This is a genomic window from Arthrobacter sp. SE2 (assembly GCF_058244265.1).
Genome location: NZ_JBZAYA010000002.1, coordinates 1 through 57,374, shown reverse-complemented (window position 1 = coordinate 57,374; position 57,374 = coordinate 1). Strand labels below are relative to the sequence as shown.

At 64.9% G+C, this 57,374-nt stretch carries 50 protein-coding genes and 1 pseudogene; 39 read left to right on the top strand and 12 right to left on the bottom strand.

Annotation, left to right across the window (positions count from 1 at the left end; genetic code table 11):
• Positions 1-19: 19 nt before the first annotated feature.
• The 7 genes from AC4CS3_RS02965 to dapF all read left to right on the top strand — a co-directional run bounded on the left by AC4CS3_RS02965 (position 20) and on the right by dapF (position 7,108).
• Positions 20-259, top strand: coding sequence for a DUF3046 domain-containing protein (locus tag AC4CS3_RS02965; RefSeq protein ID WP_490782144.1), 240 nt, complete (start codon positions 20-22; stop codon positions 257-259).
• Positions 260-499: 240 nt separating this feature from the next.
• On the top strand, positions 500-1,549 hold the full coding sequence (recA, locus tag AC4CS3_RS02960; protein ID WP_234753124.1) for a recombinase RecA: 1,050 nt from the start codon (positions 500-502) through the stop codon (positions 1,547-1,549).
• A gap of 46 nt (positions 1,550-1,595) precedes the next feature.
• Positions 1,596-2,156: a regulatory protein RecX gene (locus AC4CS3_RS02955; protein ID WP_490782143.1), complete on the top strand. Its 561-nt coding sequence runs from the start codon at positions 1,596-1,598 to the stop codon at positions 2,154-2,156.
• Between the two features lie 129 nt (positions 2,157-2,285).
• Positions 2,286-3,557 carry an aggregation-promoting factor C-terminal-like domain-containing protein gene (locus AC4CS3_RS02950; RefSeq protein WP_490782142.1) on the top strand — a complete coding sequence of 424 codons (1,272 nt, stop codon included), beginning with the start codon at positions 2,286-2,288 and terminating at the stop codon, positions 3,555-3,557.
• Positions 3,532-5,160: a tRNA (N6-isopentenyl adenosine(37)-C2)-methylthiotransferase MiaB gene (miaB, locus tag AC4CS3_RS02945; RefSeq protein WP_490782141.1), complete on the top strand. Its 1,629-nt coding sequence runs from the start codon at positions 3,532-3,534 to the stop codon at positions 5,158-5,160. The genes AC4CS3_RS02950 and miaB overlap by 26 nt, the downstream gene beginning before the upstream one ends.
• A gap of 6 nt (positions 5,161-5,166) precedes the next feature.
• Positions 5,167-6,108, top strand: a complete 942-nt coding sequence (miaA, locus tag AC4CS3_RS02940; protein ID WP_490782140.1) for a tRNA (adenosine(37)-N6)-dimethylallyltransferase MiaA — start codon at positions 5,167-5,169, stop codon at positions 6,106-6,108.
• Between the two features lie 31 nt (positions 6,109-6,139).
• Positions 6,140-7,108, top strand: coding sequence for a diaminopimelate epimerase (dapF, locus tag AC4CS3_RS02935; RefSeq protein WP_490782139.1), 969 nt, complete (start codon positions 6,140-6,142; stop codon positions 7,106-7,108).
• Here the strand turns inward: dapF and AC4CS3_RS02930 are convergent.
• Complete coding sequence (locus tag AC4CS3_RS02930; protein ID WP_490782138.1) at positions 7,089-7,703, bottom strand: class I SAM-dependent methyltransferase; 615 nt, start codon at positions 7,701-7,703, stop codon at positions 7,089-7,091. The two genes, dapF and AC4CS3_RS02930, sit on opposite strands and share 20 nt — an antisense overlap.
• A 387-nt stretch (positions 7,704-8,090) precedes the next feature.
• Between AC4CS3_RS02930 and hflX the strand changes: the two genes are divergently transcribed.
• Entirely contained in the window at positions 8,091-9,653 is a 1,563-nt protein-coding gene (gene hflX, locus AC4CS3_RS02925; protein WP_490782137.1) for a GTPase HflX, read from the top strand.
• Complete coding sequence (locus tag AC4CS3_RS02920; RefSeq protein ID WP_490782136.1) at positions 9,646-11,709, top strand: ATP-dependent DNA helicase; 2,064 nt, start codon at positions 9,646-9,648, stop codon at positions 11,707-11,709. The genes hflX and AC4CS3_RS02920 overlap by 8 nt, the downstream gene beginning before the upstream one ends.
• Before the next feature lie 44 nt (positions 11,710-11,753).
• On the opposite strand, the gene lexA is transcribed toward AC4CS3_RS02920, so the two are convergent.
• A complete protein-coding gene (gene lexA, locus AC4CS3_RS02915; protein ID WP_236816708.1) occupies positions 11,754-12,503 on the bottom strand; it encodes a transcriptional repressor LexA in 750 nt (249 codons plus the stop codon).
• A 366-nt stretch (positions 12,504-12,869) separates the two neighbouring features.
• Here lexA and AC4CS3_RS02910 point away from each other — a divergent pair, with 366 nt between their 5' ends.
• The 8 genes from AC4CS3_RS02910 to AC4CS3_RS02875 all read left to right on the top strand — a co-directional run bounded on the left by AC4CS3_RS02910 (position 12,870) and on the right by AC4CS3_RS02875 (position 19,122).
• Positions 12,870-13,229, top strand: coding sequence for a LysM peptidoglycan-binding domain-containing protein (locus AC4CS3_RS02910; RefSeq protein WP_490782135.1), 360 nt, complete (start codon positions 12,870-12,872; stop codon positions 13,227-13,229).
• A gap of 89 nt (positions 13,230-13,318) precedes the next feature.
• The gene (locus AC4CS3_RS02905; RefSeq protein WP_490782134.1) at positions 13,319-14,437 is read left to right on the top strand and encodes a histidinol-phosphate transaminase; all 1,119 of its coding nucleotides are present in this window, start codon (positions 13,319-13,321) and stop codon (positions 14,435-14,437) included.
• 42 nt (positions 14,438-14,479) lie between these two features.
• Positions 14,480-15,106, top strand: a complete 627-nt coding sequence (gene hisB, locus AC4CS3_RS02900; RefSeq protein WP_234753135.1) for an imidazoleglycerol-phosphate dehydratase HisB — start codon at positions 14,480-14,482, stop codon at positions 15,104-15,106.
• Positions 15,103-15,858: an imidazole glycerol phosphate synthase subunit HisH gene (gene hisH / locus AC4CS3_RS02895; protein ID WP_490782133.1), complete on the top strand. Its 756-nt coding sequence runs from the start codon at positions 15,103-15,105 to the stop codon at positions 15,856-15,858. The genes hisB and hisH overlap by 4 nt, the downstream gene beginning before the upstream one ends.
• Position 15,859: 1 nt before the next feature.
• Positions 15,860-16,018: a hypothetical protein gene (locus AC4CS3_RS02890; RefSeq protein WP_172465499.1), complete on the top strand. Its 159-nt coding sequence runs from the start codon at positions 15,860-15,862 to the stop codon at positions 16,016-16,018.
• Between the two features lie 62 nt (positions 16,019-16,080).
• Complete coding sequence (gene priA / locus AC4CS3_RS02885) at positions 16,081-16,827, top strand: bifunctional 1-(5-phosphoribosyl)-5-((5-phosphoribosylamino)methylideneamino)imidazole-4-carboxamide isomerase/phosphoribosylanthranilate isomerase PriA (RefSeq protein ID WP_184735761.1); 747 nt, start codon at positions 16,081-16,083, stop codon at positions 16,825-16,827.
• Positions 16,827-17,729, top strand: coding sequence for an SseB family protein (locus tag AC4CS3_RS02880; RefSeq protein ID WP_490782132.1), 903 nt, complete (start codon positions 16,827-16,829; stop codon positions 17,727-17,729). The genes priA and AC4CS3_RS02880 overlap by 1 nt, the downstream gene beginning before the upstream one ends.
• A gap of 58 nt (positions 17,730-17,787) precedes the next feature.
• A complete protein-coding gene (locus tag AC4CS3_RS02875) occupies positions 17,788-19,122 on the top strand; it encodes an MFS transporter (protein WP_490782131.1) in 1,335 nt (444 codons plus the stop codon).
• Between the two features lie 85 nt (positions 19,123-19,207).
• Here the strand turns inward: AC4CS3_RS02875 and AC4CS3_RS02870 are convergent, their stop codons facing one another.
• A complete protein-coding gene (locus tag AC4CS3_RS02870; RefSeq protein ID WP_236816723.1) occupies positions 19,208-19,594 on the bottom strand; it encodes a DUF1844 domain-containing protein in 387 nt (128 codons plus the stop codon).
• Between the two features lie 377 nt (positions 19,595-19,971).
• On the opposite strand from AC4CS3_RS02870, the gene infC reads away from it, so the two are divergent.
• From infC to AC4CS3_RS02845, 5 genes are all read left to right on the top strand, one after another.
• Positions 19,972-21,006, top strand: coding sequence for a translation initiation factor IF-3 (gene infC, locus AC4CS3_RS02865; RefSeq protein WP_490782130.1), 1,035 nt, complete (start codon positions 19,972-19,974; stop codon positions 21,004-21,006).
• A gap of 118 nt (positions 21,007-21,124) precedes the next feature.
• Positions 21,125-21,319 (top strand): 50S ribosomal protein L35, encoded by a 195-nt coding sequence (gene rpmI, locus AC4CS3_RS02860; protein ID WP_236816733.1) that lies wholly within the window; start codon positions 21,125-21,127, stop codon positions 21,317-21,319.
• A gap of 117 nt (positions 21,320-21,436) precedes the next feature.
• Positions 21,437-21,967 carry a 50S ribosomal protein L20 gene (gene rplT / locus AC4CS3_RS02855; protein ID WP_234753143.1) on the top strand — a complete coding sequence of 177 codons (531 nt, stop codon included), beginning with the start codon at positions 21,437-21,439 and terminating at the stop codon, positions 21,965-21,967.
• Between the two features lie 51 nt (positions 21,968-22,018).
• Positions 22,019-22,912 (top strand): TrmH family RNA methyltransferase, encoded by an 894-nt coding sequence (locus AC4CS3_RS02850; protein ID WP_441414277.1) that lies wholly within the window; start codon positions 22,019-22,021, stop codon positions 22,910-22,912.
• A 102-nt stretch (positions 22,913-23,014) separates the two neighbouring features.
• Entirely contained in the window at positions 23,015-23,932 is a 918-nt protein-coding gene (locus tag AC4CS3_RS02845) for a cation diffusion facilitator family transporter (protein ID WP_490782129.1), read from the top strand.
• Between the two features lie 19 nt (positions 23,933-23,951).
• On the opposite strand, the gene AC4CS3_RS02840 is transcribed toward AC4CS3_RS02845, so the two are convergent.
• Positions 23,952-25,160 (bottom strand): MFS transporter, encoded by a 1,209-nt coding sequence (locus tag AC4CS3_RS02840; protein WP_441414275.1) that lies wholly within the window; start codon positions 25,158-25,160, stop codon positions 23,952-23,954.
• Between the two features lie 146 nt (positions 25,161-25,306).
• On the opposite strand from AC4CS3_RS02840, the gene AC4CS3_RS02835 reads away from it, so the two are divergent.
• Entirely contained in the window at positions 25,307-25,747 is a 441-nt protein-coding gene (locus tag AC4CS3_RS02835) for a (deoxy)nucleoside triphosphate pyrophosphohydrolase (protein WP_490782128.1), read from the top strand.
• Here AC4CS3_RS02835 and AC4CS3_RS02830 read toward each other — a convergent pair.
• On the bottom strand, positions 25,744-26,823 hold the full coding sequence (locus AC4CS3_RS02830) for an Rv2578c family radical SAM protein (RefSeq protein ID WP_490782127.1): 1,080 nt from the start codon (positions 26,821-26,823) through the stop codon (positions 25,744-25,746). The genes AC4CS3_RS02835 and AC4CS3_RS02830 overlap by 4 nt on opposite strands.
• Before the next feature lie 126 nt (positions 26,824-26,949).
• On the opposite strand from AC4CS3_RS02830, the gene pcp reads away from it, so the two are divergent.
• Positions 26,950-27,597 carry a pyroglutamyl-peptidase I gene (gene pcp, locus AC4CS3_RS02825; protein WP_490782126.1) on the top strand — a complete coding sequence of 216 codons (648 nt, stop codon included), beginning with the start codon at positions 26,950-26,952 and terminating at the stop codon, positions 27,595-27,597.
• 11 nt (positions 27,598-27,608) lie between these two features.
• Here pcp and AC4CS3_RS02820 read toward each other — a convergent pair whose 3' ends face one another.
• Positions 27,609-28,262, bottom strand: coding sequence for an SIMPL domain-containing protein (locus tag AC4CS3_RS02820; protein ID WP_490782125.1), 654 nt, complete (start codon positions 28,260-28,262; stop codon positions 27,609-27,611).
• A 186-nt stretch (positions 28,263-28,448) separates the two neighbouring features.
• Between AC4CS3_RS02820 and pheS the strand changes: the two genes are divergently transcribed.
• Genes pheS through AC4CS3_RS02805 form a run of 3 tightly spaced genes read left to right on the top strand, consistent with a single transcriptional unit; the run spans position 28,449 to position 32,754 of the window.
• Positions 28,449-29,510, top strand: coding sequence for a phenylalanine--tRNA ligase subunit alpha (gene pheS / locus AC4CS3_RS02815; protein WP_078105647.1), 1,062 nt, complete (start codon positions 28,449-28,451; stop codon positions 29,508-29,510).
• A gap of 2 nt (positions 29,511-29,512) precedes the next feature.
• Positions 29,513-32,062 (top strand): phenylalanine--tRNA ligase subunit beta, encoded by a 2,550-nt coding sequence (gene pheT / locus AC4CS3_RS02810; protein WP_490782124.1) that lies wholly within the window; start codon positions 29,513-29,515, stop codon positions 32,060-32,062.
• A gap of 26 nt (positions 32,063-32,088) precedes the next feature.
• Positions 32,089-32,754: a 4'-phosphopantetheinyl transferase family protein gene (locus tag AC4CS3_RS02805; RefSeq protein ID WP_490782123.1), complete on the top strand. Its 666-nt coding sequence runs from the start codon at positions 32,089-32,091 to the stop codon at positions 32,752-32,754.
• A gap of 27 nt (positions 32,755-32,781) precedes the next feature.
• Here AC4CS3_RS02805 and AC4CS3_RS02800 read toward each other — a convergent pair whose 3' ends face one another.
• The 4 genes from AC4CS3_RS02800 to AC4CS3_RS02785 form a co-directional block, all read right to left on the bottom strand.
• Entirely contained in the window at positions 32,782-34,161 is a 1,380-nt protein-coding gene (locus AC4CS3_RS02800; protein WP_490782122.1) for a M1 family metallopeptidase, read from the bottom strand.
• Positions 34,162-34,240: 79 nt separating this feature from the next.
• Positions 34,241-38,071, bottom strand: a complete 3,831-nt coding sequence (locus AC4CS3_RS02795) for a Pls/PosA family non-ribosomal peptide synthetase (RefSeq protein WP_490782441.1) — start codon at positions 38,069-38,071, stop codon at positions 34,241-34,243.
• A gap of 165 nt (positions 38,072-38,236) precedes the next feature.
• Positions 38,237-39,202 carry a quinone oxidoreductase family protein gene (locus AC4CS3_RS02790; RefSeq protein ID WP_490782121.1) on the bottom strand — a complete coding sequence of 322 codons (966 nt, stop codon included), beginning with the start codon at positions 39,200-39,202 and terminating at the stop codon, positions 38,237-38,239.
• Between the two features lie 135 nt (positions 39,203-39,337).
• Entirely contained in the window at positions 39,338-40,426 is a 1,089-nt protein-coding gene (locus AC4CS3_RS02785) for a fatty acid desaturase family protein (RefSeq protein ID WP_490782120.1), read from the bottom strand.
• A gap of 185 nt (positions 40,427-40,611) precedes the next feature.
• Between AC4CS3_RS02785 and argC the strand changes: the two genes are divergently transcribed.
• From argC to AC4CS3_RS02740, 9 genes and pseudogenes are all read left to right on the top strand, one after another.
• Complete coding sequence (gene argC, locus AC4CS3_RS02780) at positions 40,612-41,643, top strand: N-acetyl-gamma-glutamyl-phosphate reductase (RefSeq protein WP_490782119.1); 1,032 nt, start codon at positions 40,612-40,614, stop codon at positions 41,641-41,643.
• Complete coding sequence (argJ, locus tag AC4CS3_RS02775; protein ID WP_490782118.1) at positions 41,640-42,806, top strand: bifunctional glutamate N-acetyltransferase/amino-acid acetyltransferase ArgJ; 1,167 nt, start codon at positions 41,640-41,642, stop codon at positions 42,804-42,806. Before argC ends, argJ begins: the two co-directional genes overlap by 4 nt.
• Positions 42,807-42,818: 12 nt before the next feature.
• Positions 42,819-43,763 (top strand): acetylglutamate kinase, encoded by a 945-nt coding sequence (gene argB / locus AC4CS3_RS02770; protein WP_404498568.1) that lies wholly within the window; start codon positions 42,819-42,821, stop codon positions 43,761-43,763.
• Complete coding sequence (locus tag AC4CS3_RS02765) at positions 43,760-45,106, top strand: acetylornithine transaminase (protein ID WP_490782117.1); 1,347 nt, start codon at positions 43,760-43,762, stop codon at positions 45,104-45,106. Before argB ends, AC4CS3_RS02765 begins: the two co-directional genes overlap by 4 nt.
• Positions 45,103-46,101 (top strand): ornithine carbamoyltransferase, encoded by a 999-nt coding sequence (gene argF / locus AC4CS3_RS02760; RefSeq protein ID WP_490782116.1) that lies wholly within the window; start codon positions 45,103-45,105, stop codon positions 46,099-46,101. Before AC4CS3_RS02765 ends, argF begins: the two co-directional genes overlap by 4 nt.
• Entirely contained in the window at positions 46,101-46,637 is a 537-nt protein-coding gene (locus tag AC4CS3_RS02755) for an arginine repressor (protein WP_490782115.1), read from the top strand. Before argF ends, AC4CS3_RS02755 begins: the two co-directional genes overlap by 1 nt.
• A 103-nt stretch (positions 46,638-46,740) precedes the next feature.
• Positions 46,741-47,946, top strand: coding sequence for an argininosuccinate synthase (locus AC4CS3_RS02750; protein ID WP_490782114.1), 1,206 nt, complete (start codon positions 46,741-46,743; stop codon positions 47,944-47,946).
• On the top strand, positions 47,946-49,478 hold the full coding sequence (gene argH / locus AC4CS3_RS02745; protein WP_490782440.1) for an argininosuccinate lyase: 1,533 nt from the start codon (positions 47,946-47,948) through the stop codon (positions 49,476-49,478). Before AC4CS3_RS02750 ends, argH begins: the two co-directional genes overlap by 1 nt.
• A gap of 125 nt (positions 49,479-49,603) precedes the next feature.
• Positions 49,604-50,340: pseudogene (locus AC4CS3_RS02740) on the top strand (maleylpyruvate isomerase family mycothiol-dependent enzyme).
• On the opposite strand, the gene AC4CS3_RS02735 reads toward AC4CS3_RS02740, so the two are convergent.
• On the bottom strand, positions 50,246-51,811 hold the full coding sequence (locus AC4CS3_RS02735) for an AlkA N-terminal domain-containing protein (RefSeq protein ID WP_490782113.1): 1,566 nt from the start codon (positions 51,809-51,811) through the stop codon (positions 50,246-50,248). The pseudogene AC4CS3_RS02740 and the gene AC4CS3_RS02735 sit on opposite strands and share 95 nt — an antisense overlap.
• A gap of 94 nt (positions 51,812-51,905) precedes the next feature.
• Between AC4CS3_RS02735 and AC4CS3_RS02730 the strand changes: the two genes are divergently transcribed.
• Positions 51,906-52,556 (top strand): DNA-3-methyladenine glycosylase, encoded by a 651-nt coding sequence (locus tag AC4CS3_RS02730; protein WP_490782112.1) that lies wholly within the window; start codon positions 51,906-51,908, stop codon positions 52,554-52,556.
• Positions 52,557-52,584: 28 nt separating this feature from the next.
• On the opposite strand, the gene AC4CS3_RS02725 is transcribed toward AC4CS3_RS02730, so the two are convergent.
• Positions 52,585-53,220, bottom strand: a complete 636-nt coding sequence (locus AC4CS3_RS02725; protein ID WP_490782111.1) for a GNAT family N-acetyltransferase — start codon at positions 53,218-53,220, stop codon at positions 52,585-52,587.
• Between the two features lie 158 nt (positions 53,221-53,378).
• Here AC4CS3_RS02725 and AC4CS3_RS02720 point away from each other — a divergent pair, with 158 nt between their 5' ends.
• Positions 53,379-55,607: a HelD family protein gene (locus tag AC4CS3_RS02720; RefSeq protein ID WP_490782110.1), complete on the top strand. Its 2,229-nt coding sequence runs from the start codon at positions 53,379-53,381 to the stop codon at positions 55,605-55,607.
• Positions 55,608-55,651: 44 nt separating this feature from the next.
• Complete coding sequence (gene tyrS / locus AC4CS3_RS02715) at positions 55,652-56,962, top strand: tyrosine--tRNA ligase (protein WP_490782109.1); 1,311 nt, start codon at positions 55,652-55,654, stop codon at positions 56,960-56,962.
• Positions 56,963-57,374: the final 412 nt, after the last annotated feature.

Sequence of the window (57,374 nt, the reverse complement as noted above, 5' to 3'; positions counted from 1 at the left end):
CCCATGAGAGACTCTATTGGTGCGGATCAGTGACTTCTGGCGGCTGATGGACGATGAATTCGGGGCTGGTTACTCCCGGGTCCTCAGCAGCTCCCTTGTATTGGCCGGCGTCGGCGGCCGTACGGCAAACGACGCCTTGGCAGCGGGCTACAGCCCCCGCGACGTCTGGCTTGCCCTGTGCGACGTCCAGGACGTTCCTCCGGAGCGCCGACTCGGCAGGGATATCAAGCCCGCGGACAAGGGTTCCGGAACGTTCTGAGTTCCGGTTCCTGGCGGACACGCCCGCAAATTTGTTCGAATATCTGTTCGGATGAGGCTATGCTCCTTTCAGAGGAAAATTGATCCTGACGGAGCGGTTTCCGTGTCATTCGACACCCGTAGTTGTCCACATAGACGAAGTCGCACACAAAATTGTCAGCGGCTCGTACTAGCGTCGGATGAGACAGGAAAGCGGCCGTTCAGGCCAGTCCACAGCGAGAAAGCATCAGAGGTGTGAACCATGGCGGCAAATCAGGATCGTGAGAAGGCGCTCGAGGCAGCGCTTGCCCAGATCGACAAGCAATTCGGCAAGGGCTCGGTCATGCGCCTTGGGGACGAAGTCCGGGCGCCGATCGAGGTCATTCCGACCGGCTCCATCGCCTTGGACGTCGCTCTTGGCATTGGCGGGTTGCCTCGTGGCCGTGTCGTCGAAATCTACGGTCCGGAATCCTCGGGTAAGACCACCGTCGCGCTTCACGCTGTGGCCAACGCCCAGCGCCAGGGCGGCATCGCAGCCTTCATCGACGCCGAGCACGCCCTCGATCCCGAGTATGCTGCAAAACTGGGCGTCGATACGGACGCCCTGCTGGTTTCGCAGCCGGATACGGGTGAGCAGGCGCTCGAGATCATGGACATGCTGATCGGCTCAGGCTCCTTGGACGTCATCGTCATCGACTCCGTCGCCGCCTTGGTTCCCCGCGCTGAAATCGAAGGCGAAATGGGCGACTCCCACGTCGGCCTCCAGGCCCGTCTCATGAGCCAGGCCCTTCGTAAGATCACCGGACGCCTGAGCCAGACGAAGACGACTGCTATCTTCATCAACCAGCTCCGTGAGAAGATCGGCGTTTTCTTCGGTTCCCCGGAAACCACTACCGGTGGTAAGGCGCTGAAGTTCTACGCTTCCATCCGCATCGACGTCCGACGCATCCAGACACTGAAGGAAGGCGCGGATTCGGTAGGTAACCGCACCAAGGCCAAGATCGTCAAAAACAAGATGGCTCCGCCCTTCAAGATCGCGGAGTTCGACATCATCTACGGCCAGGGCATTTCCCGTGAGGGCGGCATCATCGACATGGGCGTCGAGCACGGCATCATCAAGAAGTCCGGTTCATGGTTCACCTATGACGGTGACCAGCTTGGGCAGGGCATGGAGAACTCCCGCCGCTTCCTGCGCGACAACCCTGAGCTGGCAGCGGACCTCGAGCGGCTGATCAAGGAAAAGCTTGGCGTCGGAGTAGTCAAGCCTGCCGAAGCCGAGAAATCTCCGAAGCTGAAGGCCGTTGACGGCTAAGCATCAGGGCCACTCCCGGTCCTGGGGTCCGTCTGCGGATTCGTCCGTGGCAGCAGACCCTGAAGCCAATCCGGAAACAGTTGCCCGGGCCATTGTGCTCCGTCAACTCACCAATTCACCCAAGAGCAGGCTTCAGCTTGCGCGCAAACTGGCTGAACGGAATGTACCGGAAGACGTGGCTGAAGCCGTTCTGGATCGCTTCGAGGAAGTCCGGCTCATTGATGACGCCGACTTCGCGGAGATGTGGGTCCGCAGCCGTGCGCAGTCGAGGAAACTCGCCCGGGGTGCCTTGAGACGCGAATTGGCGGACAAAGGCATCGACGCTGAAACGGCCGAGAAAGCGCTCGCGCAAGTCAGCGATGACGACGAGCGGAACGCTGCCAGGGACCTGGTCGCCCGCCGGTTGAGGGCCGGAACTGACCTTTCCGACAGGACCGAGCGGGACAAGCAAACTCGGCGGCTCGCGTCGATGCTTGCCCGCAAGGGCTACCAACCATCGGCGGCGTTCCGGATTGTTGGCGAGGTCCTGGACGAAGCATTGTCGGGGGAGTCGGAGTCCCACGGTGCAGGGGTGTGCGGTGGTCGTGAAGCAGACGACATCGGCTAGGCGGCGTCGCCGGCGTAACTGAGAGCTGCCTGTGAGTATTGTCCCGGGCGGCGGGGATGGGTGGCTTCTTGGCGGTCTTCGGCTAGGGTTCTGGACTAGTGTTCCGAGTCGGGAAGCAGGTCAGATCCAATGAATCCGTTGTCGTTACGGCTTTCGGCAATCATTGTGCCCTTGCTTGTCGCGTCGCTTCTCCAAGCAGGCCCGGCTTCCGCGGACGACGATGCCCCGCCGTCGGGCTATCCTAGCTGGGCGGAGGTACAGCAGGCCCAAGGGAACGAAGCTGCCGCAAGCGCCGAAGTGGGCCGCATCAACCAGTTATTGGCCGGTCTTCAACAGAAGTCGGGCGAGCTCGGGGCGGCAGCCATCAAGGCGGGAACTGAGTACGCGAAGGCCCATGACGCCCTGCAGCATCAGCAGGCAGTCACGCAGAAACTGGCGGAGGCGTCCCAGCAGGCCAAGGCAAAAGCGGATTCACTGAGGAAGGCCACTTCCTCCCTGGTGGTCAAGGCATACGAGTCGGGCGGCTTTGATCCCGGGCCCTGGTCCCTTGCGAATGCCGCCATCGCACCGGACAATATTCAAAATTTCGCCTTGCTGAACAAGGTCCTCGATCGTACGGCGAAGCTGCACGATGATGCGCTGAGCGCTTCGCAGGCATCCGCCGCGGCAACGGCGCAGGAACAAGCTGCCCGTGATGTCTTGGCCCAGTTGGACAGTGACGCCGCGGCAAAGGCCCAGGCCGCGGAGTCTGCGAGGCGCGCCGCCGAAGACAGTGTTGCCGCCACGGACGGACAGCGAAAGACCATGGTCGCCCAGCTTGCGTCCTTGACGTCCACTTCTGCTGCAGTCGCGCAGAAATACCAGGACGGCCAGGTGGCGCTTGCCGCTTATCAGGCTGCCCAGGAGGCCAAGAGGGAGGCGGCACAGCGCAAGGCTGAAGCCGATGCCCTGGCGGCAGCCAACCAGCGGGCGGCGCAGCAGCAAGCCGCCCAGCCGCCCATCAGCAGCGGCGGAGGCGCCAGCAGCAACAACAGCGGTGGCAGCAGCGGCGGCGGCTTCGTAGGGGGAGGCGGTGGCGGGGGAAACGTCGTCAACGACCCCGCAGGCGCACGGCAATACGCGTCCTCCCGGCTCGGCGCCTTCGGCTGGGGCCAGGACCAAATGCAGTGCCTGTCGCAGCTGTGGACCCAGGAATCAAGCTGGATGACAGATGCCACCAATCCCAGCAGCGGTGCCTACGGTGTTGCGCAGGCGCTGCCGCCGGACAAGTACTATTCGGCAGGCAGCGATTGGCTCAGCAACTACCGGACACAGATCGATTGGGGCCTCGGCTATATCCGCGACCGCTACGGTTCGCCCTGCAACGCTTGGCAGCATGAGATGGGCTTCAACTGGTACTAGCCCGAGGGGCTACCCTAGATTGGTGAGTTCCCCTTCCGCAGCACCAGCACCAGCCCCCATTCAGCAGCCCGCTCCGGGCCCTGTCAGCGAGCCCGCACCCGAGCACGGTGCGAAGCGCACCTACCAGGTCCGCACCTTCGGTTGCCAAATGAATGTCCATGACTCCGAGCGCATGGCAGGACTCCTGGAGGATGCAGGATACGTACCCTTCGACGGCGGCGTCGCCGACGTGGTGGTCTTCAACACTTGCGCAGTCCGTGAGAACGCTGACAACAAGCTTTACGGCAACCTCGGGGAACTCAAGCAGGTCAAGGCTGCCCATCCGGGCATGCAGATCGCCGTGGGCGGATGCCTGGCGCAAAAGGACCGCGAAACCATCGTGCGCAAGGCTCCGTGGGTGGATGCCGTGTTCGGGACCCACAATGTGGGGGCGCTCCCGGCGTTGCTGGACAGGGCCCGCCACAACAACGAGGCGCAGCTGGAAATCCTGGAATCGCTGGACGTCTTTCCCTCCACCTTGCCGACCAAGCGTGACTCTGTGTACTCGGGCTGGGTCTCCATCTCGGTCGGGTGCAACAACACCTGTACCTTCTGCATCGTGCCGTCGCTCCGCGGCAAGGAAAAGGACCGCCGTCCCGGCGAGATCCTGGCGGAAATCCAGGCGTTGGTGGACGACGGCGCCGTCGAGGTCACCCTGCTCGGCCAGAACGTGAACTCCTACGGCGTGGAATTCGGGGACCGCCTGGCTTTCTCCAAACTGCTGCGCGCCTGCGGTGACATCGAGGGCCTTGAGCGTGTCCGCTTCACGAGCCCGCACCCGGCTGCCTTCACTGACGACGTCATCGACGCGATGGCCGAGACCCCCAACGTCATGCCGCAGTTGCACATGCCACTCCAGTCCGGCTCGGACAAGGTCCTCAAGGACATGCGCCGATCCTACCGCTCCACCAAGTTCCTGGGCATCCTGGACAAGGTCCGTGACAAGATTCCCCACGCCGCGATCACCACCGACATCATCGTGGGCTTCCCCGGCGAGACGGAAGGGGACTTCCAAGACACGCTCGACGTCGTCGAGAAGTCGCGCTTCGCCTCAGCCTTCACCTTCCAGTACTCCAAGCGCCCAGGCACGCCGGCCGCGGAGCTTCCGGAACAGCTCCCGAAGGCCGTTGTCCAGGAACGCTACGAGCGGCTGACTGCCCTCCAGGACCGCATCGCGGCCGAGGAGAACGCGAAACAGCTCGGACGCCGGGTTGAACTCCTGGTCACGGCCCAGTCCGGACGCAAAGCAGAAGAAACGCATCGCTTGTCCGGCCGCTCCCAGGACCAGCGGCTGGTCCACTTCTCCGTGCCCGAGGGCGCAGAGCCCCCGAGGCCCGGCGACTTCGTCACCGTGACGATCACCGGGGCTGCTGCCTTCCACCTCGTCTCCGATCCGGCGACGACGGCGGACTACAGCTTGAGGCGCTCCCGTGCCGGCGACGCTTGGGACCGCTCGCAGGCCGATTCCTGTGGCGCTCCGGCACTGGGTGCCGCCGGGGCCGGGTCCGGCAGGCTGAAGGGCGTCTCCCTTGGCATGCCGTCGCTTCCCGTGCGGCGCGGCTAGCCCGGCATGACAGCAGTACCGGCCGGATCAGCGGATCCGAATCCGCCCGTGATCGCCGTCGTCGGACCCACCGGTTCCGGTAAGTCCGATCTCGCCGTCCATCTTGCCCTCGCGATCGACGGCGAGGTCATCAACGCCGATGCCATGCAGTTCTACCGTGGAATGGATATCGGCACGGCCAAGATCAGCGTCCCTGAACGCAGGGGAGTGCCCCACCACCTCCTGGACACGATGGATGTCACCGAGGAAGCGAGCGTCTCCGCTTTCCAGGCCGACTGCCGAGCCGCCATCCGCGATATTCATCACCGAGGCAAGCGTGCCATCCTGGTGGGCGGCTCCGGCCTTTATGTCCGGGCAGCGTTGGATGTCCTGGAATTTCCCGGCACGGACCCCGGCGTACGGCAACGGCTGGAGCAGGAGCACGAGACATCCGGTCTTCAAGGCCTCCAGAAACGCCTGCAGCGCGTCGACCCCGTGTCCGCCGAAAGGCTCGGTGACGCACGCCGCGTCATCCGCGCGCTGGAAGTCTTCGAACTCACGGGGCGCCCGTTCAGCTCGTTCATGCCGAAGCGAGAGTACTTCCAGCCGGCCGTGCAGATAGGGCTCGACGTCGACCGCGGAGTACTGCGCGGGCGTTTGGCCGAGCGCGTCCTGAGGATGGTCGACGCGGGACTTCTTGAAGAGGTCGCGCGGCTGGACGCCGCCGGACTGCGACAAGGCAAGACGGCATCGCGGGCGCTCGGATATGCCCAGTTCCTCCGGGTCCTCGACGGCGAGTCCGACGCGGCAACCGCGGCTGAAGAAACCATCGTTGCCACCCGGCAATTCGCCCGCCGCCAGCTCACCTGGTTCCGGGCCGACCCCCGGATCCATTGGCTTGACTGGCAGGATCCGGATTTGGTGACCAAAGCGGCAGAAATCTGCGCGAGCCCGGCGTCGGTGATTTAGGCGCAACCCTTAGTGCAGGTAGCCTTGAGCCATGGATGAAACCCTTGCATTTTCCGCCCCTCAGCCTGCCGCTGCCGGCGGTGCCGTACCCGCCTCCGGTCTTCACGGCCTGGCCTTCTCCAAGGGGCACGGTACGGGCAACGACTTCGTCCTGATCGCGGACCCCGAAGACGCGCACCAGATTTCCCCGGAGCAGGTCGCAGCGCTTTGTGACCGCCACGTGGGCATCGGCGGGGACGGCCTCATCCGGGCGGTCCCTTCACGGTTCCTGTCCGAAGGCCTTCAGCTGCTCGAAGCAGACTCCGATGCCGAGTGGTTCATGGACTACCGCAACGGCGACGGTTCGCTGTCCGAGATGTGCGGCAACGGCGTCCGCGTCTTCGTCCAATTCCTGATCGAGCAGGGTCTTGTCACGCTCAACGCCGGTGAATCCCTGACCATCGGGACGCGCGGCGGCATCAAGAAGATTGTCCGGACCGCTGAGGGCTTTGCGGTGGACATGGGTCCTTGGGAGTTCATTTTCCCCAAGGATGCCACCAGCAAGGCCATGGACTCCCTCGTCAGCGCCGACGGAATTGAAGTCGCCCGGCCTGCCCTCTCTGTCAGCATGGGCAACCCGCACACTGTAGTGGCGTTGGCTGAACTGTCCGAGCTCAAATCCACGCAGCTATTCAAGGCTCCCGTCGTTGATCCCAAGCCAGCCAACGGCACCAACGTCGAATTCGTGGTTCCCGCCGAGCCCCTCGTTCACGACGGCATAGGCAACATCACCATGCGAGTCCACGAACGCGGCGTCGGCGAGACCCAGTCGTGCGGCACCGGTGCCTGCGCGGCCGCCGTCGCCATCCGCCACTGGGCAGGGGAAGGCGCTCCCGACACGTGGCGCGTCAAGGTGCCGGGCGGCGTCGTCGGCGTGCGGTTCTTCCCGGGAGAAAGCGGTCGCGAACACGTGGAGCTCAGCGGCCCCGCCGTGATTGTCGCTAGCGGGACGCTTTCCTGATCCGCAGCACGCGGAAGGATTTCGACGTACTTTCCCGGGATATCGAGAAAGAACCGTCGAGGGTATCGGCCAGCCAACGCTGAAGCGAGTCCGCTCCAAGGTTTTTCTGCACCACAAGCCAGGCGTTTCCACCCGGAGCGAGCCGCGGCAGCCACCTGAGCAGCAGATTGTGGAGTTCATCCTTGCCGATGCGGATGGGCGGGTTTGACCAGATGGTGTCGAACATCACGGCAGGGTCGACGTCGTCGGGCAGGCTCGCAGTGACATTCCCGAGCTCCAGCAGGGCGGCGTTCTCGTTGGTCAGGGTGACGCAACGCTCGTTGACATCAACCGCGTGGACGCGCGCGTGCGGCGCCATGAGCCCCATCGTCAACGCAATGGGACCCCAGCCGCAGCCAATGTCCAGCAGATTTCCCTGCGGTGCCGGAGGCGGAACCTCGGAAAGCAGGATCGCTGTTCCCTTGTCGATCCCGTCGGGGCTGAAGATGCCGCCCGATGTCTGGAGCCGGCGGGTCGCGCCGGCCAGTTCCACCGTGAGGGCCTTGCGGGTGAACGGCCCCGCGGGCTGTGCGCTGAAATAGTGAGCAGACTCCATAGCTTGCCAGATTAGTAGCCAGCAGCGGGCAAGGGAAACCGCGCACCGGTCCACACCGGCTCAACACGGGCTTGACGGGGTCTGATAGTCTGATGCGCATGTTCCTGATCTTTGAGTAGCCGGCACCGCCCGCGACGCAGGCCTGCTTCATTGCAGCGCCATTCCGCCTTGGCATGTCCGTTCCAGACGTTGTTTTTTGACGACTGGACACTCAGCAGATCGTCCCCTTCCCTCCTGGGATCTGTGCACGCAATCCGTGCAGACCGTTCCGGATGGAGATCCCAGACCATCGGCCGAGCCTTGCCAGGCATCAGCCCTGCGCGAATTCCGCGCCACAAGAGACGAATCGGCACTATTCTGGAAATGCCGAACCCCCTAAAGGAGACCATGACCACGCAGAAGAACACCGGACCCGATTCCGACGCCCAGGACATGAGTCCTGAAGAAATCCAGGCTGTCATCGACCGGATTCTCTCCAAGGACGCACCTGCCATAATTCAGGACCGCGACGAACCCCGGGGCGTGTTTGGCAAGGCCCAGGCGATTTCCCGTCTGGACGAAGAACACAGCATTTACGACGGCGATCAAGAGGATCTGGCCGAGCGCCGGGCCCTGGGCCGTACTGCGGGCCTGTCCACGGAACTTGAAGATGTCACCGAGGTCGAATACCGGCAGCTGCGCCTTGAGCGCGTTGTGCTGGCAGGCCTTTGGACCGAAGGCACCCTCGCCGACGCCGAGAATTCCCTGAGGGAACTTGCCGCCCTGGCCGAAACGGCCGGCTCGGAAGTCCTGGACGGGATCGTCCAGCGCCGCATGAAGCCGGACCCCGGCACGTTCCTCGGCTCAGGCAAAGCCATCGAGCTCAAGGACATCGTGATGTCCACCGGCGCGGACACCGTGGTGGTCGACGCCGAACTGGCACCGTCCCAACGGCGTGGCCTTGAGGACATCGTCAAGGTCAAGGTGGTGGACCGCACCACGTTGATCCTCGACATCTTCGCGCAGCATGCCAAGAGCCGCGAAGGCAAGGCCCAGGTTGAGCTTGCACAGCTGGAATACCTGTTGCCGCGCCTGCGTGGTTGGGGCGACTCCATGTCCCGCCAGGCCGGTGGCCAGGTGGGTGGTGCCGGCGCCGGTATGGGGTCCCGTGGTCCTGGTGAAACCAAGATCGAACTGGACCGCCGTCGAATCCGCACGCGCATGGCCAAGCTACGGCGTGAAATAGCCGCGATGAAGCCATCGCGCGAGACCAAGCGCGCCAACCGCCGTCGTAATGCCGTTCCTTCGGTCGCCATCGCCGGTTACACGAACGCCGGAAAGTCGTCCCTGCTCAACCGCCTGACGGATGCCGGTGTCCTCGTGGAGAACGCGTTGTTCGCCACCCTGGATCCCACGGTCCGGAAGGCCCAGACGCCTGACGGGATCGGCTACACCCTCTCGGACACCGTCGGCTTCGTGCGCTCGATGCCCACCCAGCTCGTGGAGGCTTTCCGCTCGACGCTGGAAGAGGTGGCCGACGCCGATCTGATCCTCCACGTAGTGGACGTTTCGCATCCCGATCCGGAAGGCCAGATCGCGGCGGTCCGGACGGTATTCAGCGAAGTGGATGCCCGGAAGATCCCGGAAATCATCGTCCTGAACAAGGCGGACGTCGCGGATCCGTTTGTCGTGGAGCGGCTCAAGCAAAAAGAGCCCCGCCACGTCGTCGTGTCCACCCGCACAGGACAGGGCATTGCCGAACTCCTTGGAGCCATCAGCGAAGCCATCCCGCGACCTGGCGTGCGGCTTGAGGTTCTGATTCCATACAACCGGGGCGAGCTCATCAACAAGCTGCACAACACCGACGCCGAAATCCTCAGCCTTGAGCATGAGGAGGAAGGCACCCGCGTGGTGGCCATGGTCCATGAGAACCTGGCAGCCGAGTTGGAGTCGTTCGTCAACAATGGTTGATCCTGAGGCGGGGGAGCGCGGCGAAACCGTGGGGGAACGTACCGCCCTCGAACTCCTGGACAAAGCCGTTGCCGGCATGGGCGGGCAGAACCGCACGGGCCAACACCAGATGGCCAGGCAAGTGGCGCGGGCGATCGAGACCGGCGAGCACCTCCTGGTGCAGGCTGGCACGGGCACGGGCAAGTCCCTCGCGTACTTGATTCCGCTGATTGCGCACGCGATGGAGAGCAACAAGCCCACGCTCGTGTCCACGGCCACCCTCGCCCTGCAGACGCAGATCGTAGGCCGGGATTTGCCCCGTCTCCTGGAAAGCATCAATCCTGAGCTGGAGCGCCCAGTCAGCATCGCCCTGGTCAAGGGCCGGGCCAACTATGTGTGCCGGCACAAGCTTGAGGGCGGGTTCCCCAGCGAGGAGCCGGCTGAGGGGCAGTTGTTCTCCCTCGGCGAGGACACGAGCGTTCCGCATCTCGCCGCAGCCATCGGCGGGCCTGCCTCGCAGTTCGGCAAGGAAGTCCTGCGGCTTCGCGAGTGGGCCGCAAAGACCACGACGGGGGACCGGGACGAACTGATGCCGGGCGTGACCGACCGGGCCTGGCGCCAGGTGTCCGTCACGTCGATGGAGTGCCTCGGGGCGCAGAAGTGCCCCGTGGCGGAGGAGTGCTTCAGCGAGCTGGCCCGCCACCGTGCCGCGGAGTCCGACGTCGTGGTCACCAATCATGCGATGCTCGCGGTCAGCGCCTTCGAAGGCCTGGCCGTGCTGCCCGAATACGACGTAGTCGTGGTGGACGAGGCCCACGAGCTCCAGGACCGCGTGACCGGAGCTGTGTCCGGGCAGCTGTCCGTCGCGATGATCCATGCCGCTGCCTCGAGCGCCCGCAAACACACGGCCATCACTGTGGACGCCCTGAAGGCCGCCGCGGACCGCTTGGAACTCGCGATCATCGGTGCGCCCTCGGGCCTCCTGCCCAACGGGCTCAATGACGAACAACTTGATTGCGTGGACCAGCTCCGGGAAGCCTGCCGTGCAGCGCTTTCCGACTCGAAGGGAGATTCGTCCAACACGGTCGACGGCGGACGCCAGCTCGCGCGCTCACGGCTGATGTTGATCCTCGAGCTGTGCGAACGGCTGCTCTCGGCCCGGGACAACCGGGAAGTCGTGTGGCTTTCCCGGAACAGTACCTTCGATCCGCAGCAGGGCTACACGGCTCCCGACGAGGATTCGCCTGCGCTCATCAATGTCGCGCCGCTCAGCGTTGCCGGACGCCTCCGGGAAGGGCTCTTCGCGGGCCATACCGTGGTGTTGACCTCTGCCACGTTGGCCATTGGCTCTGCGTTCGAGGCCACGGCCGGAGGGCTGGGCCTGACAGGACAAGGGGCCCCCAGCTGGACCGGAGTGGATGTAGGCTCGCCCTTCGACTACCCGAAGCAGGGCATGCTGTACGTCGCCAAGCACCTGCCCAAGCCGGCGCGCGGCACCTCGCCCGAAGCGCTTGACGAACTTGAAGAGCTCATCAAGGCCTCGCACGGCGGAGCCTTGTGCCTCTTCTCTTCCCGACGGGCAGCGGAGGAGGCGGCGGAAGCGATGCGGTCACGCCTGGACGTGGACATCCTGTGCCAGGGCGAATCGACCATGGCCGCGTTGGTGAGGCAGTTTGCCGAGGAGGAAGACACGTGCCTCTTCGGCACCATGTCCCTTTGGCAGGGCGTTGACGTTCCAGGCGGTTCATGCCGGCTGGTAGTGATTGACCGGATACCGTTCCCTCGTCCGGACGATCCCCTGATGACGGCACGGTCCCGCGCGGTGGCGCAGGCCGGTGGCAACGGTTTCATGGCAGTTTCAGCGACGCACGCCGCCATCCGGCTGGCCCAAGGGGCTGGCCGTCTCATCCGCTCAACGGGGGACAAAGGGGTTGTGGCGGTCCTGGATTCGCGGCTTTCGACGGAGCGCTACGGAAACTTCCTCCGGGCAGCGTTGCCGCCCTTCTGGCCCACCACGGACCGTTCAGTGGTGCGGGGTGCGCTCGAACGTCTTTACGCCGAGTCGGCCAAGGCCTAAAGCGCGCGCTTGCTCAAGCGGACCCGTCCTGGAGCGAGCGCGTCCTAAAGGGAGCGCAGGACCGAGACGACTTTGCCCATGATGGTGGCGTGGTCGCCGAGGATGGGTTCGTACTGCGTGTTCTGGGGGAGCAGCCACGTGTGGCCGTCCCGTTGCCGGAACGTCTTGACGGTCGCTTCGTCGTCCAGGAGTGCGGCCACGATGTCACCGTTGAGGGCGTCGTTCTGACGCCGTACCACCACCCAGTCTCCATCGCAGATAGCGGCGTCGATCATGGAATCACCGGCGACTCTCAGCATGAAGAGCTCGCCATGGCCTACCAATTGGCGGGGCAGAGGCAGTACGTCTTCAACGGTCTGGTCCGCCAGGATGGGTCCACCGGCAGCAATGCGTCCGACGAGGGGGACCATGGCCGTGTCACTGGCACTCGCGAGTTCCGTGACGGCCAGTCCGCCCGCGCTGCGGAGTTTCGCCGGCGATTCAACGCCGGGTATGACAGAGCCGCCGTCCAGGGTCAACGGCATGAGGACTTCCATCGCACGCGGGCGCTTGGGATCGCGACGAAGATAGCCGAGCTTCTCGAGCTGTGACAACTGGTGCGTGACGCTGGACAGGCTCGCCAAGCCGACGGTGTCCCCGATTTCACGCATCGACGGCGGATAGCCATGATCGTTCACCGAACGTTGGATGGTCTCCAGGATTTTCTTCTGGCGGACGGTCAGGCTCTTGGGGGCCTTCTGCGGCTGCTGGCTCCGCGCTGAGGCCGGCCCGCTGCCAGTGGCTTTCGCTGCCATGTTCGCCAACGCCCTTCCGTTCCGCCCATTCGGCCCTGAGGCGCCTGCCGGGACTGTCGGCCTGAAATGTCAGACCCTCCTGTTGCACTGGTTCAGTGCTCTTCCTTCACTCAAACGTAGGGCAGGCACTGGCGTTTTTCAAACATTTGTTCTAGCGAGTCTCGACATCGTTCGTTGATAGGTGCTAAAAATGTCGTAGCAAGGTTCGAATATGTGTTCTATATAAGCGCTGCAGGATCCGGGTGGTCGTTCGAATCGTTCGAACAGATCAACTAATAACCGTCCTGCAAGCACTGACTGAAGGCAAGAATTGGCAGCCGCAACCAGAGATTCCGGAACGCGGCATTGTTCAGAAGGGCTCAGCTCATGTCCGCAATCACCATCACCCACAGGTCCGGCCGCAGTACGGCACCGGGCCGGCTTCGCCTGACCCGCCGGGGCCGCATGGTCTTCTTCGGCCTCCCGGCAATGCTCGTGGTCGCAGTGCTGCTCAGCCTGGCGGGATTCCTGAATTCGCCCGCCAAGGCTGCTGATTCCGCCGCCGAGCTGCAGCCCACCTCGAGTACGAGCGTCACGGTACAAGTGGGCCAGTCCTTGTGGGGGATTGCGGGAAAGGCCGCACCTTCCCGTGATCCCCGCGACGTCGTCGCCGAGATTATCCAGCTGAACAACCTTCAGGACGGCCACATCGTGCCGGGCCAGCAACTGTTCATTCCTTCCACCTGACAGCAACGTTGACCGGTTGGCAGGTCCCCGAGCGGGCGCCGGGCCGTCACAGTTTCAGGGCATCCGCCCCCGCACCTTAAACTGTCATGGTGAGTGACCAGCTTGAGCGACTTGACCGACTTCCCCTCCGGACCAACCTCCGCGGCCTGAGCCCGTATGGTGCGCCGCAGCTTGATGTTCCGATTTTGCTCAACGTCAACGAAAACACCCATGGCGTGCCGGCCGAGGTCCAGGCGGCCATCACCGAAGCGGTAGCGGCAGCCGCCGTCGGACTGAACCGCTATCCGGACCGCGAGTTCACAGAACTGCGCGAGGCCCTTGCGGAGTACCTCGGCCACGACCTTGCGGCCGAGAACATCTGGGCAGCCAACGGTTCCAATGAAGTGCTGCAGCAGATCCTCCAGGTCTTCGGCGGCCCGGGCCGGACCGCGCTCGGTTTCCCGCCCACGTACTCGATGTACCCACTGCTGGCCAGCGGAACCGACACGGGATACATCGCGGGAGTTCGCGCCGAAGACTATGGACTCGATGCGGCCTCGGCCGCCGCGCAGGTTCGCGAACTCAAGCCGAATGTCGTGTTCCTCTGCTCCCCGAACAACCCCACCGGCACGGGGCTCGGGCTGGACGTCGTCGAAGCCGTGTACGAGGCCGGCGAGGCGAGCCAGACCGTGGTGATCGTGGACGAGGCCTATCACGAGTTCGCCCACGACAACACGCCGAGTGCGTTGACGCTCCTCCCTGGCCGGGAGCGCCTTATCGTCTCCCGGACCATGAGCAAGGCCTTCGCCCTCGCCGGTGCACGCATCGGCTACATGGCAGCTGCCCCCGAGGTAGCCGATGCGATCCGCTTGGTCCGCCTTCCGTATCACCTCTCCGCCATCACGCAGGCAACCGCGCTGGCCGCACTCCGGCACCGCGAAGCCCTCATGGCCGACGTCGAGGACATCAAGGTCCAACGGGATCGCATTGTCAGCGAGTTGAGCCGCATGGGCTTCAAGCCGGCCGCCTCGGATTCGAACTATGTGTTCTTCGGCGGAATCGAAAACCCCCATGCCCTGTGGCAAGGCCTCTTGGAGCGCGGGGTCCTGATCCGCGACGTCGGCATACCGGGCCACCTCCGTGTCACCGCCGGTACAGAGCCGGAGACCACGGCTTTCCTTGAGGCGCTCGAAGCCTTGCTGGACGGCCAGGTCTCCGCACCGGCCTAGACTTGAACAAGTCCCACCACACCTTCCTCCTAAGGATCATCAATGAGCGAAAACGGCGCCAGCACGGCGGCCGCCCGGACAGCACGCATGGAACGCACCACCAGCGAGTCCTCCGTCCTGGTTGAAATCAACCTCGACGGCACGGGAGTCTCGGATATCAGTACCTCGGTGCCGTTCTATGACCACATGCTGACGGCGCTCTGCAAGCATTCGCTCATCGACATGACCGTCAAGGCGACCGGAGACACCCACATCGACGCCCACCACACCGTGGAGGATGTTGCTATCACCTTCGGTGAGGTCCTCCGCACCGCCTTGGGTAACAAAGCCGGCATCCGCCGCTTCGGTGAGGCCACGGTCCCGTTGGATGAAGCGCTGGCCCACGCCGTCGTCGACGTCTCCGGACGCCCTTACCTGGTCCACGGCGGTGAGCCCGCCGGCCAGGAATACCACCTGATCGGTGGACACTTCACCGGTTCGCTGACCCGCCACGTCTTTGAGGCCATCACCCTGCACGCAGGCATCTGCCTCCACATGAATGTCCTGGCCGGTCGGGATCCGCACCACATCGTGGAAGCCCAGTTCAAGGCGTTCGCCCGCGCACTCCGTTCGGCCGTTGAGTCCGACCCCCGCGTTGAAGGCATTCCGTCCACCAAGGGCGCCTTGTGAGTAGGCACATCCTCAAGGATGGCGCAGTCGTGGATCCGAAGGCCGCCAGCCGCATTGTTTCGCCTGAAGGAAAACCGACCGTAACGGTCCTTGACTACGGCTCGGGCAATGTCCGCTCGGCGGTCCGGGCGCTTGAGCGTGCCGGCGCGGCAGTCACGTTGAGCGCCAAGCCCGAAGATGTCCTGAACGCTGACGGGCTCCTGGTTCCCGGCGTCGGCGCCTTCGAAACAGTGATGCGCGAACTCAAGGCAGTAGACGCCATCCGGATGATCGGCCGCCGCGTTGCCGGGGGCCGGCCCGTCCTGGGCATCTGCGTCGGGCTCCAGGTCTTGTTCGAGGCCGGAGTGGAGCACGGTACCGAGGCCGAAGGCATGGGCGAGTGGCCCGGTAAGGTGGAACTCCTCCCTGCGCCCGTTGTCCCGCACATGGGCTGGAACACCGTGGACGTGCCGGAAGGCTCAAAACTGTTCGCCGGTGTCGAGCACGAACGCTTCTATTTCGTGCACTCGTACGGCGTGCAGAAGTGGGAATTCGACGTCGTCCAGCCCCGCATGGCTCCGCCGAAGGTGACCTGGTCCGAGCACGGCGCCCGCTTCATCGCCGCCGTGGAAAACGGTCCGTTGTGCGCCACGCAATTCCACCCCGAGAAGTCGGGCGACGCCGGAGCGCGGCTCCTGCGCAACTGGGTTGAGGGCTTGCGCCCGCAAGCAAGAACCCAGCCGCAAGCGGCCGAGGCCGAAGGCGCTGCCTAATATGTGGTCTGTTATCTTCATGGGCGCGGCCGGGCTGCTGGTTGGCGGCGGAATCTCCTTCCACCAGCAGAAACGCCCCGCCTGGGTCTCCATTTCGTTCTACGTCCTGGCCGGCCTGGCATTGCTGGCGGCCTACCTCTTCACCCTGCCTGCCAAATGACTGCGCCTGCCAAATAACTTGCCGGGCAACTGACGCCCGTCCCCACAACACCGAGGACTTCAATGACCACCGCCTCCGAACTGCCTGTTCTGGAACTTCTGCCCGCCGTCGACATCGTGGACGGCCAGGCCGTTCGTCTCCTTCAGGGAGAAGCCGGCTCCGAGACCAGCTACGGCACCCCGCTGGAAGCCGCACTGAACTGGCAGAACGCCGGAGCCGAGTGGGTGCATATGGTGGACCTCGACGCCGCTTTCGGCCGGGGCAACAATGCCGACCTCATCAGCGAGGTAGTCTCACAGCTGAACGTCAAGGTTGAGCTGTCCGGCGGACTGCGCGACGACGAATCCCTCGAACGTGCGCTCGAACTCGGCGTCGCCCGCGTGAACCTCGGAACCGCCGCGTTGGAGAACCCCGAATGGACCCGTCGGGCCATCGACCGCTTCGGTGACAAGATCGCCGTCGGGCTTGATGTCCGCGGCACGACGCTCGCGGGCCGGGGCTGGACCAAGGAGGGCGGGGATCTCTGGGAGGTGCTGGCCCGCCTTGAGGACGCCGGTTGCGCCCGCTACGTGGTCACCGACGTCACGAAGGACGGAACGTTGCAGGGTCCCAACGTCGAGCTGTTGCGCCAGATGGTGGAAAAGACGGGCAAACCTGTCGTTGCGTCGGGCGGCATCTCGAGCCTCGAGGACCTGCGTGTCCTGCGGGAACTCGTACCGCTCGGGGTCGAAGGAGCGATCGTCGGCAAGGCGCTGTACGCCGGTGCCTTCACGCTTCCGGAAGCCCTGGACGTCGCCGGCCGCCGCTGATGTCGCAGGATCCACAGTCCCCTGCTGCCGACAAGGCTTCGGCTCCGGCACCCCGGCAGTTGCCCGGGCACATCGCTGCTGCCCTGGCGGGCGCCGGGGGAGCAGGCGATTCTGCCGGCCAGCCCTGGGCGGGCCGCGACCTGAGCGGAGACGCCGCCAGGATACATAATTTCGACGACGACGAGGGAACAGCCGACGCCGGGTACCTCGCCGCCGTCGCGGCCCTGCTCGCCGGTACCGGCAGCGAGGCCGGCGTGGTGGCTTCGTTGGCGACGGCCAGGGTCTTTGTCCCGGTGGTGGCCCAGCTCGCTGAGGAAGCCGAGGGCGTGGATGGCCTCCATGCCGACAAGCAGGCCGACATGGCCCTCGTGACCCTTAAAGCGCCGGATGGCCGCACGGCCATGCCTGTGTTCACCTCGGCTGCGGCCCTTGAAGCGTGGCACCCCCAGGCTCGTCCTGTCGCGGTTTATGCGGCCCGGGCCGCGTTGTCTGCCGTGTCGGAGGGAGCCCAGCTGCTCGTTGTGGATCCCGGTTCGGATGTCACCTTCGTCGTGCGCAGGCCTGCCATGTGGTCACTGGCGCAGCAGCGCGACTGGACGCCGTCGTACCTTGATGATGAACTGGAGTCTGCTCTCAATTCCTTGGCAGGGATGTACCCCGCCGTGCGGCGCCTGGAGATGCGGCCAGGGTCGGGGATGGCTTCGCGCACGGCCGACGGATCGGCCATGGCCGGCGGGGGCCCCGGGCCTGAATTGCGCGTGGTGCTGTACCTCGAAGACGGCCTGGACGCCGCCGCGGTGCAGGATCTCGTCTCCGGGCTGAACGGGCGTTGGGCGCAGAACGAATTGTTCGCCGAACGGGTTGACTCGATCGAAGTCAGCCTGCAGCGGGCGGCACAGTAGCCGAAGGCACAGGGGGAACGTCCTTGTCCTGCCCTCGGCAGAACAGAGGATGTATCTCGTGAATTTCTCTCTCTACCGGGAGATGCTTTCCATCACGTCCGTGCGGCGTCTCCTGCTGGTGGGCATGGTGGCCCGCATACCGCACTCAGCAGCGGGAGTTCTGCTCACCCTGCACATCGTGCTGACCCTCGGCAAGGGCTACGCCGCCGCGGGTGCTGCCGCCGCGGTTTTCACCATTGGCATCGCGATTGGCGCTCCCTGGCGAGGGCGGCGCGTGGACACTGTCGGCCTGCGCAAGGCGCTTGTTCCTTCGGTGGTGTCTGAGCTGGTGATTTGGTCCGTGGTGCCCCACGTCAGCTACGAATGGATCCTTCCGCTCGTCTTCGTCGGCGGGCTGTTGACGCTGCCGATCTTCAGCGTCATCCGGCAGTCCCTCGGTGTGCTGGTTGATGGCGAGCAACGGCGTTCGGCCTACGCCCTGGACTCCATTGGCACCGAAGTGGTCTTCATGATCGGCCCCGCGGTGGGCGCAGTCGTGGCTACCAGCGGGTTCACTGTCCTCGGCCTGACCATCGTGGGTGTGTGCACCTCGGCCGCCGGGCTCTTCCTGCTGTGGTTCAACCCGCCCACCCGTAGCGAGGGCGTCCTGGATGCCGGCCAGGCGGCTGACCGGGATGCCGATGAGCTCCATGCGGCCGAAGCCGCGGTGGTGGCCTCGGCGCCGGCCCATCTCCAGGAAGCCGCTTCAGAGATGGCTCCGACGGTCTCGCAAGCTTCCGGGTTGCGGGGAAAGATGGCCCGGAATTTCACCTGGTTCACTGCGGCTGTCGCCGCCGTGTTCGCCGTCGCCGCAGGATCCGGCATGGTACTGAGCGGCACCGACGTCGGGATCGTCGCGGTGCTGCAGCGCGGCGGGCACGAGAGCGAGATCGGAATTGTTTTCTTCTTCTGGTGCGCCTCTTCGGTAGTCGGCGGGCTCATCTACGGCGCCATGCACCGGCCCGTCTCACCCATCCTGCTCCTGCTGGGCATGGCGGCCCTGACCATCCCGATGGGCTTCGCCGGGGACACCTGGACCCTTGCTTTGTTGTCCCTGCTTCCCGGTCTGCTCTGCGCGCCGGTGTTGTCCGCGGCGTCGGAAAAGGTCGCCGACATCGTGGATGAGGACCGGCGCGGCGAGGCAATGGGCTGGTATGGCTCGGCCCTCACCGCAGGGGTGGCCTTCGGTTCGCCGGTCGCGGGACTCTTCATCGACGGAGTGGGGCCGTGGGCCGGCTTCGTCGCCATCGGGACGGCAGGAGTGGTGCTGTGCCTCGCCGGGCTGTTCCTCCAGCTTCGTCGACGCCGGATCATGACCATCACCCAGGCCGGAGCCGGGGATCCCGCCAACTGAGTCGCGCCCAAGCCGCCAGGATACGACGACGGCGGGCCGGCCAAAGAGGCCAGCCCGCCGTCGCGGTCCTACGGGTTAGTCGGTGTCAGTTGACCGGGCCGGTGAACTTTTCGCCCGGGCCCTTGCCCGGTTCGTCCGGGATCAGGGAAGCTTCGCGGAACGCAAGTTGCAGGGAGCGGAGGCCATCGCGCAAGGGGCCCGCGTGCTGCGAACCGATTTCCGGTGCTGCGGCGGTGACCAGGCCGGCCAAAGCGGTGATCAGTTTGCGCGCTTCGTCCAGGTCCTTGAGCTCTTCGGCTTGGGGGTCGTCGGCCAAGCCCACCTTGACGGCCGCTGCGCTCATGAGGTGAACGGCGCCGGTGGTGATGACCTCAACAGCCGGAACTTCCGAAATGTCGCGGATCTGCTGGCCTACTCCGGCGTCGGTGCCGGCCGGCTCGTGGTCGAGGGAATTGCTGTCTGAAGTGCTCATGCTGGTAAGCTTGTCACAGACCGACTGGAAGTTGCCATTTCCCATGGCACACGCAGCGCTCGGCCACCCATCGTTAATGTGCGGTTGGTTGCCGATTTCTGTAGAATTAATTTTCAGTTTGCAAGCGGAGTTCTCTCCCACCCGCGTCAGCCGTTTCCCTTCGGGGATGTAAGTTGCCGGGTACATGGTCGGACACCGTTCGAGGTCAGCCTTGGATGGTGCGAACGCCCCGTTGAGGGGCCGTCTCCGATCTTCGAGGCCTTCGATTGCGCCAGCAATTGGGGGCCTTCTCTATTTGCCGGTGGAATACTCATCACAACAACAGGAGCTTTGACATTAGCGAGCCAAGAATCAATGAGCGTATCCGCGTCCCCGAGGTGCGTTTGGTCGGCCCTGCCGGCGAACAGGTTGGAATCGTCCGTATTGAGGACGCCCTGCGTCTGGCTGCCGAGGCTGACCTGGATCTCGTTGAAGTTGCACCGCAGGCGAAGCCTCCGGTGTGCAAGCTGATGGACTTCGGCAAGTACAAGTACGAAGCCGCTGTCAAAGCCCGTGAGGCCCGCAAGAACCAGACCAACACGGTTCTCAAGGAAATCCGCTTCCGCCTGAAGATCGACACCCACGACTACGAGACCAAGCGCGGCCACGCGCTTCGCTTCCTCGGTGCCGGTGACAAGGTGAAGGCCATGATCCAGTTCCGTGGACGTGAGCAGCAGCGTCCTGAAATGGGCATCCGCCTGTTGCAGCGCTTCGCTGAGGACGTCGCCGAAGTTGGCGTGATTGAGTCCAGCCCGCGCATCGATGGCCGGAACATGGTCATGGTGATTGGTCCGTTGAAGAACAAGGCTGAGGCCAAGGCCGAGGCCCGCCGCGCGGCGCAGCGTGCAGAAGCCAAGGCACAGAATGAAGCCAAGGCTGCAGGCCGGATTGACGTCTCTGGCGAGGATGCTCCCTTGACCCAGTCACTCGCCGACTTGCTCCCGGCGGAACTCTTGACTCAGGCTGGGGATACCCAGGCCGAGGAAACCCAGGCTGAGGAAACCGCGCCGGAAGCCGTTGAGGCGGAGGCTGCTGAAGTCGAAGAGACTCCGGCCGCTGAGGAAACGGTTGTCGAGGAAGCGCCTGTGGTTGAAGCAACCCCTGTGGTTGAAGCAGCTCCGGTAGCAGAAGAAGCTCCCGTGATTGAAGCAGCTCCGGTTGCCGCACCGGCGCCGGCGAAGGCACCAGCGAAGGCTCCGGCACCGGCAAAGGCTCCTGAGCAGGCAGCTCCGAAGCCTGTTGTACCGGCTGCCCCCAGGCCTGCTGCTACACCAGTACCGAAACCGATGGCGAAGCCCGCGGTTCCGAAGCCTGCAGCTCGACCGGCAGCCCCCAAGGCCGCTCCGAAGCCAGCGGCACGCAAGACCAACTAGTCACGCCGCAGGAGGGGCATCCCTCTGCCCGGCACGAAAGCAGTAGCCGCCCTTCATGGGGTGGCTGCACGAAAGAACTGCAGACCCAGTCTGCGGACACGTAAGGAGATCGGTTCCCATGCCGAAGATGAAGACCCACAGTGGTGCTAAGAAGCGCTTCAAGCTGACCGGTACCGGCAAGCTGAAGCGTCAGCAGGCCAACCGCCGCCACTACCTAGAGCACAAGTCCTCCACCCTGACCCGTCGCCTTGCCGGCGACAAGATCGTCTTCAAGGGCGATGCCAAGGTCATCAAGAGGATGCTCGGCATCTAAGTTCCAAGTTTTCTGGTTGCTGCCATCCGGCAGCTGCCGACTACACCAAAGCCTTCTCAGGCCGGCCGGGTTTCCGGCAGTAGCAGCTTGGGATAAGAATTTTGAAGGAGTACGCACGTGGCACGTGTGAAGCGGGCGGTAAACGCCCACAAGAAGCGTCGGGTTGTCCTTGAACGGGCCAAGGGTTACCGCGGTCAGCGGTCTCGCCTGTACCGCAAGGCAAAAGAGCAGCTGCTGCACTCGTTTGTGTACAGCTACGGCGACCGCCGCAAGAAGAAGGGCGACTTCCGTCGCCTCTGGATCCAGCGCATCAACGCTGCATCCCGCGCCAACGGCCTGACCTACAACCGTCTGATCCAGGGCCTGAAGGCCGCTGAGGTCGAGGTTGACCGCCGCATGCTGGCAGAGCTGGCCGTTTCCGATGCCAACGCTTTTGCCGCGCTGGTCAAGGTTGCCAAGGATTCCCTGCCTGCCGACACCTCCGCTCCGGCCGTCAAGGCCGAAGCCGCTCCGAAGGCTGCCGCCAAGACTTCTGCGGCTACCAAGGCTGCTCCGGCAGTCAAGGCCTCCGTTTCCGAGGAAGAGCCCGCTGCCAAGGCCCCCAAGGCCAAGGCGGCGAAGAAGCCTGCCGCTGAAGCTGCTGAGTAGCACGTAGCCTCAGTTCATGGGACGGTGGCAACTGCCACTAAAGTTCTGTATATGAACGAAACCGGGCGCCCGCAAGAACTTCCGATGTCCAACCCCCGAGCCGATCGGGTCAGGGACGTCGCAAGGCTTGCCGGGCGCCCGGCGCGTTTAAAGCGTGGCCGGTTCCTCGCCGAAGGCCCCCAGGCCGTGCGCGAGGCGCTGCTCCTGCACCGGGAGCGGACCGCGGCAGGGGAGCCCGGCGTCGTACACGAAGTCTTCGCGAGCGAAAGCTGCCTGGACCGGCTTCCCGAACTGGCCGAGCTCGCCGACGGCGTTGCCTTGCGGCTTGCGAACGATGATGTCCTGGCCGCCATGGCGGACACGGTCAATCCCCAAGGGATTGTGGCCGTCTGCAGCTTTGTGGACGTCAGCCTTGAATCAGTGCTCGACGCCGGGCCGCGGCTGATCGCTGTCATGTGCCAGGTGCGCGATCCTGGCAATGCCGGGACGGTGCTTCGGGCCGCAGATGCTGCCGGTGCGGATGCCGTGGTCTTGACGGCCTCCAGCGTGGATATTTACAACCCGAAGGCCGTGCGGTCCACGGCCGGTTCGCTCTTCCACCTGCCGGTCGTCCTGGGTGCGGACGTCGAAGAGCTCGCGGCCCTCTGCAAGGAGCGCGGCATTGGGATCCTCGCAGCGGACGGTTACGGCACCCTCAATCTGGACAAACTTCAGGACGAGAACGCGGCACGCCGCCTGGGCGCGTCGGCAGCGCCCTCCGCCTACGCACTCGAAGCCCCGACGGCCTGGCTGTTCGGTAACGAGGCGCAAGGACTTTCAGACTCCGAGCTTGCGCTTGCTGACCATCGTGTCGCAGTGCCCGTCTACGGTTCGGCGGAAAGCCTGAACCTCGGCACAGCCGCCACCGTATGCCTTTACGCCAGCGCGCGCTCCCAGCACTCCTGACAATTTCTCAACCGGTACGGTATTGCTTGCAGGACGCGACCCCGCGGTCGGTTCCTGCCGATTCACTCACATCCCCTGAACCGAAGAAGAGGTAGAGCTTTCGTGGCTGCAAATGGCGGTACCAAGGCAATCGTGGCGGCATTGAGTGCCAACCTGGCGATCGCTGTGCTCAAGTTCGTCGCATTCGTGCTGACGATGTCGTCGTCCATGTTGGCAGAGGCAATCCACTCCGTCGCCGACTCCGGCAACCAGTTGCTCCTGCTGCTTGGCGGGAAGCGGGCGCAGCGGGCCGCAAGTCCCGAACACCCCTTTGGCTATGGCCGTGAGCGCTACATCTACGCCTTCATCGTCTCGATCGTGCTGTTCAGCGTTGGCGGCCTCTTCGCGCTCTTCGAAGCCTGGGAGAAGTTCCAGCACCCCCACGCCATTGAAGGCGATTTCTGGTGGGTGCCGCTGGCCGTGCTGCTCGGCGCCATTGTGGCGGAATCCTTCTCGTTCCGCACCGCCATCCACGAATCCAATCCCCAGCGCGGAAAACAAAGCTGGATCAAGTTCATCCGAAACGCCAAGCAGCCGGAACTTCCCGTGATTCTCCTGGAGGATTTCGGAGCTCTCCTGGGCCTCGTATTCGCGCTGTTCGGCGTGAGCCTGACCCTCATCACGGGCAACGGCTTGTGGGACGCGGCGGGCACAGGAATGATCGGGTTGCTCCTTGTGGGAATCGCCGTGGTGCTCGCGGTGGAAACCAAGTCCTTGCTGCTGGGCGAATCAGCCACCAAAGAGGACAACGCTCGCATCACGGAAGCCATTGAGTCCGACGGCACGCGCATCATCCACCTCAAGACCATGCACCTGGGCCCGGAAGAGCTGCTTGTCGCTGCGAAGATCAGCGTAGGCGCGGCAGATACCGGTCAGGCCATTGCCAAAGCGATCGACGCCGCCGAACTCAGGATCCGGACTGCAGTACCGATCGCCCGGGTCATCTACCTCGAGCCCGACGTCGAGCGGGTCCAGGTCTAGCAGCAGCGCCGCGGCAGCACTATGCCGCCAGAGGCCGCTTGCGTTCCAACCAGCCGCTGATGCCTGCGACGCCGAGCCCCAGGATTGCCAGGACAGCCCCGACGAGGGCAGGGGCAACGTATCCCCAGCCCCAAGCGATGACCACGCCGCCAAGGAACGCGCCAAGGGCGTTAGCGATGTTGAGGGCCGAGTGGTTGAGTGAAGAGGCCAAGGACGGGGCGTCCGGTGAAGCGTCGAGGAGGCGCGTCTGCAGCGGCGGGATAAGCATGGAGCCGATACCGCCGACGATGAAGACCATGATGAATGCGGACCACGCCCAGTGGGCCGCGACGGCGTAGGCCACCAGCGCCAAGGCGATGAGGGGAAGGACCCTGTAGATGGTTCCCATGACCGACTTGTCGGCGATACGGCCGCCCAGGATATTGCCTGCCACCATGCCGAGTCCGTAGAGGGCAACTACCACGGGTATCAGCGCCTGCGGAATCCCTGCCACCGAAGTCATGGTGTGGGAGATATACGTGTAGGTGGCGAAGAAGCCGCCAAATCCGATGATTCCGATCAGCAACGCCAACCACACTTGAATGCGCTTGAGGGCACCAAGTTCCCGCCGGATGCTTGCCTCGGGGTGGGCAGGCTCAAAGGGGACAAACTTCCACAACAACACGCTGGTGGCCAGGCCGATGACGCCCACCACGACGAAGAGCAGACGCCACCCGAACGTCTGGCCGAGCCAAGTAGCCGCAGGAACACCGATGACGTTCGCGATGGTCAGTCCGCCCATGACCATCGAAATCGCCCAACCGCGCTTGGTGGGAGCAACCAGGCTTGCTGCAATGACCGCGGCGATCCCGAAGAAGGCGCCATGCGGCAGTCCCGAGGCAAACCTCGTAATCAACATGGTTCCGTAGTCCGGTGCAATGAAAGACGTCAGGTTCGCTATGGAGAGGAAAAGCATGAGTCCCAAGGCAAGTTGCTTGCGGGGGAGCCGGGCGCCCAGCGCCGCGAAGATCGGCGCACCCACTACGACACCCAAGGCGTAGGCGGAAATCAGGTTCCCGGCCTCGGGAGTGCTGATGTTGAGTCCCTGCTCGATCTCCTTGAGCAAGCCCATCATGGTGAACTCCGTGGTTCCGATGGCGAATCCACCCATGGCAAGGGCGAAGATCGCCAGCGACACGTGACGGCTTCCGGTCTTTTGGGAGGTCTTGCTGACAGCGGTAGTGGTCATCGTCCTGTTTCTGGGGGGCGAGCGGGATCTCACTCGAAGGGAATAAAGCCGACTTTCAAGCTTAGTGCGAGTCTCCGGCGAATGTCCCTGAATGTGACAACTTCCATAGGCAAGGGTGATGACCTGACGGCCAATAGACTGTTGCGGTGACTGGACTGATAAGCGTGGCGGGCGCCGCCGTCGTCGATTCCCTTGAAAATCCGACAAGGCTGCTCGTTGCGAGGCGCAGCGCCCCGCCGCAATTCGCCGGAATGTGGGAGTTCCCGGGCGGCAAGCTGGAGGCGGGGGAGTCCTTCGAAGACGCGCTGCACCGCGAACTGCTCGAGGAACTCGGGATCACTGTCCGGCTCGGGGCCGAAGTGGAACCGGACGCAGCCGCTGGGTGGCCCTTGAACGAGCAGGCCGTCATGAGGGTATGGTTCGCCGAACTGCTTGACGGCGAACCGCGTCCGCTCCAGGACCACGACGAACTCCGGTGGGTTCCGCTTGGCAATGGAGACGAGGCGTTCACCTTGCCGTGGATTCCTGCTGACCTGCCGATTGTCCGGGCACTGCTGGAGCGGGTGGCCTCCGGGCTGCTTGGCTAGAAAAGAGTGGACTGACCAGCCGGTGGTAGGGACGGCGAGGTTTCCTTGCCCGCCGTGGCGTTCCTGTGGCTGAAACCGCTGCTCCCGGAGAAACCGTGACGGGCCTTGAAATGGTTGATACGGCCGCTTAGCCAGGTCCTGTATTCCTTCGAAGCGTACGAGCCTTGACCGTAGAGATGCCGGTACTTGCCGACGAGGCCGGGGTGCCGCGCCGCCAGCCATTGCATGAACCATTCCCGCGTGCCCGGCTTCAGGTACAACGCCCCGGCCGTCACGCCAGTGGCACCGGCGTCGGACAGCGCCGTAAAGAGCGACTCCAGAGCGTCATCGCTGTCCGTCAGCCACGGCAGGATGGGCATGGCCATGACACCGCACCGCAGCCCGGCCTCGCGCAGCCGGCGGATGAGCTTGAGCCTGGCGCGCGGTGCGGGCGTGCCCGGTTCCACCGCCGAGGCCAGGGCTTCGTCGGTCATGGCCAGCGAGATGCCCAGGTCTACGGGCACTTGGCTGGAGGCGTGCTTGAGGAGGGGGATGTCGCGGCCCAGGAGGGTTCCCTTGGTGAGGATGGAGAACGGAGTACCGGAATCGGCCAGGGCCCGGATGATCCCCGGCATCAGCTGGTAGCGGCCCTCTGCCCGCTGGTATGGATCCGTATTGGTGCCGAGGGCCACATGATGGTGGCCCCATGACGGTTTGGACAGTTCCCTGCGCAGGACCTCTGCCGCGTTGATCTTCACTATCACCTGGGAATCGAAATCGTGTCCGGCATCGAACTCCAGATAGGTGTGGCTCTTGCGGGCGAAGCAATAGACACAGGCGTGGCTGCATCCGCGGTAGGGGTTGACCGTCCATTCGAAAGGCATCTGGGAACCGGACGCCACCTTGTTGAGCACCGATTTGGCGGTGACCTCATGAAAGGTGACTCCGGAGAATTCGGGAGTTGAGACGGAACGCACAAGCCCGGCCAGCGGCAGCAGTGCGTCCGTTGCTGGGGCGGCTCCGGACAGAAGGCTGTTGCTGTTGTCTCCGGGTGCCGGACCACGTTGTGGCGAAAGTGCTTGTGCGTCCCATCTCATGGACTACATTCGAATATATGTTCGAACACTTGTCAAGGCCCGGTGAAAGAAGGCCCGGAACGAAGGCCCAAGAAGGATCGGGCGGGGAGCCCTGAAGTCGGGCCAGCTCCTTGCTAGGGTGGGTTCATGATTCTGCTGACGGGATTCGAGCCTTTTGGCGGCGATTCCAGCAACCCCTCGTGGGCTGCGGTCCTCGAAGCGCAGGAAATTTTGCGCGCCGAAGGGCATGAAGTGGAAACGCTCGAGCTGCCGTGCGTGTTCGGGGAATCCGCTGCGGTCCTGGGCGAGGCCATGGCGAGGGTGCGCCCGGAGCTAGTCATCTGCGTCGGGCTCGCCGGCGGCCGGGACCGGCTCTCCTTGGAGCGCGTGGCCATCAACTGCGATGACGCCAGAATCCCGGACAATGCCGGAAACAGGCCCATCGACGAGCCGGTGGTACCGGAAGGGCCCGCGGCGTACTTCAGCACGCTGCCGGTGAAGTCCGCGCTGCGAGCGCTTCAGATCGCTGGAATCCGCGCCGAAGTCTCGCAGACCGCCGGGACGTACGTATGCAACCACGTGTTCTATGCCCTGATGCACGAGCTCGCCGGGGCTGTTGCGCCCCGCCCCCGGGGCGGCTTCATCCACGTCCCCTATGACACAGCGCAGCTGCCGCGGGGCAGTGCCGCGCCCGGCATGGCGACGCGGGACATGGGCCGGGGGATCGCCGTCGTCGTTCGCACTGCGCTTGAGACTCCTGTGGACGCGAAACTGTCCGCGGGCGCCGTTCACTAGGCTGGCGCGGTTCACAAGGCTGGAGCCGTCGAATCCAGTTCCCACTGCACCACAACGCTCGTGGAAACCGCCACCGAGCCCGCTTCGATGGGCACGCCCTCGCTCGCTGAGGCGCGCTGCATACCGGCCATCATCGGCACCGGCGATCCATGCCCCGGCCGCTGGTCGATGGATAGGACCTGCCCCAGCCGGCCGCCGGCAAGTGCGGCAAACCGGGCCGCCTTCGCTTCGGCTTCCCGCCATGCGGCCTCTTGTGCCCGCGCCGCAACGGCCGAGGCATCCGTAAATCCTTGTTCGATCCCGTTGATGCGGAGGCTGTCACCGCCTGCAACCACCGCGGCGGATATGGCCGCGGGGGCCGCTGACGGCGGCCCGACCCGGGCAACCAGCGTGGTTGATGCAACATAGCCGCTGACCTTTTGCCCCTGGTTTTCGGACCAGACGAGTTCGGCACGCAGATTGAGGCCGCTGGTCCGCAGGTCAAGACCGGCCACACCATGCCCGCGCAAAGCCTCCGTGACGGCCGAGGCGATCTCTCCGGCGTCGTCATAGGCCGCTTCGGCGGCGTCGCGCCTGACCTCGACAGCGAGCGTGAGCGTGAGCAGGTCGGGAACGGCTTCAGCCATTCCTTCTCCGGTGACAGTGATGGTGCGGACCGGTGTCATGAGGCCATGCTAGCCCTGGGCGCTGGCGAACGCCGTCCGGACGGTGTCACGGGTTAAAGCCCCGCCGAACGCTTCTACTAGACTGGGTGTTAGTGCCCGCCGGACGCGTCCAGCGAGCATCGCTCCTGCTTTTGCCATGGCCCTGCCTGGTGAAGACCATTTCCGACTCGTAGCTAAGAACAGTAGATGACTGACACTTTGCCGGGCGCTGCCATCCCGAACCCTCTGGATGAAGCCGCCATCACCGCTGCCGTTGAGGAAGCCGTCGCCGCGATTGCTGCTGCATCCTCCCTCGAAGAACTCAAAGCCGTCCGCTTGGCGCACACGGGCGAGAAGTCGCCCTTGAGCCTTGCCAACCGTGAAATCGGTGGCCTGCCCAAGGAGCAGAAGGCCGCCGCAGGCAAGCTCATGGGTTCCTCCCGTGGCCGCGTCAACCAGGCGCTCGCAGCACGGACCGCTGTGCTCGAAGCCGAAAATGACGCCCGCATCCTTGTGGAGGAAACCGTCGACGTCACGGCAGCGCCGCGGCGGCGCCGTGCCGGTGCCCGCCACCCGCTGTCCACGCTGCAAGATCGCGTGGCCGACATCTTCGTCGGCATGGGCTGGGAAATCGCCGAAGGGCCCGAGGTCGAGTCCGAGTGGTTCAACTTCGACGCCCTCAACTTCAAGCCCGACCACCCCGCCCGCGAAATGCAGGACACCTTCTTCGTGGAGCCTCCCGAGGCTCACCTGCTCATGCGCACGCACACTTCCCCGGTCCAGGTCCGTTCCATGCTGGAGCGCGAAGTGCCCATCTATGTGCTGTGCCCGGGCAAGGTATTCCGCACCGATGAACTCGATGCCACCCACACGCCCGTGTTCCACCAGTTCGAGGGCCTTGCCATCGACAAGAAGCTGAGCATGGCTGACCTGCGCGGAACTCTGGAGCACTTCGCCCGGCAGATGTTCGGTGACGAGGCACAGATCCGCCTGCGTCCCAACTACTTCCCGTTCACCGAGCCGTCCGCGGAGCTGGACATTTGGCACCCCGGTGCCAAGGGCGGCCCTCGCTGGATCGAATGGGGCGGCTGCGGCATGGTCAATCCCAACGTCCTGCGCGCTGCCGGCATCGACCCGGACGAGTATTCAGGATTTGCCTTCGGCATGGGCATCGAGCGCACGCTCATGTTCCGCAACGAGGTCGGCGACATGCGCGACATGATCGAAGGCGATGTACGTTTCAGCGAGCACTTCGGGATGGAGATCTAACAGTGCGTATCCCACTTTCATGGCTGCGTGAATTCGCGCAGGTTCCGGCCGACGCAACGGCCGAAGACGTCATGGCGGAACTCGTCAAGGTCGGCTTTGAAGAAGAAGCGGTCCACCGCCCTACGGACGAAGTCAAGGGTCCCATCGTGGTGGGCCAGGTCCTGAGCCTCGTCAAGGAACCGCAGAGCAACGGCAAGACCATCAACTGGTGCCAGGTCCGCGTGGTCCCCGAAGGCCAGGAGCAGACCCTGACCGGCAAGGGCATCGACCCCTCCGGTGTACAGGGCATCATTTGCGGTGCCCACAATTTCGTCGAGGGAGACAAGGTTGTGGTCACCCTCCCGGGCGCCGTGCTCCCGGGTGACTTCCACATTTCCGCGCGCAAGACCTACGGGCACCTGTCCGCAGGCATGATCGCCTCCGTACGCGAACTCGGCATCGGTGAGGACCACGACGGCATCCTGGTGCTTTCCCGCATTGGCCTGGATCCCGAAATCGGCACCGACGCCATGTCCCTCCTTGGCCTCTACGACGAAGCCGCCGAAATCAACGTCACTCCGGACCGCGGCTATGCGTTCTCGATCCGCGGCGTCGCCCGCGAATATGCCCACGCCACCGGAACCGTCTTCACGGACCCGGCAGCGAAGGTGAATGCCCCTGCGGCACTCTCCGGCGGCTACGGGGTCAAGCTCAATGACGATGCTCCCATCTACGGCAAGCCCGGTTGTGACCGCTTCGTAGCCCGCACGGTCCGCGGCGTGGACGCCACCCGCCCTACCCCGCCGTGGATGGTCTCCCGGCTGCGCCTGGCAGGCATCCGCTCCATTTCGCTGCCCGTGGACATTTCCAACTACGTGATGCTTGAACTCGGCCAGCCGAACCACTGCTACGACCTCGACAAGCTTTCCGGCGATATCGTGGTCCGCCGCGCCGTCGCGGGAGAGAAGATCACCACCCTCGACGACAAAGTGCGTGCGCTCGACGTCGAAGACCTCCTGATCACCGACGACTCCGGCGCGATCGGCATCGCCGGCGTCATGGGTGGAGCCAACACCGAGGTTTCCGATTCGACCACCAACATCCTGGTCGAGGCTGCGCACTTCGACGAGGTCTCGATCGGGCGGTCCCGCCGCAGGCACAAGCTGCCGTCAGAGGCGTCCAAGCGCTTCGAACGCGGAGTGGATTGGCAGGTTGCCAACGTTGCTGCCCAACGCGTCGTTGACCTCCTGGTTGAACTGGCCGGTGGAACGGCAGACGAAGCCGGCACCGACGTCGGGACAGCACCGGACGCCGTGACCATCGAGCTGCCGGCCGGTTACGCGGCCTCCAGGATCGGCATCGACTTCACGGAAGAGCAGATCACGGGTTCCCTTAAGGACCTCGGCGCCATCGTCCTGAGGGACGAGGTGGGCGGCTCCTATGTGGTCACGGCACCGAGCTGGCGCAATGACCTGGAAACCAAGGAAGACCTCTCCGAGGAAATCGCAAGGCTGGTTGGCTACGACAACATCCCGGCCACCCTTCCCGTCGCCCCTCCAGGCCGCGGCCTGACCCGGACCCAGCAGCAGAAACGCCGCGTGGTCCAGGCGCTGGCCGACGCAGGGCTCACCGAGGTCCTCTCCTATCCGTTCGTCTCCAAGTCGGCGAATGACACCTTCGGAGTTGCGGAGGAAGGCGCGGCGCGCACCGCCCTCAAACTGGCCAACCCGATCAGCGAGGAACATGGTTACCTGCGTACCTCCGTGCTTCCCGGCCTGATCGAGGTTGCCCGCCGTAACCACTCCCGCGGGTTCCGGGACCTCGCGCTCTTTGAGACAGGCTCGGTTTTCCTTCCCGACGGCCAGCTGGGCACGGCGTCCATCCCGCCGCTGGGCGTCAAGCCTTCCGACGAGGTCCTTGACGGACTGTACGACGGCGTCCCGGACCAGCCGCTGCACATCGCCGCTGTTTTGACGGGCCATGATTCCCCGGCAGCCGCGGCCCACACTCCGCGTGCCTGGGACTGGGCCGACGGCCTGGATGTTGCCCGGCTCGTCGGCGACGTCCTCGGAGTGGAGCTCGTGGTCAGCCAGGGCAGCCACCAGGCGTTCCACCCGGGCCGTGCCGCCCAGTTGGCGCTCCGCTCCGGCGACGTCGTGGGCTACGCCGGCGAATTGCACCCCAAGTTGCTCGCCGCACATGACATGCCGGCACGCTCCGTGGCGCTCGAGCTCAACGCGGATGCACTGTTCGACGCCGCTCCGGACGTCATTGTTGCCAAGCACATCTCCGGTTTTCCGGTGGCCACGCAGGACGTTGCCCTCGTGGTGCCGCAAGACGTTCCGGCGGACGCCGTACTGGCTGCACTCCGGGAAGGCGCCGGGGAACTCCTCGAAGACGTCGCCTTGTTCGATGTCTACGCGGGCCAGGGAATCGAAGCCGGCAAGAAGTCGCTCGCGTTCGGGTTGCGATTCCGTGCCACGGACCGCACTCTGACCGCCGACGAGGCATCGGAGGCACGCGAGGCCGCCGTCGCCGTCGCCGCAGAGCGATTCGGAGCAGTCCAGCGCTGACGAGTATCAACCCGGGGATCCAGGGGTTGGCTGTTCACATCCAGCCCCTGGATCCTGCTGATTCCGCCGCCATCGAGAAGATGGCGGCGGAGTTGCTGTCTCCGGCCGAGACCCTTCGGGCAGACGCCATGGCCCCGGTCCTGCGACTGGAATTCCTGGCGTCCAGGTTGGCCCAGCAGAACTTTGCCGCGACCCTCCTGGGTGTTCCAGCATCGAAGCTCGAGGCGGCCTACGAGTGCCCGGAATGCGGTGCTGGTCCGGACATCGCGCATGGCCGGCCTGGATACCTGCTCGACGGCGGCCCCGCACCCTTGGCGCTCAGCGCCTCACGGTCGTCGGGCTGGGTGTTGTTTGCCGCCGTCGTGCATCCGGAACCGGGGCTCCGGTTGGGCGTCGATCTGGAGAATGCCGCGGGTACGGAGTTCGCCGGCTTTGACGACGTTGCCCTGACCGCACGGGAGCGGCGCCATCTCACGGCGCTGGAACCCGGGCGCCGGGCGCAAGCGCGCGCACGCTTGTGGGCGCGCAAGGAAGCCTGGTTGAAGATGACGGGGGAAGGGCTCAGGGTTGCCCCTGATTCCCTCGAGGTGCTTGATAGTCCGGGGCTGTGGGACCTGGAGCTTCCGGCCAGCGCCGACGGCCGTGATCTTCCTGCCGGACTGGTTGCTGCCCTCGCGGTAACGTCCCGTTGAATCCTTGGATTAGCTTGAATTTCAGGATCAGCCGAAAGCGGGCAGCCTTGCTTGGTACAGCCACGGTTCCAGGACACCGGCCGCGTCGAGCCCCGGCACGTAAGCGTTGGCCGCGGCGATGAATTCCGCCGTGGACACCGAGCTGTGGCGCTTGGCCCCGGTCCAGTGCCGCAACAATCCGAAGAACGCCGGGTCACCGCATGCAAGGCGGACGGCGTGGAGGGCGAGGGCCCCGCGCTTGTAGACGCGGTCATCGAACATGTGCTCCGGTCCGGGGTCGCCGATCACCAGGTCCTGGGCGCCCGCGTCGAGCTTGCGCCACGCAGCCCTTGCCCGGTTGGCGAGGGACATGACGCCGGCTTCCTCGGACCAGATCCACTCGGCGTAGCACGCGAAGCCCTCATGCAACCAGATGTCCCGCCAACTGCTCACCGTGAGCGAGTTGCCGAACCACTGGTGGGACAGCTCGTGGGCGATGAGGCGCTGCGCATCCCACGATTGCTCCATGTGGTTCCGGCCGAAGATCGAGAGCGTCTGGGCCTCAAGGGGAATTTCCAGTTCGTCCTCGGTCACGACGGCCGTGTATTCGGCAAAGGGATACGGACCGAAACAGTCCACAAAGGTGCGCATCATGTCGGCCTGCCGGGCCAGGCCTTCGCGGGCCTCGGTCAACAAACCGGGGGAGACAGCAACGAATTGCGGCACCGGGGCCTGCCGCAAGGCTGCGGCATGATGGGCGGTCCCCGTGCGGACCCCACCAAGGGAGGGGCTGAGCTGGTGAAGCCGGTAGCGTCCGATCTGCACAGTGGCGAGATAGCTTGCCATCGGCTCGCCCTGTTCGTAGACCCAGGTTTCGCGGCTTGATTTCCTGCTGTGGGAGACGAGGCGGCCGTTGCAGATGGCGCGGTAGTTGTCGTCGGTGGTGATACTGATCAAGTAGCTGGACTTGTGCCGCGGATGGTCGTTGCACGGGAACCAGGACGCGGCGCCGTTCGGCTGCCCGGCAACCAGAACGCCGTCGTCGAGCTCTTCCCAACCGACCTCGCCCCACAGTCCCCGGCGCGGCTTAGGATTGCCGTCGTAGCGGAGCTCAATCGTGAAGCGCTGGCCTGTCCGCAACCGGTCTTTGGCCGTGATCACGAGGTGCTCACCGCGGGTACTGAACTTCGGCACTTTCTTGCCGTCCATCAAGATTTTGGAAGCCTTTAGGCCCACCAGATCCAGGATCACCGAGTCCGTGTCTTCGAGGGCTATGCAACGAAGCATTGCGCGCCCGTTGAGCCGGTTGCTGCCCAGACTGTAGTCCAGGTCCAATTCATACCGCAGCACCTGGAATGCCGTGCTCCCGTGGTGCAGCGTGTAGGGATCGGCGGCAGTTGTGGTTATTCCTGGTTCGCTAGGGCTCATGTGCGCTGGCTGCCTCCGTGTAGCTTGTTGTGCCGCTGTTGTCATGGGCTCGTATTTCACGCCCTCTTGCCAATCTACGCTACGGTCCGGACCACGGGCTGACCGGGTTGCCCATCCAGTACGTGCCCGCGGGAACAGTCTCACCGCGCATGACCAGCGACGCCGGTCCCACCGTTCCGCCCGCCCCGATGCTCGCGCGCGGCAGGATGACGCCGTGCGGGCCCATCGTGGCGCCGTCCCCGAGGACCACCGTGTCTATGCTCATGATGCGGTCGTGGAAGAGATGTGTCTGGACCACGCAGCCACGGTTGACCGTGGAGCTTTCGCCGAGAGTGACGAGGTCGGCTTCCGGCAGCCAGTAGCTCTCGCACCAGGTACCCCGGCCGATTTTCGCTCCGAGCGCCCGGAGCCACCACACCAACGCCGGCGTGCCGGATGCCGAACGCGCAAACCAGGGAGCGCTGACCATCTCGATGAAGGTGTCCACCACTTCGTTGCGCCAGATGAACGAGCTCCACAGGGGATGCTCGCCCTCTTTGATGCGTCCCACCAATATCCACTTCGCGGCGACCGAACTGGCCGCGGCCAAGGCGCCCGCGGCGAGGACTACGACGCCACCAAGGACGGCTGCAAGCCAGTAGGAGGACTCGGTGGCGATCCAGTCGAGGGCCAGCATGATCCCGACGGCGATCCCCACCGTCAGGATGACCGGCACCAGCCGGCACAGTTCCCACAGGGCCCGTTTGGTCTTGAGGGCCAGCGGCGGGTTGAAGGTGAGGCTCAGATCCGCATTGACTGCGGTCCGGCGCAGCCTGACGGGCGGACTGCCGAGCCAGGAGGTGCCCGATTTTGCCTTCGCCGGCGTGGCCGACAGCACCGCGACCAGTGAGTTCTTGGGCACGCTGCGGCCTGCCGCAGTCATACCGGAATTGCCGAGGAACGAGCGTTTGCCGATCTTGGCCGGCCCGATCTTCATCCAGCCGCCGCCAAGCTCGTAGGAAGCCACCATGGTGTCGTCCGCGAGGAACGCGCCTTCGCCGATAGTCGTCATGCGTGGCAGCAGCAGCACCGTGGAAGCCTCCACATTACGGCCTACCTTGGCGCCCAGCAGGCGCAGCCACACCGGGGTGAAGAGGCTCGCGTAGATGGGGAAGAGCAGGTCCCGCGCCATGTCCAGCACACGTTCGGTGGCCCAAACCTGCCAGCCAACGCGGCTGCGGACCCGGTAATACCCCTCCCTGAGACCGACGCCGAGCATCCGTGTGGTCGCCAGAATCAGCAGGAGATTGCAGAAGAACCAAGCCAGTGCTGCCAAGGGAACGGCAAGCAGGAGTTCCGGGAAGGCATCCTGCAGGGAACTCCTGCCTTGGATGAAGGCCAGGATGACGATCGCGGCGACGAATGCCGAAATGTAGGGGATCAAGGCAAGCAGCGCCGAGGCCGCAGCGAATGCCGCAAACCAGAGCCTGCCGATCAGATGGTGCGACGAAGGGGTCTCGGGCCAGCCATTCTTGGCTTTGCCGCGGCGTTCGGCGGGGGAGCCGGCAACAAGGTGCCCGGCCTTGACCTTGCCCAACACGGCGGACCCGGGCTCCACGCGCGCACCTGCGCCGATGCTGGTTCCCGGCATGAGCGTGCTGCGGGAGCCCACCGTGGCGCCAGCACCTACATGGACTGCACCGATGTGGACGTAGTCACCGTCGATCCACCAGGCGGAGAGATCCACTTCGGGTTCGATATTGCAGCCGCTGCCCAATGACAGGAGCCCCGTGACGGGAGGCAAGGAGTGCAAATGGACGTTGTTCCCGATCTTCGCACCCAGCGCTCTGGCGTAATAAGGAACCCACGGAGCGCTGGCGAGGCTGATGGCGCCCGAAAGGTCCTGGATCTGCTCGGCCAGCCACAGCTTCAAATGGACTTTGCCTGAGCGCGGGTAGGTTCCGGGGCTGACTCCACGCAGGAGGGTCCGCGCGGCCAGGATCGAGATGCCCATGCGTCCCGGCGGGCTCACGAACACCAGCCAAGATGCCAGGATCCACCACCAGGACACTACGGGAGCGGCTGTGAAACCGGCGAAGTCGGCCAGCAAATGGTTCGAAGCCATGAGGTACGTGAGCCAACGCATGCCCACCAGGATGTTGAGGAAGATCCCCATCAGGGTCTGGAAGATCTGCGATTTACGGGAGGTTGGGCGAACTGTGCGTTCGGCCGCCGGTCCCTGGATGCCGCCTTCGGGCAAAGACTGCCGTGCGGCGTCGATCAAGGCGCCGACGCGGGGTGTTGCGTAGATTTCGGCCACCGTGATGGTGGGGTAGCGCACACGCAGCGCCGAGACGAGCTGGGCCGCGGCGAGGGAGCCGCCACCATAGGCGAAGAAGTCGGCGTCGAGCGAGGTGACGCCGGAGCCGAGGACGCTTTCCCATTGCTCAACGACCCACTGGGCGTCCTCGGGCAGGTTGAGTGGCGCCTTGTCGGCATCCGCGGCGCCCGCGCCCGCCAACGGCCAGGGAAGGGAATGCCGGTCCACTTTGCCGCTTGTCTTCGTCGGAAGCGAATCCACGACCGTCAGCAGGGGAATCAGCGCGGCGGGCAGGCTTTCCGTGAGCAGCTCGCGGGAAGCTGCGAGATCGATGTCCTCGGGTCCTGCCGGAGCCAGGTAACCGACCAGTATCTGGTTCCCTGCCGCCGTCGTGCGGACTGCAGCCGCGGCACCAGCGACTCCCGGGAGGGCCTGAAGGGCGGCGTCGATTTCGCCGAGTTCGATGCGCCGGCCACCCAGCTTGACCTGTTCGTCCGCGCGGCCTTGGAAGATGAGGCCGGCTTCCTCGTAGCGGACGAGGTCGCCGGAGCGGTACGCACGTTCCCACCCCAGGGACGGCATGGGTGCGTACTTTTCTGCGTCTTTGGCCGGATCGAGGTAGCGGGCCAGTCCGACGCCGCCGATGATCAGTTCGCCCGTCTCGCCTTCCCCGACTGGAACCCCGGCAGCATCGACGACGGCGAGGTCCCAGCCGTCGAGCGGCAGACCGATCCGGACGGGTCCATCCCCGCCTAGGGGAGCCGCGCAGGCCACGACGGTCGCTTCGGTGGGGCCATACGTGTTCCATACCTCGCGGCCGTCCACCGCGAGGCGCTCAGCGAGTTCGGGAGGGCAGGCCTCGCCGCCGAAAATGAGCAGGCGCACGTTCTCGAGGGCCTCCGCGGGCCACAGGGCCGCGAGCGTGGGAACGGTAGACACCACTGTGATGCCGTGGTTGATGAGCCATGGGCCAAGGTCCATGCCGGAACGCACCAGGGCGCGCGGGGCCGGGACGAGGCAGGCACCGTTCCGCCACGCCAGCCACATCTCCTCGCAGGAAGCGTCGAAGGCCACTGAAAGGCCGGCGAGGACCCGGTCCTGCGGGCCTATGGGATCTTGCTGGAGGAAAATCCGGGCTTCGGCGTCAACAAAAGCGGCGGAGGAACGGTGCTGCACCGCAACACCCTTTGGCGTGCCCGTGGAACCTGAGGTGAAGATGACCCAGGAATCGTCATCCAGCCCTGGGGAACGCGGAGCCGGGTGCGGTGTCGGCCGCTCCGCGGACACGTCGATCCTGCGGCCCTTGGTGACGACGGCAGACACTTTGGCTTCTCCGAAAACGAGCCGCGCCCGTTCTTCGGGATCGTCCGCGTCCACGGGCACATAGGCGGCCGCAACCGAAAGGATCGCGAGGATGGCAATGTAGAGATCGTTGGATCCGGAGGGGACCCGCACGCCGATCTTGTCTCCGGGGCCCAGCCCGGCTGCGTTGAGGGTGGCAGCAAAACCGCGCACCTGCGCCACGAGTTCTGAATAGCTCAGTGACTTGTGCCCGTCATCGAGGGCCGAGGCCTCCGGGAATGTCCGGGCCGTGTCCTGGAGGATCTCCATGAGCGTGCGTGCCGGCGGTGCGGCCGCCGAGCCTTGCAGCTGGGGCGGATGCACTACTTGCAGTTCCAGGCTGTCCGCCGGGAGTTCATGTTCCTGGGTCACGTTCGAAGCTTCTCGGATTGAGGTGAACAAAAAGTGTCAGCGGTCGCGTTGCCGTTGCTTCGATTACGGGACCAACAGTACCTTGCCCGTGGTCTTGCGGGCTTCCAGATCGCGATGAGCCTGGGCGGCTTCGGCGAGCGGGTATGTTCCGCCAATCCTGACCTTGAGCGTGCCGCTGGCTGCAGCGCCGAAGACTTCGGCCGAACGCCAGCGGCGCTCCTGCGGGTTCTGCAGGAAGTGGCCTAGCGTGGGGCGTGTCAGGGACAACGATCCGCCCGCGTTCAGTCGCTGGGGGTCAAAGGGAGGAACCGGTCCGGATGCTGCCCCGAACAGGACGAGCGAGCCGCGGATGCGTAGGCTCGCAAGGGATCCGTCAAAAGTATCCTTGCCGACGCCGTCGTACACCACGTTGACGCCATCGCCCTCGGTGAGCTCGCGGACCTTGTCCGCAAATCCGGTGTAACGCAGGACCTCGTCCGCGCCGGCTTCCCGGGCAAGGGCTTCCTTCTCGTCCGAGGAGACCGTGGTGATGACCCGTGCACCCCGGGCCTTGAGCAACTGCGTCAGGATGAGTCCCACGCCACCGGCACCGGCATGGGTCAGGACCGTCTGGCCGGGTTCCACGCGGAAAGATGAGTTGATCAGGTAGTGCGCGGTCATTCCCTGCAGCGGCAGGGCAGCCGCTGTGTGGTCGTCGACGCCGTCCGGCACCGGAAGTGCTTTGTCGGCATCTACCAGGGTGTACCCCGCATAGCTGCGGGATCCTTCAGCGGTAGCGACCCTGTCCCCGACGGCGAAGTCCTCGACGTCTGCGCCGATGGCCTCCACGGTGCCCGCCGACTCTGAGCCGGGGGTGAACGGATACTCAACCTTGTAGATGCCGCTGCGCTGATAAGTGTCAATGAAGTTCACTCCGGCGGCCGCAACTTTGACGAGGAGCTGGCGCGGACCCGGAACCGGGACCTCTGCCTCGGTGAGTTCGAGGACTTCGGGTCCTCCGGCTTTCCGGGCAATGATTGCGTGCGTCATAGGTCTCCTTCTCCGTCGAGGCACTTTCGTGCCCGCATTCACACAACCATCCTAGGGAGCGGAGTCCGTCGAGTGTCCAGTCAGCGGCTCGGTGCCGTGGTTCGCCGTAATGTGTCCGGCGGACTTCCGGCCGTGTCAGCCCCTGCCGTGCGCGGAGGCAACGGGGCAGTCAAAGCCGCGGCCTGCGGCGAGTCCTACCTCATTGAGGTACCGCACGACGATTCCGTATGACTGCATCAGCGTGGTTTCGGTATAGGGAATGGAGTGCTCTTCGCAGTAGCTTCGAACGATTTCCGAGGCACGGCGCAAGTGGGGGCGGGCCATGTCCGGGAACAGGTGGTGTTCGGCTTGGTGGTTGAGACCGCCCAGCAGGATGTTCATGAAGGGTCCGCCGGAGATGTTCCTGGCAGTCAGGATCTGGCGGCGCAGGAAATCGACGCGGGAGTCGGTAGGCAGGACCGGCATGCCCTTGTGGTTGGGGGCGAAGGAAGCGCCCATGTAGAAGCCGTACACCATGATCTGGACGCCCAGGAAGGCAAATGCCATGCCAAGCGGAAGGAAGGTGAAGGCGAGGGCTGGGAGTGCGAGGAGCCGTGCCAGAAGGATGGGGGTCTCCACCCAGCGGTGCTTGATGGCTCCCGGCCGAAGGATGTACATCAGGGACTCCCACTGCAGGCTGATGCCCAGCAGCATCAGGAGCGGGAAGAAGAACCAGCCCTGCCTGCGCGTGAGGAACGCGAAGCGTCCCTGCCTGCCTGCGGCGGCTTCAACGTGGAAAGCCAAGGCTCCGGTCTTGATGTCCGGGTCTTTGGAAATCACGTTCGGGTTGTTGTGGTGTGCGCCGTGTTTCTGTTCCCACCAGGAGTAGCTGATGCCGGCAACCGAAGTGGCCAGGATGCGCGCGGACCAGTCATTGGCCCTGCGGGAGGCAAAAATCTGGCGGTGGCCGGCCTCATGGGCCAGGAAGCTCAACTGGGTACAAAGGATGCCGAGGGCCGCGGCGATGAGGAGCTGATACCAGCTGGGGCCGATCAGCGCGAAGCCAAACCAGGTGCCGGTCAGCAAGAGGACCAGCGCCGCAAAAACGCTGATATAGAAACCAACGCGGCGCTTCAAAAGCCCTTCCGCGCGGACCGTCTTGAGGAGTTCGGAATAGCTGAGCACGACGGCGTTAGGCTGCCGGACGCTCTTAGTGGGACGTTCCGTGGTGGAGGTCGGTGACATATGCAGTTGCCCCGTAACAATAACGGGCAACGCTGCAACCGACGATCGGCTGCACGGTCTAGATCACCCTCTACTCAGCATACGCCCCCAAAGAGGCCGGGCCGTGAGCTGCCCTCGATGGGGGTTTCGAAAAAGGCGTGCATAAATATCGGCAACCATGAATAGTTTTGCTGTATAGTCTTGCCATGACTATTTCTGTTGCCGTCTCCGGTGCCAGCGGCTACGCCGGGGGAGAGGTGTTGCGCCTCCTGGCAGGCCATCCGGACGTCACTATCGGTGCCATCACTGCGCACAGCAATGCCGGTTCCAGACTAGGGGAGTTGCAGCCGCATCTCCATGGTTTGGCCAGCCGGATTCTCGAGGACACCAGCGTGGAGAACCTCGCCGGCCACGATGTGGTGTTCCTGGCGCTCCCGCACGGAGCCTCGGCCGGGATCGCCGCCCAACTGCCGGAAGGCACGCTGGTGATCGACGCCGGCGCGGACCACCGGCTCGAAGACCCCGCGGCATGGGAAAAGTTCTACGGCTCGGCGCATGCCGGGACCTGGCCTTACGGGTTGCCGGAACTCCCCGGCCAGCGCGACGCACTGAAGGGCGCGAAGCGGATTGCCGTGCCCGGCTGCTACCCAACGTCGGCCCTTCTCGCTCTCACACCTGGCTTCGCCAACAAGCTTCTCCAGCCGGACGACGTCGTGATTGTTTCCGCCTCAGGCACCTCGGGAGCCGGCAAAGCGGCCAAGGTGAACCTCATCGGTTCCGAAGTCATGGGGTCCATGAGTCCCTATGGCGTGGGCGGCGGCCACCGCCACACCCCCGAGATCGAACAGGGACTTTCCAACGCCGCCGGTGAACCGGTCACCGTGTCCTTCACTCCCACCCTCGCGCCCATGAGCCGCGGCATCCTCAGTACTGCAACTGCCAAGGTCAAGGCCGGCGTCACAGCTGCCGAACTCCGCAGTGCCTGGGCTGAAGCGTACGACGACGAACCGTTCGTCCATCTGTTGCCCGAAGGCCAGTGGCCCACGACGAAATCGGTGCAGGGTTCCAACCACGCCGTCATGCAACTGGCCTTCGACGAGCACTCCGGCCGAGTGGTTGTCACGTGCGCCATCGATAACCTGACCAAAGGGACCGCCGGCGGCGCTGTGCAGTCCATGAATATTGCCCTCGGCCTGGACGAATCCGCCGGCCTCAACGTCCAAGGAGTTGCCCCGTGACCATCACCGCCCCCCAGGGATTCCGGGCCGCCGGCGTCAAAGCCGGCATCAAGGCATCGGGTAATCCCGACCTCGCCCTGGTAATCAACGACGGCCCCCTGAAAGCCGCAGCAGCCGTTTTCACGTCCAATCGCGTCGCTGCGGCTCCCGTGCACTGGTCCCGCCAGGTTCTCTCCGACGGACGCGTCGACGCGGTGGTGCTGAATTCCGGCGGGGCCAACGCCTGCACCGGTCCCCAGGGATTCCAGAACACGCACGCAACCGCCGAGAAAGTGGCGGCCGTCCTCGGGATCTCCGCCTCCGACGTCGTGGTCTGCTCTACCGGACTCATCGGTGAGCAACTGCCCATGGACAAGATCATCCCGGGCATCGACGCGGCGTTCGCGGAGCTCTCCGAGAACGGCGGTTCCGCTGCCGCCACGGCGATCATGACCACGGACAGCGTGGCGAAGGAAGCAGTCTTCACCGGCACCGACGCCGAAGGCAACCCATTCACGGTCGGGGGCATCGCGAAGGGCGCCGGCATGCTGGCGCCAGGCCTCGCAACCATGCTCGTCGTGCTCACCACTGATGCCCAGGTCCAGGCGGAAGAGCTCGACGTCGTGCTCCGCGACGCCACGCGCGTCACCTTCGACCGCACGGATTCGGACGGCTGCATGTCCACCAACGACACCGTCGTCCTGCTGGCCTCCGGGGCCTCCGAGGCCATACCGTCCGCCGAGCAGCTCGGCGCCGGCATCACGCAGGTGTGCGCCGAGCTTGCCCGCAAGCTGATCGGCGACGCCGAAGGGGCAAGCCACGACATCGCCATCCGTACGTTCAACGCGGCGAGCGAGCGCGACGCCGAAATCGTCAGCCGTTCCGTGGCCCGCTCCAACCTCTTCAAGACCGCCATCTTCGGCAAGGATCCGAACTGGGGCCGCGTCCTGTCCTCGGTGGGCACCACGGACGCCGTCTTCGAACCGGACCAGCTCAACGTCTCCATGAACGGCATCCAGATCTGCCGCAACGGCAGCATCGGCGACGACCGCAACCTGGTAGATCTCGAGCCCCGCGAGGTGCTCGTGGAAATCGACCTGCAGGCCGGCGACGCCGAGGCCACCATCTGGACCAACGACCTCACGCACGAGTACGTGCATGAGAACAGCGCCTACTCGAGCTAGACGGGGATGACCATGACTGCGCACACCCGCGAAAATACCTCCATGAGCGATGCCCAGGACAAGGCCGCGACCCTGATCGAGGCGCTGCCGTGGATCCAGCGCTTCGCCGGCACCACCATGGTGATCAAATACGGCGGCAATGCCATGGTCAACGAGGAACTTCGACGTGCCTTCGCTGAGGACATCGTCTTCCTGCACCACGTGGGCATCCACCCCGTCGTCGTGCACGGTGGCGGCCCGCAGATCAACTCGATGCTCGGCCGGCTGGGCATCGAATCCGAATTCAAGGGCGGCCTCCGCGTCACCACTCCCGAGGCCATGGACGTCGTCCGCATGGTACTCACCGGACAAGTGGGCCGCGAACTCGTGGGCCTCATCAACTCCCACGGACCCTACGCCGTCGGCATGTCCGGTGAAGACGGCGGACTCCTGCGTGCCGTGCGTACCGGCACCGTGGTGGACGGGGAAGAAGTGGACCTGGGCCTGGTGGGCGAAGTGGTGGGTGTTGATCCCACAGGTATAGAGGACATCCTCGACGCCGGCCGCATCCCGGTGATTTCCACGGTCGCCCCCGAGATCCTCGACGAGGGGGACGGCACGGGCTCCACCACGGGGCAGGTCCTCAACGTCAACGCGGACACCGCAGCAGCGGCCGTCGCCTCAGCACTGGGCGCATCCAAGCTCGTCATCCTGACCGACGTCGAAGGCCTTTACGCCAACTGGCCGGACAAGTCCTCGCTCATCTCCTCGCTGACGGCCACGGAGCTGCGCGAGATGTTGCCGCGCCTGGAGTCCGGCATGATCCCGAAAATGGCTGCCTGCCTGAAGGCCATCGATGAAGGAGTAGAGCGGGCGCACATCGTCGACGGCCGCCTGCCGCACTCCATGCTCCTGGAAACCTTTACGACCGCGGGCATCGGAACCCAAGTCGTCCCTGATGAGGAAGTGAACTCATGAACGAAACTGTTGGTTCTCGCTCGACCGCCATCGCTGCGGAGGCCGCCGCAACCACGCTCGTTTCCCAGAGCACGGGAAGCGATTGGCTGGCCCGTTACTCTTCTTCGCTCATGGGAGTCTTCGGCACGCCTCAGCGGGTCCTTGTCCGCGGGGCAGGGGCCCTTGTGTGGGACGCCGACGGCAAGGAATACCTTGACCTCCTGGGGGGCATTGCCGTGAACGCCCTGGGCCATGCCCATCCGTTCGTCACCTCGGTCATCGCCAGCCAGCTGGCCACGCTGGGCCATGTCTCCAATTTCTTCACGAGCCCCACGCAGATCGCGCTCGCCGAGAAGCTGCTGGCCCTCACCAACGCTCCTGCCGGCTCCAAGGTGTTCTTCGCCAACTCGGGCACCGAAGCCAATGAGGCCGCGTTCAAGCTGGCGCGGCGCAACAGTGCAGCGCCCGCCGGTGCAAAGTCAGCCAAGCGCACCAAGATCATCGCGCTCGAAGGTGCCTTCCACGGCCGCACGATGGGCGCGCTCGCCTTGACCGCCAAGGAAGCGTACCGGGCGCCTTTCGAGCCGCTGCCCGGAGGGGTCGTGCACATCCCGTTCGGCGACATCGAGGCCCTCCGTGCCGCCGTCGACGAAAACACGGCCGCAGTGTTCCTCGAGCCCATCCAAGGCGAAGCCGGCGTCCGCCCGCTCAGTGTCGAATACTTGCAGGCGGCCCGCGAAGCCACCACCGCTGCCGGCGCGCTGCTGGTCCTGGACGAGGTGCAGACCGGCATCGGCCGGACCGGCAAATGGTTGGCCAGCGAAGACGCCGGCATCGTCCCCGACGCCGTGACCCTCGCGAAGGGCCTGGGCGGCGGCTTCCCGGTGGGCGCGCTCATCACTTTCGGCGAGCCGACGTCGTCCCTCCTTACCGCGGGCCAGCACGGAACCACGTTCGGCGGGAACCCGGTGGCCACGGCCGCCGCCCTCGCCACCCTGCATGCCATCGAAAGCCAGGGCGTGCTGGCGAACGTGCTCAGCGTCGGCGCTCACCTTCGGGCTGGACTGTCCGACGTCGACGCCGTCACTGAAGTGCGCGGCGAAGGTCTCCTGATCGGCTTCGACCTTGACGCCGACATCGCGCCCGCCATGGTGACGGCCGCGCTCGATGCGGGCTTCATCATCAACAGCCCCGGCCCGCGCACCATCCGGCTGGCCCCGCCGCTGATCCTGACCACCGAGCAAGCGGACCGCTTCCTCGACGCGCTGCCGGGCATCATCAAAGCCGCGGCAGCCCCGAACGCTGCACCCCTGACCGCTGCACCCCTGACCGCTGCACCCCTGACCGCTAAGGACGCACAGTGAACACCACCCGTCACTTCCTCAAGGACACGGACCTCACCCCGGCCGAGCAAGCCGAAGTGCTCGAGCTGGCCGTTCGGATGAAGGCCGCACCGTACAGCGTCCAACCGTTCGCAGCTGCCGGCAACGGGCGCAAGACGGTCGCCGTCATCTTCGACAAGACCTCCACCCGTACCCGTGTGTCCTTCGCCACCGGCATCGCCGACATGGGCGGCAACGCGCTCATCATCAATCCGGGCGAGGCGCAGATCGGCCACAAGGAATCCGTGGAGGACACCGCCAAGGTCCTCGAACGCATGGTCTCCACCATCGTGTGGCGGACCTCGGCGCACTCCGGCCTCGTAGCCATGGCCGAAAACTCCAAGGTTCCAGTCATCAATGCCCTGTGCGATGACTACCACCCCTGCCAGTTACTGGCAGACCTCCTGGCGGTCAAGGAGCACAAGGGCGAACTCAAGGGCCTCACCATGGCCTATCTGGGCGATGCCGCTAACAACATGGCCAACTCCTACCTGCTCGCAGGGGTCACGGCGGGCATGCACGTCAGGATCTCGGGTCCGGAAGGCTACCTGCCGGCCGCCGACATCGTTGCGGAAGCGGAGGAGCGCGCCGCCGAGACCGGCGGTTCCGTGCTCATCACCACTGACGCCAAGGAAGCTCTCGACGACGCCGACGTTGTCGCTACGGACACTTGGGTGTCCATGGGCCAGGAAGCCGAAAAAGAGGCCCGCATGCAGCTCTTCCGCGAGTACTCCGTGGACGAGGCTGCCATGGCACACGCCGCACCGGACGCCGTCGTGCTCCACTGCCTGCCCGCCTACCGCGGTTACGAGATCTCCGCCGGTGTCATCGACGGACCCCAGTCCATCGTCTGGGACGAAGCGGAGAACCGCTTGCACGCGCAGAAGGCGCTCATGGCCTGGCTGATGCACCGCTCGGGACTCGCATTCGTCGACGGGCTTTCCCCCGTTGAGGGCACCGGAGAGAGCACGTTCTAGTGTCCACCCATCCTGCATCGCAAGGTGCCAGCCCGGCCACCAAGACCGCCCGACAGGCGCGGATCACCGCGATCCTGACGGGTCAATCGGTGCGCTCGCAGGCAGAGCTCGCGGCCTTGCTGGCGGACGACGGCGTGCAGGTCACCCAAGCGACCCTCTCCCGGGACCTGGTGGAACTGGGGGCGGTCCGCGTGCGCGGCAAGGACGGTGCACTGGTCTATGCGGTGCCCGGCGAGGGTGGAGACCGCAATGCAAGGAGCGGTGTCACCCAGGAAATCCTGGACGCGCGCCTGTCGCGCCTTTGCGGCGAGCTATTGGTCACCGCGGAGGCTTCGGGGAATATCGTGGTGTTGCGGACGCCGCCGGGGGCCGCCAACTTCCTCGCCTTGGCCATCGACCACTCGGTGATGCCGTCTGTATTGGGTACGATCGCAGGCGACGACACCTTGCTTTTGGTTGCCCGGGATCCCGACGGCGGCGCCGAGCTGGCAGCCCGATTCCTCCAGTTGGCCCAGGAAGCCGGACCGGGGAACTAGTGGTGGCCGGCAACTGAACCACCCGGCACTGTTCCACCAGGGCCTTCGGCCCGACCCAAGCATTTGACTCAAAAGAACCAAGCAACAACAAAGGAGCACTCTCGTGACTGAGCGTATTGTTCTGGCCTACTCCGGTGGCCTTGATACTTCCGTAGCCATCGGCTGGATCGGTGAAGCCACCGGTGCCGAGGTCATCGCCGTGGCCGTCGACGTCGGACAGGGTGGCGAGTCGCTGGAGACCATCCGCCAGCGCGCCCTCGGCTGCGGCGCCGTCGAGGCCTACGTGGCCGACGCCCGCGACGAATTCGCCAACGAATACGCCATGCCCACGCTGAAGGCGAACGCCCTCTACCAGGGCCACTACCCGCTGGTTTCGGCGATTTCACGTCCCGTGATCGTCAAGCACCTCGTCAAGGCCGCCCGCGAATTCGGTGCCACCACCGTTGCGCACGGTTGCACGGGCAAGGGCAACGACCAGGTCCGCTTCGAGGTCGGCATCCAGACGCTGGGCCCGGACTTGAAGTGCATCGCACCCGTCCGCGACCTCGCCCTGACCCGCGACAAGGCCATTGCCTTCGCCGAGGAAAAGGGACTGCCGATCGAGACCACCAAGAAGAACCCGTACTCGATCGACCAGAACGTCTGGGGACGCGCCGTCGAAACCGGCTACCTCGAGGACATCTGGAATGCTCCCACCAAGGACATCTACGACTACACGGCCACACCGGAATTCCCGCCGGCACCGGACGAAGTCACCATCACCTTTGAAGCCGGCGTCCCGGTGGCGATTGACGGCGTCAAGCACACTCCGCTCCAGGTCATCCAGGAACTGAACCGCCGCGCCGGTGCCCAGGGCGTCGGCCGCATCGACGTCGTCGAAGACCGCCTGGTCGGCATCAAGTCCCGCGAAATCTACGAGGCTCCGGGCGCCATGGCCCTCATCACCGCCCACAAGCACCTCGAGGACATCACCATCGAGCGCGAGCAGGCCCGCTTCAAGGCCACGGTCGGCCAGCGCTGGTCCGAGCTGGTCTACGACGGCCAGTGGTTCTCCCCGCTCAAGCGCTCCCTCGACGCTTTCATCGAGGACACCCAGAAGTACGTCTCCGGCGACATCCGCATGGTCCTTCACGGCGGCCAGGCCATTGTCAACGGCCGCCGCTCCGAGACCTCGCTCTACGACTTCGACCTCGCCACCTACGACACCGGCGACACCTTCGACCAGTCGCAGGCCAAGGGCTTCATCGAGCTGTGGGGAATGTCCTCCAAGGTCGCTGCAGGCCGTGACCTGCGCGTGTCGGGCCAATGATGGAGCGTTCGGTGGGCCCACGGACGCCGGGGTCCCCGGCCGAGCCTGGGGCCACGCCCGCAGGGGTCCCCAGCCGAGCTCGCGAGGTTGGGGAGCGGGTGGGGAGCGAGGTTGGGGAGCATTCGGGGACCAATGAAGGTGCGCTGTGGGGCGGCCGGTTCGCCGGCGGTCCCGCGGACGCCCTTGCCGCACTGAGCAAGTCCACGCACTTTGACTGGCGGCTGGCCCGCTACGACATCGCCGGCTCCAAGGCGCATGCCCGCGTGCTGCACAAAGCGGGGCTCCTGGACGACGGCGAACTCGAAGGCATGCTCGCGGCGCTCACCCTGCTGGATGACGACGTCGCGAGTGGCGCCTACCAGCCCGCCGAGAGCGATGAGGACGTCCACGGTTCCCTCGAACGCGGGCTCATTGAGCGTGCGGGAACCCACCTGGGCGGCAAGCTCCGGGCAGGGCGTTCGCGCAACGACCAGGTGGCCACGTTGGGCCGCATGTTCCTGCGCGATCACGCACGCATCATCGCCCGCGGTGTACTCGCCACGATCGATGCCCTCGTTGAGCAGGCCAAGGCCCACCGTGGCGTTGCCATGCCCGGCCGGACGCACTTGCAGCATGCCCAGCCTGTCCTCCTGAGCCACCACCTGCTGGCCCACGCCTGGGCACTGTTGCGCGACGTGCAGCGGTTCCAGGACTGGGACAAGCGCGCCGGCGTCTCGCCGTACGGTTCCGGCGCTTTGGCCGGTTCCTCGCTCGGCCTGGATCCCGAGGCCGTCGCTGCGGATCTTGGGTTTTTCTCGGCGGTCCACAATTCGATCGACGGCACCGCTTCGCGCGATGTCTTCGCCGAGTTCGCATGGATCTGCTCGATGATCGGCATCGACCTGTCGCGGGTCTCCGAGGAAGTCATTCTGTGGGCCACCAAGGAGTTCTCCTTCGTGACGCTCCATGATTCGTACTCCACGGGGTCTTCGATCATGCCGCAGAAGAAGAACCCGGACGTCGCCGAACTCGCCCGGGGCAAGGCAGGGCGCCTCATCGGGAACCTGGCCGGCCTGTTGGCAACCCTCAAGGGCCTGCCGCTTGCGTACAACCGCGACCTGCAGGAAGACAAAGAACCGGTTTTCGACGCCGCGGACACCTTGGAAGTGCTGCTCCCGGCAGTGTCAGGCATGATCGCCACGCTCGCCTTCAACACCGAGCGCATGGCATCCCTGGCGCCGCAGGGCTTCGCGCTTGCCACGGACATCGCCGAGTGGCTTGTCCGGCAGGGAGTGCCGTTCCGGGAGGCACACGAACTCTCCGGTGCGGCGGTGAAGCTGGCTGAAGGGCGCAGCGTTGAGCTGTGGGACCTGACGGACGAAGAGTACGCAGGCATTTCGGAGCACCTTACCCCCGAGGTCCGTACCGTGCTCAGCACTGAAGGGTCGCTCAACAGCCGGAACTCCCAGGGCGGAACGGCCCCGGCCGCCGTCGAGCGCCAACTGCTTGCCCTCGAAGCTGAACTCGCAGCGGTTCGGGGCTACGCCGGGTAACAACAAGGGGCCCACGCCCGCGGGCATTTCGCGGCAGTGTTGTTCGCAAAAGCTGCCACGAAATGCCCGCCGTTGTCAGTTAATCCTCGTTAACAGCCGTTAACTCTGTCGGATACTATGGCGCTATGACCGAGATCACTACCTCAGCGCTTCTTGCCGAGCTCCACAAAGCAGCCGGCACTGTCACCGACGTCGTCGCCAAACTCGACGACGCCGATGTTGCAGCTCCTCCGAGCTGCCCGGGTGGACCCGCGGCCACGTGCTGGCTCACATTGCCGGCATCTCGAACGCCATGGCCCGCCAGCTGGAATACGCCGCCCGCGGCGAGACCATCGACATCTACGACGGCGGCTACGAGGGCCGTACGAAGGCCATTGAGCTGGCGGCGAGCCACAGCCTCACTGAACACCGTGTGGCCACGGACGCGGCCCTCGCCCGGGCACTGAGGGCCTTCGACGGACTCGTGGAGTCCGGCTGGAACACCCGGATCAGCTACCGGAATGGAACAGTGCTCGACGGCGGTTTGGCTCTTTGGCGCGAACTGGTCATCCACGTCACGGATCTGGGAACAGGTCGCGGCCCGGAGACCTGGAGCCGGCAATTCTGCGAGCATCTCTTCGATTTCCTCTCGGCCCGTGTGCCGACGGACCAGAAATTCGTGCTTCAGCCTTTGGGCCTCCCGCAGCTGGTCATCGGCTCGGGCCGGCAGTCCGTCGCCATCAACGGCATGATCACGGATATCGCAGCCTGGCTCGCCGGGCGCACGCCTAACCTGGGGAGCCTGCGGGCCTCTGCCGACGCGGACGGGGTTGACTTGCCGGAACTTCTCCCGTGGCCATCGAGCGTTCCCGCGGCGCACTAGCGCTGCCGCGTTTGCTTGCCGCTGCCCGCCACAGGTGCATCGTGGCGTAGGAACGCCACGGGCTCACGTTGCGGAAGTCGGCAGGCAGGCCTTCCGCGGCCGCTAGATTCTTGAGGCCGTTCCGAACCGCGGCATCGTTGGCAAGGAAAACGTCCGGATCGCCGATGACCCTCATCGCCAGGTAGCCCACAGTCCACGGTCCGACGCCGGGCAGCGGCAACAGTTTGTCGGCCAGCGTATGGGGGTCGTCGCCGTAGTCGAAGTCGAGTTCCCCGCCGGCCATGGCTGCTGCCGCTGCCAGCACGGAATCTATGCGGCGCTGCGGACCTTTCAGCAGTTCGCGGCCCGAGCGGGCGATCTCCTCGGCCGTGGGAAACAGGCGATCCAGGCCCAGTGCGTGTCCTGCGTGCCCTTCCGGCAGGCCGGTTCCGGCGTCGGAAAGTTGGGTCAACGCCGTGCGGGCGGCGGCTACTGTGATTTGCTGGCCGATCATCGCGCGGACGAGGAGTTCCTGGGGATCCACGGCGCCAGGGACCCTGATTCCGGGCGTATCGCAAACTGACGGGCCGAGCCTGGCATCGGAGGCCAACGCCTCGTCCACGGCGACGGGATCGGCGTCGAGATCGAACAATCGCCGCACCCGGCTTAGGAGCACGGGAAGATCGTGGAGATCCAAGGTGCTGACGGCGAGGGTCAGCGCGCCGCCGCGCGCCCCGGCGTCGTACTCCACGGTGAACGCCGCATTGCCGCGTGGCAAGCGGAGGGTCCGCGTATAGCTGCTGGAGTTCGCCAGCTCGACGCCGGGGACAGCGCGGGCCGCGAGGAAATCGAAAATCCCTGTGTCGAACGGCTCCCGGTAGGGGAGGGTGAGGGTCAGGGAGGTAGCCTCGCCCGGTCTGCCGTGATGGCCAATGGGCTTCGCGGTGGCTCGGAGCGCCGTCGGTGTCAGGGCGAAGACTTCGTTGATGGTGTCGTTGAACTGGCGGACACTGTTGAATCCGGCAGCGAACGCCACGTCCGAGAGTTTCATCGAGGTGGAGACCAGGAGCGTCCTGGCCGTCTGCGCACGGCTGGCCCGCGCCAAGGACAGCGGCCCGGCGCCGAGTTCATGGCTGAGGATCCTGTTGAGCTGGCGGGAGGAGTACCCCAGCCTGGTGGCGAGTCCTTCGACGCCCACGCGGGAGATCGCGCCGTCGTTGATGAGCCGCATCGCCCGCCCGGCGACGTCCGAGCGCAGGTTCCACGCAGGCGTGCCAGGAACCGCCTCCGGGAGGCAGCGTTTGCACGCCCTGTACCCGGCCTCGTGCGCCGCGGCCGAGGTTTCGTAGAAGGTCACATTTTCTGCCTTGGGTGTCCGTGCCGGGCACGACGGCCGGCAGTAGATGCCCGTCGAACGGACGGCGGTGAAGAACTGGCCGTCGAACCGGGGATCCCGCGCATCGATGGCACGGTAGCGCTGCCAAAAGTCCATGGCTTCATCCTTTCAGCATCGGCAGGCTCTTCCTAGCGGAAATCGGACATTACCGGCGGCGGATCGAGCTGATGGATTTTGCTAGGGTCTGGGCATGACAACGCAGAGCCAATCCGCGGAGGCCATCCGGGCCATTCTTTCCGGAGATCCGCGGGACGTTGCTCCTTTGCTCCTCGGCGCCGTGCTCAGCCACCGGACTCCCGAGGGCACGGTATCCGTCCGGCTCAGCGAGGTGGAAGCGTATCTGGGTCCGCGGGGCTCGGGTCAACCCGATCCTGGCTCCCATACCTTTGGCGGCCCCACCGCCCGCAACGCACCCATGTTCGGTCCGGCAGGCCACCTCTACGTCTACTTCACGTATGGCATGCACTATTGCGCCAACATTGTCTGCGGTCCCGACGGCGTTGCGTCCGCGCTGCTGTTGCGGGCAGGGGAGGTGGTGGCCGGGCACGCCTTGGCGCAGTCCCGGCGTCCGGCGTCGAAGTCTCTGACCGATCTCGCCAGCGGGCCGGCGCGGCTCGCCTCCGCAATGGGGCTGACCACGGCGGACAGCGGCCGCGACGCCCTGGCCGAGCCGTTCGGCCTCGAACTTCCGGCTACCCCGGCTGCGCCATCAGCAGTCGCGAGTGGTCTCCGTGTCGGAGTGTCCGGCGACGGCGGTTCGGCCGACTACCCGTGGCGGTTCTGGCTTTCCGGGGATCCGACGGTGTCCCGCTACAAGCCGGGCCGGAGCCGCGCCGTCTAGAGGCCTTCTTAGGCGCTCCGGGAAATCCTCAAGCGGCGTGTCCGCTCCTGCTCGGTTCGGCGACATAGGCGCAGTGGTTGTCGGGCACTTCGAAGGGCGCCAGGCGGCCAAGCAAGGACTCGCGCACGTGGGGCCATTCCTCGCGCAGGATCGAGAACACGGCGGTGTCGCAGCGGCTCCCGTCGGGAGCGAAGCGGTGCCCGCGCAGTGTGCCCTCGTGGCTCGCGCCGAGCCGCTGAATGGCCGAGGCGCTGCGCGTATTGCGCGCATCGCAACGGAAGCCAACCCGGTGGACATCCAGTACATCGAAGGAATAGGCCAGAAGCAGCTGTTTCGCCGCCGGATTGACATGGCTACCCCAGAACGGGCGCCCGTAAAAAGTGCCGCCGATTTCCAGGCGCTGCTGGCGGGGACTGTGCTCGCAGAGCGAGGTGGTTCCGAGCAGGGCGCCGGTCCGCTGCTCGACAACGGCGAACGGAATGGTTGCCGGATCTTCGAGGCGGGCTGCGAAGAGTTCGGCCAGTTCCGCGGCGCTCAAGGGCTGCTCGGCGGCCATGCCGGACCACATCCCGGAGTCCACGAAATCGAAGAGCGGACCGGCATGTGCAGGGGAGAGTGGGACCAGGCTGATGCCGTGTCGCGTAAGGGCAACGTCGTGCTGCATTGCAGCATTTAAGCACCACTAGGTGCGGATGGAAAAGCTCAGAGGGTTAGCGGCGGGTGAACATTGTATGACGCACCGGCGTGCGGGCAGTTTCACGCACGTCAAGCAAAACCGCTGTAGAATGGACGGTCCGTCTTTTTCGATAGGGGAACGTTTCGATGCACGACGCTGATTTGATCCACGAGCGGGAGTACGTGGCCGGTCTCTACTCGCGCCTGGATGAGCTGCGGGAGGAAAAGCGCCAACAGCTGGCGCACGTCCGGCGCGCCGGAGCGGTGGGCACCATGCAGAACGTTTCCGAAAGGGACGCGTTCGCGGCACTGTACGAGGACCGGCTCGCCCAGCTCGACGCGGTCGATGACCGTCTCGTGTTCGGGCGCCTCGACCTGGACACCGGAGAGGCGCAGTACATCGGCCGCATCGGACTGTCCACGGCGGATCTCCAGAGGCTTATGATCGACTGGCGCGCCCCGGAAGCCGGCCACTTCTACCAGGCGACCGCCTTCGACCGGCAGGGCGTCCGCCGTCGTCGTCATCTGATCCTGCAAGGCCGCGAGGTCAAAGCGATCGAAGACGATGTCCTGGATGCCAGCATGCTGGCGGACAACGCCTCGCTCCAGGGCGAGGGTGCACTCCTCGCCGCCCTGAATTCCAAGCGCACCGGCCGCATGTCGGACATCGTCGGCACCATCCAGTCCGAGCAGGACCGGATCATCCGTTCGTCCATGTCGGGTGCCTTGGTCGTCCAAGGCGGTCCCGGTACCGGAAAGACGGCCGTCGCGCTCCACCGCGCCGCCTACCTCCTGTACACCCACCGTGACCGCCTGAAGTCCGCGGGCGTCCTGCTCGTCGGGCCTTCCTCGTCGTTCATGCACTACATCGAGCGGGTCCTGCCTTCCCTCGGCGAGACCGGCGTCGTCATGGCGAGCCTGGGCCGCCTCATGCCCGGGATCCATGCCGTCCCGGAACAGGATCCCGACGTCGCAGCGCTCAAGGGCAAGCTGAACATGGCCGACGTGATTGCCAACGCCGTGGCCAACCGCCAGCGGACTCCCGCCGAGGACCGCATCCTCGAGGTCGATTCCCGCAAGCTCACACTGTCCGTGCGGCAAGTCCGCCGCGCCCGGGACAGGGCACGCGCTACCGGCAAGCCGCACAACGAAGCCCGCGTGACGTTCGTGAAGATTCTGCTGCGCGAACTCACGGAGCAGCTGACGGAGATTGTCGAGGAATCGAATATCGGCAACAACGCCGACCGTTCCTACCTCGCCGAAGACGTCCGTTCGGCACGCGACGTCAGGATCGTCCTGAACCTGTGCTGGATGCCGATGACTCCCGAGAAGCTCGTGTCCGAGCTCTTCAGCAAGCCAGCCATCCTGGAAGCCTGCACCCCGCATCTCACACCGGCACAGCGTGCGCTACTTCTTCGCCCCGCGGATGCCCCGTGGACCGAAGCCGATATTCCGCTGCTCGACGAGGCCGCTGAGCTCCTCGGCGAGCTGGATCCCGCCGCCGGCAGGGGACTGGCACAGCAAGAGCACGATCGTGCCCGCGACATCGCCAACGCTAAGCAGACCCTGGTCAACATGGAGGCCATGGGGGTCGACGTGTTGATGACGGCCGAGGAATTGGCGGACCAGAACCAGGAACGCGAAACACGGTTGACAGCGGCGGAACGAGCCACGAGCGACCGTTCGTGGGCGTTCGGGCACATCGTGGTTGACGAAGCCCAGGAACTCTCGCCCATGCAGTGGCGGCTCTTGGTCCGCCGCTGCCCCCTGAAGTCCTTCACGATCGTCGGCGACATCGCCCAGACGAGTTCCTCTGCCGGTGCGAATTCCTGGCAAAGTGCCCTCGCGCCGTCGTTCGGGGACCGCTGGCAGCTCGAAGAACTCACCGTCAACTACCGCACACCCTCGCAGATCGCAGAAGCGGCAGTCCGCATGGCGAACCGCGCTGGGCTGGTGGTCTCGGCACCCAAGGCCGTGCGTGAAGGTAAATGGTCGCCCATCGTGGACCGCGTGGACGAAGCGGGGATGGTGGACCGTCTCGTTGAAATCCTTCCGGAAGAACTGGAAGCGATCGACGGCGGCCTCCTCGCGGTGATCGCCGACGGCGCCCTCCTGCCGCGCGCCGCAGCCGCCCTCCGCGGGGTGTATGGCCACCGCGTGGGCACCGGAGCGGGCAGCTACTCCCAGGACATCGTGGTCATCAGCCCCAAGGAAGCCAAGGGCCTTGAGTTCGATGGTGTCGTGGTTCTTGAGCCTGCTGCCATGCTGAACCACGAACACGGGAAGGTGGGCGATCTCTACGTCGCGATGACCCGTCCGACGCAGCGGCTGCGCCTCATCACCGCCGCGCCGTTGCCCGCGGGTATCGAGCGCTGAGCCATGCAAGCAAGCCGAACGGCAATCCTGCTAACTTAGAACTCGTGTCACACGTAAACAACCTCGAGTCCCAACACAACGACCCGGGCTTTGCCAATATCTGGCAAGAGCTCAAATGGCGCGGCCTTATCCACGTTTCCACTGATGAAACGGAATTGGAAAAGCTCCTCGCCGGGGACCCGATCACGTATTACTGTGGCTTCGACCCCACGGCTCCGTCCCTGCACCTTGGCAACCTTGTCCAGCTCCTGCTCATGCGTCGCCTGCAGTTGGCCGGGCACAAGCCGCTCGGCCTGGTGGGCGGCTCCACGGGCCTCATCGGCGATCCGCGCCCGACGGCGGAACGCACCTTGAACACCAAGGACACCGTTTCGGAGTGGGTCGGCTACCTTCAGGCACAGGTCCGCCGCTTCCTCAGCTTCGAGGGAGACAACGCGGCACGCATGGTGAACAACCTTGACTGGACCGCGCCGCTGAGTGCCATAGATTTCCTGCGCGAAATCGGCAAGCACTTCCGTGTGGGCACCATGCTCCGCAAGGATGCCGTTGCGTCCCGCCTCAACTCGGACGAGGGCATCAGCTACACCGAGTTCAGCTACCAGATCCTGCAGGGCATGGATTACCTCCAGCTCAACCGCGACTACGGTTGCGTGCTGCAGACCGGAGGTTCGGACCAGTGGGGCAACCTCACGAGCGGGACGGAGCTGATCCGCAAGGTCGATGGGAAGGTTGTCCACGCCCTCGGCACGCCCCTCATCACTAACTCGGACGGCACCAAGTTCGGTAAGAGCGAAGGCAACGCCATTTGGCTCGATGCCCACATGTGCAGCCCCTACGCCTTCTACCAGTTCTGGCTCAACACCGCGGATGCCGACGTCGTTGACCGCCTCAAGGTCTTCACTTTCCTTAGCCGCGCCGAGATTGAGGAGCTTGGAGCCGCTGTCGCCGAGCGTCCGTTCGCACGCGAGGGCCAGCGCAGGCTTGCCTACGAAGTCACCTCGCTGGTTCACGGAGTCGACGCGACGGAGAAAGTGATCGCTGCTTCGGCTGCGCTGTTCGGCAACGGTGATCTCTCGGTTCTGGACGAAGTGACCTTGGCATCCGCAACTGCCGAGCTGCCGTCTGCCTCGATCGGCGCGGATGGCCTGGGCATCGTCGACCTCCTCGTTGCTTCCGGACTGTCCGAGAGCAAGTCCGCTGCCCGACGCACGGTGGGGGAGGGTGGCGCCTACGTGAACAACAGCAAGGTGACCGACCCCGACGCCGTCATCGACCAGGCGGAGCTGCTTCACGGCCGGTACCTTTTGTTACGCCGCGGGAAGAAGAATCTGGCCACTGTCGAAGTGACGGTCTGACGCCTATTTAGTTCCATGGCGAGTTCCTGTGGGGGCGCGCCAGACGCTCTATTGCACGCTCCTCCGGGCCGACTTGCGCGGCTCCGGAGGAGCGTGTATCGTTTTCTGAGTCGCTGCCGCTGAAGCGGATAAATTGCGACAAAATCCCATTGAATGTGAATAATCCGGTTTAGACGAAAAGTCTGGGACTCGGATGATTTATCGACTCTGTGGGGAAATTCGATCCATTTGGGTGAATTTCCGGAGAAATCCTGGATTTGCAAAATGGAAATGAATGAAATAAAGTAGAAACATCGCAGCGAGGAAATGCGGAACATCGAATTCAATTGAATTTGTTCCGAGAAGTAATCGAATTGCGTCTGTTGTTTGAGAACTCAATAGTGTGCCAAGTTTGTTGATACCGATTTGTTTT

What these genes read in the sequence shown, in the direction of transcription:
- recA (WP_234753124.1), top strand. Translation starts at nt 500, where the DNA reads ATGGCGGCAAATCAGGATCGTGAGAAGGCGCTCGAGGCAGCGCTTGCC.
- AC4CS3_RS02950 (WP_490782142.1), top strand. Translation starts at nt 2,286, where the DNA reads ATGAATCCGTTGTCGTTACGGCTTTCGGCAATCATTGTGCCCTTGCTT.
- miaB (WP_490782141.1), top strand. Translation starts at nt 3,532, where the DNA reads ATGAGATGGGCTTCAACTGGTACTAGCCCGAGGGGCTACCCTAGATTG.
- miaA (WP_490782140.1), top strand. Translation starts at nt 5,167, where the DNA reads ATGACAGCAGTACCGGCCGGATCAGCGGATCCGAATCCGCCCGTGATC.
- dapF (WP_490782139.1), top strand. Translation starts at nt 6,140, where the DNA reads ATGGATGAAACCCTTGCATTTTCCGCCCCTCAGCCTGCCGCTGCCGGC.
- AC4CS3_RS02930 (WP_490782138.1), bottom strand. Translation starts at nt 7,703, where the DNA reads ATGGAGTCTGCTCACTATTTCAGCGCACAGCCCGCGGGGCCGTTCACC.
- hflX (WP_490782137.1), top strand. Translation starts at nt 8,091, where the DNA reads ATGACCACGCAGAAGAACACCGGACCCGATTCCGACGCCCAGGACATG.
- AC4CS3_RS02920 (WP_490782136.1), top strand. Translation starts at nt 9,646, where the DNA reads ATGGTTGATCCTGAGGCGGGGGAGCGCGGCGAAACCGTGGGGGAACGT.
- lexA (WP_236816708.1), bottom strand. Translation starts at nt 12,503, where the DNA reads ATGGCAGCGAAAGCCACTGGCAGCGGGCCGGCCTCAGCGCGGAGCCAG.
- AC4CS3_RS02910 (WP_490782135.1), top strand. Translation starts at nt 12,870, where the DNA reads ATGTCCGCAATCACCATCACCCACAGGTCCGGCCGCAGTACGGCACCG.
- hisB (WP_234753135.1), top strand. Translation starts at nt 14,480, where the DNA reads ATGAGCGAAAACGGCGCCAGCACGGCGGCCGCCCGGACAGCACGCATG.
- AC4CS3_RS02890 (WP_172465499.1), top strand. Translation starts at nt 15,860, where the DNA reads ATGTGGTCTGTTATCTTCATGGGCGCGGCCGGGCTGCTGGTTGGCGGC.
- priA (WP_184735761.1), top strand. Translation starts at nt 16,081, where the DNA reads ATGACCACCGCCTCCGAACTGCCTGTTCTGGAACTTCTGCCCGCCGTC.
- AC4CS3_RS02880 (WP_490782132.1), top strand. Translation starts at nt 16,827, where the DNA reads ATGTCGCAGGATCCACAGTCCCCTGCTGCCGACAAGGCTTCGGCTCCG.
- AC4CS3_RS02870 (WP_236816723.1), bottom strand. Translation starts at nt 19,594, where the DNA reads ATGAGCACTTCAGACAGCAATTCCCTCGACCACGAGCCGGCCGGCACC.
- rpmI (WP_236816733.1), top strand. Translation starts at nt 21,125, where the DNA reads ATGCCGAAGATGAAGACCCACAGTGGTGCTAAGAAGCGCTTCAAGCTG.
- AC4CS3_RS02850 (WP_441414277.1), top strand. Translation starts at nt 22,019, where the DNA reads ATGAACGAAACCGGGCGCCCGCAAGAACTTCCGATGTCCAACCCCCGA.
- AC4CS3_RS02840 (WP_441414275.1), bottom strand. Translation starts at nt 25,160, where the DNA reads ATGACCACTACCGCTGTCAGCAAGACCTCCCAAAAGACCGGAAGCCGT.
- AC4CS3_RS02830 (WP_490782127.1), bottom strand. Translation starts at nt 26,823, where the DNA reads ATGAGATGGGACGCACAAGCACTTTCGCCACAACGTGGTCCGGCACCC.
- pcp (WP_490782126.1), top strand. Translation starts at nt 26,950, where the DNA reads ATGATTCTGCTGACGGGATTCGAGCCTTTTGGCGGCGATTCCAGCAAC.
- AC4CS3_RS02820 (WP_490782125.1), bottom strand. Translation starts at nt 28,262, where the DNA reads ATGACACCGGTCCGCACCATCACTGTCACCGGAGAAGGAATGGCTGAA.
- pheS (WP_078105647.1), top strand. Translation starts at nt 28,449, where the DNA reads ATGACTGACACTTTGCCGGGCGCTGCCATCCCGAACCCTCTGGATGAA.
- AC4CS3_RS02800 (WP_490782122.1), bottom strand. Translation starts at nt 34,161, where the DNA reads ATGAGCCCTAGCGAACCAGGAATAACCACAACTGCCGCCGATCCCTAC.
- AC4CS3_RS02795 (WP_490782441.1), bottom strand. Translation starts at nt 38,071, where the DNA reads ATGGAGATCCTCCAGGACACGGCCCGGACATTCCCGGAGGCCTCGGCC.
- AC4CS3_RS02790 (WP_490782121.1), bottom strand. Translation starts at nt 39,202, where the DNA reads ATGACGCACGCAATCATTGCCCGGAAAGCCGGAGGACCCGAAGTCCTC.
- AC4CS3_RS02785 (WP_490782120.1), bottom strand. Translation starts at nt 40,426, where the DNA reads ATGTCACCGACCTCCACCACGGAACGTCCCACTAAGAGCGTCCGGCAG.
- argC (WP_490782119.1), top strand. Translation starts at nt 40,612, where the DNA reads ATGACTATTTCTGTTGCCGTCTCCGGTGCCAGCGGCTACGCCGGGGGA.
- argB (WP_404498568.1), top strand. Translation starts at nt 42,819, where the DNA reads ATGACTGCGCACACCCGCGAAAATACCTCCATGAGCGATGCCCAGGAC.
- AC4CS3_RS02765 (WP_490782117.1), top strand. Translation starts at nt 43,760, where the DNA reads ATGAACGAAACTGTTGGTTCTCGCTCGACCGCCATCGCTGCGGAGGCC.
- argH (WP_490782440.1), top strand. Translation starts at nt 47,946, where the DNA reads ATGGAGCGTTCGGTGGGCCCACGGACGCCGGGGTCCCCGGCCGAGCCT.
- AC4CS3_RS02735 (WP_490782113.1), bottom strand. Translation starts at nt 51,811, where the DNA reads ATGGACTTTTGGCAGCGCTACCGTGCCATCGATGCGCGGGATCCCCGG.
- AC4CS3_RS02730 (WP_490782112.1), top strand. Translation starts at nt 51,906, where the DNA reads ATGACAACGCAGAGCCAATCCGCGGAGGCCATCCGGGCCATTCTTTCC.
- AC4CS3_RS02725 (WP_490782111.1), bottom strand. Translation starts at nt 53,220, where the DNA reads ATGCAGCACGACGTTGCCCTTACGCGACACGGCATCAGCCTGGTCCCA.
- AC4CS3_RS02720 (WP_490782110.1), top strand. Translation starts at nt 53,379, where the DNA reads ATGCACGACGCTGATTTGATCCACGAGCGGGAGTACGTGGCCGGTCTC.